The organism is Streptomyces sp. NPDC054883 (assembly GCF_053610645.1).
On record NZ_JBSGYT010000014.1, the window covers coordinates 53483 to 111153 of the forward strand.

A 57671-nucleotide genomic window follows, 5' to 3' on the forward strand; every position below is an offset into this window, starting at 1 on the left:
GAGTACGCCAGGCACGGTAATTGAGTGCATAGACGTAGGCGTAGATGAAGGCGCTGATGAGGAAGCCGTGCTGGTGGGTGGACACGGCGTAGGCGGCCCAGAGTCCCTGGGCGCAGAAGCCGATGAGCCATCCGGCCCGGCGGGCCCGACCTGCGACGAGCAGTCCGGCGGCTCCGATGAGGGTGAGTACGTAACTCCAGGCGGGGCTCATATGTGGCCCCTTACGGCGTGCCGCATGGCGCCTTGCAGGCGGGTGAGCTTGGCCAGTTCCGCCTGCGTGGTGGTGACGTCGATCGGGCGTGCCTCCACGATGTCGTCGATGAGGGGCTTGACCCGCTCCCACATGAGGGCGGCCTCGCGCATCTCGGCGAAGTCGGCGAGGTCGCAGACGGCGAGGTCGGCGCCGACGCGGGAGAGGGAGGCGTCGTTGTAGAAGCGCAGGCCGAGCATCGGGCGTTCGCCGCCTGCCTGCTCGACGGCCTTCTCCCACATGGCCCGGGTGATGCTGACGGACTTGGCCAGGGTGGACTTGCCGTCGACCGCGAATGCCCACTCAGTGTCGAGGCGGTTGTGGCGGGCGTCGATGGGGTCGCGCCACTGGTTGCCGCTCCCCCGGGTCTGGCGCATGCCGAGGGTTTGGGCCAGGTGCTTCTCGTGCTGGTCGCCCATGTCCTTGTTCAGGCTCACGCAGACCTCCCGCCGAGGTTCTGCGCCACCGTGGTTTCGCTGCAGAGGATCTCGGTGGGCTTGGGCCAGTACAGGACGATCTCTCCGTCGGAGAGCAGCCGGTTGTGGCACGTGCAGTACGTCTCGGGGTCGTCGTCTGTGCGCACGACGTGGACGTAGGTGGGCGGGTTCTGCGGGTCGATGGGGCGGGGCTGGTCGTATTCGGCGGGGGTGGGGATCTTGTACTGGTGCCGGTCGATCCACTGCGACACGAGGCTGTAAACGACCAAGAGCGCAATGAAGATTGCGAGGAATGCGTAGCCTAGGAAGATCTCGTGGCTCATGCGGTGGCCTCCGTGATTTCGCCGGTGGTGGGGTCGACGCCGTCGGGGGCGTCGTCGTAGGTGACGGTCCGTTCGCCGTTGATCTCGCCGGAGATGAGGGCGAGGGCTCGTTCGCGGACCTGTTCGGCCAGTTCGGGGTGTTCGGCGAAGGCGGCCTTGACGGCGGGGCGGCCGTTGACCTTGGTGCCGTCGGGCAGCTCGTAGTAGCTGGCGTTGAGACGGGTGACGGCGCCGGTGGCGATGCCGAGGACAGCAGCTTCGTCGGAGCGGTCGATGCCGACGGGGCCGTACTGCTCGGTGGCGTGGTTGTAGAACCAGAAGTCGGCCGACCTGCCTTGGGGGGCGAGCTTGTTCCGTTCGACCTTCACGCGGAGCTGGCGTCCTACCTCCAGCTCCTTGGGGGCTTCTGAGACGGCGTCGTCGATGCCGACCTTGCGGGTGGGCTCGCTCGTCCTGGACATTTTGACCTTGGTGGTTGTGTTGTACTTCAAGGCGTTGGGGCCTGCGGACTTCTCTCCGCCGCGCGGGCTGCCGATGTTTGCGCGGTACTGGTTGATGAAGAGGACCAGGGAGTTGTGTTCGCGGCACAGTCCGGCGACGCGCTTGACCATGCGGGAGATGACCTGGGAGTTTTTGCCCATGGCGCTCTCGTCGGCCTTCTTCTCGAAGGCGGCCTTGGATTCCATGCCGCCGATCGAGTCGACGGTGACGACGGAGACGAGGCCGCTGCGCAGGACCATGGCTATCTGGTCGGAGACGTCCTCGGAGTGGTCGGGGTAGAGGTGGATGAAGTGGTCTTCGCTGGTGTCCACCCCGAGCTTCTCGGCCCAGGCGTAGTCGTAGGCCTGCTCCATGTCGATGAGGCAGACGGCCCGGTCGGGGTACTGGCGCTGGGCGTTGGCCATGGTGAGGTTCGCGAGTGTGGTCTTGCCCATGCCCTCGGGGCCGACGATCTCGTGGGTGCGCTTGAGGGCGAACCCTCCGACGCCGAGTGCGTAGTCGAGGGTGAGGGAACCGGTGGAGATGGCGTCGGGGCGCATCATCGTGTCGCGGCGGGTCAGGCGGTCGCCGTAGACCTTGGCGAGGTCGGCGCGGAGTTTTGCGAGGCCCTTGGCGGCGGGCATGTGTCTCCCTGGCGGTAGGAGGTGATGGAACCGTTGGCGGTCGGTTCGGGGCGGCCGTTGGTCAGCCTTCGAGGATTTCGGTGGCGGCGCCGTAGTCCCATTCGAGCGCCATTTCGAGCAGCGGCAGGCGCTTGATCATGTACTTCTCGCTGTTGTAGTCGCCGGGCGGGGCGGTACGGGGGTCACCGTAGACGCGGCCCTCCTCCAGGCGCAGGACCGTCTTGCTGGTGGACTTCATGGCGTAGCCGAGGACGTTCTTGTTCATGTGCAGGGCCAGGCGGGCCTTCTGCACGGCCTTGCCGAGGCGGATCCACGCTGCGGCGCTGTAGGTGCTGTTCCCCCGATCGTTGTAGGCGGCCGTACGGCTGGGGACGATCGCGTCCTCGATGGCGGCGCCCACGATCTCCCGGGAGGTGCCCTTGTCCCATTCCAGGATGGTGTCGAGCCGGTCGAGGGGGACCTTGCCGAGGGCGTCACTGACCTCGGGCGGTATGAAACCCGACTCCAGGGCGGCGTAGTCGCGGACGAGCAGGCCGAGGCGCTTGGCGACGTTGGCCTGGGAGAGTCCGAGGCGAGTGCGCGACTCGTGGGCGGCCGAGCCGAGGGGCGTCCAGTAGGGGTGGCTGAGGCTGGAGATGATGGTGGGCATTTGTGTCCTTACAGGGGCTGGTAGGTAATGAGGTTGAGGCCGCGATCGTTTTTGCGGAGTTCCGCGTAGCAAAGGAGGCCCTTGGTGAGGCGGTGTTGCTCGGCAGCCCAGGCATCGCGGTACACGGCGGCCCTGAGCGTGGAGGTTTCGGTCTCCAGGGTGATGAAGCCCATCGGCAGGGTGCGGTGCGGGCTGGCGGCGGCGATGATGCCCGCGACGACGTAGGTGCCGTTGGGGCCATTCAGCGCCCGCTCGGCCTGCTCGGCGACGGTGCGGCGGTCCTCCGGCGGCAGCTGGTCGAACGGGGTCGAGGTCAGGTAGGTGCCGAGCATCTCGTGCTCGATGTACCGGATGTCCTCGTCGGTGTAGGGGGTGACGTCGTCGATGCGCAGCGGCTCGCGGGGGGTGTACTGGCGGCAGGCCTTGGTGCAGCGCTTCGGGGGCGCCTTGCGCTTGAGGTGCTTGCCGGTCCGAGGGTTCACCGGCGGCGGCTCGGACTGCCAGTCGAAGGTGCAGAACGCGGGGCCCTCGACTCGGAACGTCTCGTCTCCGCGCTGCTCGTTCCACGAGGAGTGCTTCTCGACCCAGTCGACGTTGTTCCAGGAGGTGCAACGTGCGTCCTCGCCGGTCTTCTTGGCCAAGAGCTGTGCTTCCAGGCCGCGCCGGTTGGGGACGAGGGAGTCGAAGGCGCCGACGCGGGCGAGGAGGGTGACGACTCCGGCGTTGGCTTTGGGGCCCTTGCGGGTCTCGAAGTCGCTCCAGTGGTTGTACGGCTGGCCGACTTGTATGTCGGCGACGGCCGCTGACCCCACGCCCTTGACCGAGTCGAGACCGTAGCGGACTGCGTAGGCGGTCCGGTCGGCGGAGAAGCCGGTGCCGGAGGCGTTGATGTCGGGCGGGCGCACGGCGACCTGCAGGCGGCGGGCTTCTTTGACGAATCCGGGGAGCTTGTCGTTGTCGACGGTGGACATGACGGAGACCAGGAACTCGACTGGGTAGTGGCACTTGAGGAAGGCCGTCCAGAAGGCGAGGTAGGCGTAGGCGAAGGCGTGCGACTTGTTGAAGCCGTACTTGGAGAACTCGGCCATCTGGTGCCACAGGCGCTCGGCGGCCTCGCGCGGCATGTCGACGCGGCGCAGGAACTCTGCTCCAGCCTCGGCGATGGCGGAGACCTTCTTCTTGCCGAGGATCTTGCGGACGGCGTCGGCTTCGGACTCGTCGTACCCGGCGAGCAGGCGGGTGACGGCCATGACCTGTTCCTGGTAGATCATGGCGCCCCAGGTGGGTTCCAGGACCTGGCGCAGGCGTTCGTCCGGGTAGGTGACGGCCTGTTCTCCGGCGCGGCGGCGGAGGTAGGCGTCGGTCAGGCCGCTGTTTTTGGGGCCGGGGCGGACGATGGTGACCATGTCGGCGAGTTCGCCGATGTTGCGGGGGCGCATACGGCGGCACAGGTCGGTGCCGCTGGGGGTTTCGATCTGGAAAACGCCGAGGGTGTGGGCCTCCTGGAGGGTCTCCCAGACCATGGGGTCATCGAACTCGGCCTCCCAGGCTTCGAGGTCGATCTGGACGTGGCGACGCTCGGCGATGAGGTCGAGGCACTTCTGGATGGTGTCGAGGGTGGTGAGGGTGAGGATGTCGAACTTGACCAACCCGACGGCTTCGACGTCGTCCATGGACCACTGGGTGACCATCTGTTCTTCGCCGTCGACCGTGCGCATGGGGAGCCAGTCGGTGAGCGGGATGCCGGTGGAGATGACGACTCCGGCGGCGTGGCGGCCGTAGGACTTGAGGCGGCCGACCAGGCGTTCTGCCATGGCGAAGAGGGTGGGGTAGCGGTCGGCGTAGGGCTGGAGCTGGTCTCCGTGCTGGACCCAGAGGTCCTCCCAGGACATGCCGAGTCCGGCGGTTCCGGCTTCGGCCTCCTTGATCAGCTCCTTGACCTCCTTGAGGTCCGACTCGGCGTGGTCGGGGAGCTGGGAGCGCATGGCGCGCAGCAGGTTGTCGAGGACGGCCTTGTTCTTGAGACGGCCTTCTGAGCCGATGGTGACGACGTGGGTGGCTCCCCAACGCTGGCGGAGGTAGCCGAGGATCTCGCTCTTCTTGCTGGCGGGGAAGTCCACGTCGAAGTCGGGCAGCCCTGCGCGGCCCCGGGTGAGGAAGCGTTCGAAGAGCAGGTCGTGGCGGATCGGGTCGAGGCTGGTGATGCGCGCGAGGTAGGCAACGAGGGAGCCGCCGCCGGAGCCGCGTCCGGGGCCAACCAGGATTCCGTTGTCTTTGGCCCAGCCGCAGTAGTCGGCGACCATCAGGTAGTAGCCGCAGAAGCCCTTGTCTTTGAGCAGTTCCATCTCGCGCTCGTAGCGCTCGCGGTAGACCTGCTGGGCCTCAGGGGTGGCAAGCGGTAGGCGCTCCCAGTTCTGGCCGCAGAGGTTGTCCAGGCGGATGTAGTCCTGCTCGGGGTCGCCGGTGAAGGAAGGCGGGTCCGTCTCTCCCTCGATGCGGGCGTTGCAGCGGGCGGCGAGGGCCTCGGTGTTGGCGATGGCCTCGTTGACGACGTCCTCGCCGAGGTAGGCGAGGCCTTCGCGGACCTCGCGCTCGTGCATGACGTAGAGGTTGAGGTCCTCAGCGAAAAGATCTCCTTCGTCCTGGACGTCCTTCTGGGTCTGGCAGGCGATCCAGGTGTGGTGGGCGTCCGCGTCGTCCCTGGTCGGGAAGTGGGAGTCGACGGTGGCGAGCAGCGGCAGGTCGAACTCGCGCGCGAGGGCGACCAGCTCCTTGTTGAGTCGAATCTGCCGGGCCATGTCGTTGGGCTGGAGTTCGACGTAGAGGCGCCCCGGGTAGATGTCCATGAGGCGGGTGAGGCGGCCCCGGGCGAGGCCGATTTCGCCTGCTTCGAGGGCGACGGCGACGGGTCCGCGCAGGCAGCCGGTGCTGGCGATGACGCCTTCGCTGTGTCGGGCGAGGGTGTCGAAGTCCATGCGAGGGCGGTGGTAGAAGCCGTCGCGGAAGGACTCGGTGGAGGCGGCCCAGATGTGTCGGAGCCCGGTGTTGTTCATGGCGAAGAGGCAGACGTGCCAGTAGTCGGTGCGCAGGTACTCCTGGAGGCCCTTGTTGCCCTTCTCTGCACGCAGGAGCCTGTCGTCACACAGGTACGCCTCGATGCCGAAGATGGGCTTGATGCCTGCGGCGTCGGCAGCGCGCTGCAGGGCTGGATGGCCAGCGCAGGTTCCGTGGTCGGTGATGCCGATGGCGGTCTGGCCGTGGGCGGTGACCTGGTCGACGATCTCGGTCATGCGGGAGAGACCGTCGAGGGGCGAGTACTCAGAGTGGGTGTGAAGGTGCACGAAGCCGGAGGTGGGTTCGGGGACGCTGTCCCGGGCCTCCAGGTAGGCAATGACCTCTTCGTAGGTGGGACCTTCGTTGCCGGGGAAGTGGGCCGGGGCTGCCGTGGAGAAGTTGAGGAGGCCGTCGCCTCGAAGGCGGCCGTGCTGTTCTAGGTGGTGGCCTGGCAGAGCTGCGACTCCGCTGTTGTTGCAGATGAGGAGGCCTGCGGCTCCGGCGAGGGAGGCGCGCTCCCAGAGGGCGGCGCCGACGGTTGTCGGCGCCTGAGGGCTGGTGGTGCCGTCGATGGCGAGCCAGCGGGTGCCGTCGTCCTCGTGCTCAACGAGGGCGGGGAAGGTGTGGCTGGGGTGGGTACCGTAGGACGTGACGAGGCGCAGCACGGTGGTGGTCCCTTGCGCAGGTGATGAGGTTGATGGCCGGTCCGCCCTGCCGGGCGCCGAGGGGGCGACTCTCGGGGAGGGGCTGGGCGGACCGGATGAGCCGGGGCGGGACCGCTTAGTAGGACGGGGTATCCGAGGCCGGGGACCCGAGGTTGCGGATACGATCGCGGAGGTCCTGCGGGAGGCCCTGGGCGGAGGCGGGCGCGGCGGCCGGGAGGTTCATGGGGCCGCCGCTGCTGGAGGCGGCGGTGACGTTCCCGTCCTTGTCGACCTGCTTGGACGGGTCGAAGAACCTGGCGTAGTAGGCGTCGGAGGCCTTGTCGGCGACGATCGCTTCGAGGCTGATCTCCCGCTCCTGGGCGGCTTGCAGGTACTTGTCCCAAGCAGGGGTGCCGGGCTTGATGTCGGGCACCGGGTCGATCGGGACGATCTTGTAGTTCGTGTCGGTGCCGGTGCCGTCGCGGGTGATCGAGAAGTCGCGGTCGCAGACGGTGCCGTACAGGCCATGCAGGGCCTTGAGGTTGCCGAAGAAGCCCTTAATCGGCTGGTTCACGATGATGATGCGGGGGTAGCGCAACTTGACGCCGGTGGGCTTGCCGTCCGCGTCGAGTTCGTCGATCTCCTCGACCTTGTCCCGGACGCCGACGACGATGCCCTTCATGGCGGGGCCGCCGAGGGCTTCGCTGCCGTCACCCTTCACGATTTCGCGCTCCACGGCCAGGGCCCAGATGCGGATGCGGCTGCTGGCGACCTTGTCGAAGTTGTTCTTGATCTTCTTGTCGCAGATGTAGCAGTCGCTGTAGTGCCCGGCGAAGGCGTCGTCCTTGCGGCAGACGGCCGTCATGGACTTCGGCCAGTTCTCGGCGCCCTGTGGGGCGGCCTTGGTGGGGACGAAGGAGTGCTGCTCGACCCAGATCCAGTCGTCGTGGTCGGTGAGGAGCCGGATGGCGGTGGAGTCGGTGTCGTTCTTGAGGGAGAAGTAGTCCGCCGAGCGGCGGCCTCCGCTGTTGGCGTTGGCTTCCTTCTCGGCTTCCTCGGCGGCGCTGCCACCCCGGCGAAAGGTCATCGTGTTGGCGGTCACGAATGCTCCTGATGGTGTTGATGGAGTTGATGTCGGTTATCCGACGGCGGCAGTGGCGGCTGCCGCGATCAACTCCCCGTTCACCTCGGCTTTCTCGCTCAGGAAGAACACCGGCGTGCCGCCGAGGTCTTTCATGATGTGGAAGTCGGGGGCTGGCTGGCCGTGGAATCCGACGGCGAAACGAGGGATTCCGTGGTCTGCCAGGGCGCGGGCCAGTCCGGTCTGCCACTGGGCGATCCTGCGCACGTCGGTGCAGGTGGAGTCCAGGAGCAGGAAGGAGTAGGGCCATGCCTCCGGGGGGTTGAGCGAGGGTTGGCGGTCCCTCGTTCCACCATCAAAGCGGCCCGGTCCGGCAGGTGCAAGAAATTCGTCCGTCGGTTCTTCCAGGCGGCTCAGGAGAGATTGAAGAATGTCTCCGGCGGTATTTTTGGTGCCGTAGAGAGTGTTGACGCGGGCGGCGATAGCGGAGGCCAGTCTCAGCTGGCGGGCCAGTTCGTACCGGTCGAGGAAGGGCCTGCCGAGCGGCATGGCGTCGTATGCCTTTCGCGTTCCCCTGTTCAGGAGCTGGGACAGCACGTAGGTGAGGTAGGGGTCGCGGTCACCGCCTCGGGCGCGGTATGCCTGCATGAGCTGGCGCCTCGTGGCCTTGGGGTCTACTCCCAGGGCCCGGTAGTACCCGTTGACGTCGTGGCACAGCACCGCCCAGCTGGCTGGCATGAGGGCGGTGCTGGTGGACAGGATGGCGTGCTCGGGGGGACCGATGAGCTGGAGTCCCGCCACTGCCCTACTCCCCCTGGTCTGCTTCACCCTCCGCGAGCAGGGCGGCGCGCTCTTCCTCGGTGAGCGCCGAGGCGGTGCGGCTGATCGCAGCGGGCACGTCCTCCTGGTCGCTGGGAACGGTGATGCTGCCGGTGCCGAACTTGAGCATACGAAACTCCTCCTTGGGTCATCCCTTGGGTGTCGTGGCAGCAGGGGAGACAGCACAAGGGGCGCTGGTGTGGGCTTCCTGGAAACACAGGTGGCAGTACAGAACCGGGGGGCGCTGCCAGATCTGCCACGGTACGGCGTCGGCGATGAGGAGGTCGACGATCTCGTCGGGTAGCTCGGCCGGGTCGGCCGCGAAGGGGGATTCGACGATGAGGTTCTTGCAGAAGCGGCTGGCACGTTCCGGGGCCCCGGGGTAGTGGCGGCCGTTGTGTTCTCGTCCCTCTGCCATCTTCCAACCGGCCTGATCGTTGTCGGGCCACCAGATGATCTCGTCACGGCCGCGCGCAAGGTGGTCGACCTGAACGTTGGTCACGGCCGCGCCGAAGGTGGCCTCCACGGGCTGGTGGTGCCGGTGGCGCAGGCCACTCATGGGGGATTCGACGACCACGATGCGGGGGCGTGAGGGGTCGTGATCGAAGACGGTCTCCTCGCGGGGGAACCCGGGGGTGGAGAGGTACTTGGGTGCGGTGGGATCGGCGGCGGGCAGTCGTCGGGACTGCCATCCGACGAGCTGGCCTTTCCAGCGGTGCGGAATGACGGCTCGGGGGCCTGTCGGCTTGCGGTCGAGGAACCCGTCGGGGTCGGTGCATAGCCCCATGGCGGCGGCCGTGGCCTCGGGGATGCCGCGCTCGCCGGTGATGTAGTCCGGGATGCCGGTCTCCTTCCAGCGGTCGAGCATGCGTTCGCTGTAGACAGGCAGGGGTGCGCGGCGTTGTTCGGTGTAGAGGGAGTCGAAGAGGGCCAGGAGGTCGGGCAACTCCATGGCTCGGGTGAGCCCGGCTTCCCCGTTGAGCCAGTCGCGGGCCTGTTCAGTGGTGGTGTTGCGCAGGGTTGCGATGAGCCACAGGACTGTTCCGCCGCTGCCGCAGCCGAGGCAGTGCCACAGCAGGTTGGAGCTGTTCAGGGCTGCGGTGGGATTGCGTTCCTGGTCGGAGTGGTAGCTGCTGATGGGACAGGCGTGGATCAGCTCGTCGCCCTGGCGGCGCTTTACGGTGATGCCGAGGGAGTCGAGGACGTCGGCGGCAAGCTGGTCTTTGTGTCCCTCGGGCAGGGCGGTGAGTTCGTCGAGGGCTCTGTCGTGCTTCACCGGTAGTCCGCTGTCTCTTCGCTCCATGCGTAGAGGCAGGACATGCAAGCCCGGCAGAGGTGCTCGGTGTCCTCGTCCGGAACGGTCGCAGGGTCGTCGGCCATCATGACGACGGCCTTGCGCGGCTCTGCGCACTCCCCCACGACGACGGCGCTGTGCCAGAAACTCTGGAGGTCGTGGCTGTGGCACTTCGGGCACTGGGGTGCTTCGCCAGAGAAGCGGCGGAGCCAGGTGGTTGCCCGGATGTCGATCTTCACTGGGACTCCTTCGGGGGGAGAAGTTCCACCTGATGGGGGTGGATGAGGCCGCGTACGAGAGCGATGGCGACGGCGTGGGTGCGGTCTCGGGCGCCGAGGTGGCGCTTGATGACCTGGAAGTGGGACTTGACGCTTTCCTCGCCGATCCAGAGCTTGTGTGCGATTTCGGCGTTGGTGTGACCGTTCGCGGCGAGGACGAGGATACGGATGCGGCGTTCGGTGAGGATGCGGTCTGCCGGAAGCAGCAAGGTCACAGTGAGACCTCCCCGAGGGCGTGCTGGGTGCCGTACCAGGGTTCCCAGGCCATCCGCCAGTTCTTGAGGTCCATTCGCCGCGAGGCGAGCATCTGCAAGGTGGCCATGCCAGCGGCGACCTCGGTCTCGGATCGCATGAGGCCGAATACCCAGCTGCTGAACCGTTCGATGGCGGCCGATTCGGCGAGGTGCATCATTTCCAGCCTTCCCGCCTTTGCGGCGGCGGCAACGCCCTCTCTGTTGATCTGCGCGCACAGGAACAGCGGAGGGGTGTAGCGGCCGGTGGTGATGAGGGCTGCCAGCTCGCTCATGATCTCTGCGACGACCTGGGGGCGGGGCCTGTGCGCGGACGGTGCGGGGTGCTCGATGTGGCTGAGCTGGTCAATGATGATCGTCTTCGCGCCGTACGACTGTGCTTGCCGGATCAGGGCGCTGGGTGTCCGGAGGCCGCTGTCTGGGGAGAGGATGTGCAGTCCATCGCGGAGTTGATCACTGTTCTCCTCCAGCCAGGTGCGGACGCGGTCGACGTCCTCGGAGGTGCACGTGCCTTTCTGGTATTCGCGGTAGTCGACGCAGCAGATTTGGCACGCGAGCCTGTCGTAGGACATGCCGACGCTGTTCTCCAGCGTGTAGAGCACCGTTTCTCGGTCGGCTTTCCATTCGGTGTGGGCTACGTGGGTGGAGGTCCAGGACTTGGCACCCTTTGGCGGTGCAGCCCAGGTGCAGATCTCGCCTCCATGGATGCCGAGGGTGTGGGCGTCGATGGCTTCCATCCCGAGAGACATGCCGGTGATGACCTTCGGGGCGGTGGCCCTCTGGTCGTATCGCGCAAGGGAGTCACTGAGCCCTTGGATGCCCTCGACTTCGCTGGAACGATCGCGGACAGCCATGGACAGCTCGTGGAAGCGCTGCGCGGCTTCGTGAACGGTCTCGACGCGCTCGTTGGGCTCCGCCTGTGCCATGCCGACAGCGATTTCGCGTTGCAGACGCTGGCTCTCGGCGAGTACGTACTGAGAGCGCAGGTACTCGATCGCTGAGAAGACCTCGTCGACCTGCACGTCCTCAGCGGGCAGGTCGACGTTGCACTGTTCCAGGCGGTGCCCCCATTGCTCAATGAGGAGTTCACGGGAGGGCGCCTTCGTCCGGCCACTGCGATAGAAGTACGCCACTGCGTAGGCGACGACGTCACGCATGCCCACCAGCGGTATGCACTCGGGGGCGAGCCCGGTGTCGGCCAGTTCTTCGAGGGCATCGACGTCGGTGAGGGACGCGTACAGCACCGTCTCGGAGTGCAGGCTCATGCGTAATCCCGCCGGTCGGGGTCTGCCAGGCCCTTCTTGACGGCAAGCGAGACTGCCTGCGTGCGGTCGGCGGCCCCGAGGGCGGGCCTGATGGAGTAGCGCCAGTAGTCGCGGACGGTGTGAATGCTGATCGCGAGGCGTCGTGCGATGGTGCGGTCAGTGTTGCCTTGGCAGGCGAGCTGGATGACCTGGATCTCCCGGGGAGAAAGGCAGGTTCCCAGTGTCTTGAACTTCATCGTCACTGAGTGCCCCCTTGCAGCCGCGCGAGTTCGGCTTCGGCCCGGCTGGCACGCTTCGCCTGCCGCTGGGCTTCCTTGATGGTGCTCTGGTGAGCGCTGGTGGTGTGCTTGAGTCGCCGGGTCAGCTTGTCCAGCTCGTGCTTCTGGCGCCTGGGCTTATTGGTTTGGACCAGGGCTTCGCTGACGTCGCCGCCCACCCTTCGCAGCGCGTTGCGCAGGTCGGTCAGGGCTTGGCGCGCGGAGACGATGGCGGGCAGGTCCTCGAACGGGTCCGTGTCGGCCTCAGCGTCCTTGGCCGCTGCGTCGAGTCCGTCGGCCAGCACGATGATGTGGGCGTCCTGAGGATTGAGAGCGCGTACCTGCGTGGCCCAGAACGCGATGCGGTTTGCGAGCGAGCGCCGCATGAGCACGGGCTGGTCGAACTCGTCGTCGAGGCCCAGGTAGTAATCGTCCATGTCAGACCATCGCAATCGGCCGGGTCAGGCCCAGGCTGGTTTCGTGGCGGGAGAGTTCCCGGCGCTGGGGGCGGAAGTCGGTGCCGGTGACCTCGATGAAGTCACACTGCTCGGTGAGGAGGCTCATGGCGTAGCCGCCGTAGCCGTCCTGGATCTGCTGGGGCGTGAGGTTGGTGGTGATGGCGATGGGCGCCGAGTCCGAGACGCGGGCTCGGATGATTTGGTCGACCATCGCCTCGACCATTTCCAGTCGGCCCTTGGCTTCTTTGCCCATGTCGTCGATGGCCAGGAGGTCGACGTTGCGTACGCGGCGGTTCCACTGCTCGCGCTCGCTCTGGTCGCGCCAGCTGGAGGTGAAGAGGTCGATGATCTCGTTGAACTGCGAGAAGTGAACGAGAACGCCCTGTGCCATGAGCGCCTTGCACAGGAGGCTGAGCAGGAGGGTCTTGCCCGTGCCGGGGCTGACGGACCACAGGATGATGGAACGGCCTGCTGCGATGTGGCGTGCCGCCGAGACGGCGTAGGCCATGAGCTGCTCGACGATGGCCGGGGGTACGGCGCTTATGTCGTCCCAGGTGAGCCTCTGGTAGTTCAGTCCGATGCCCGCGTTGAGGAGCCACAGGTGCAGGAGCCACTGGGCGCGGCAGTCGCATTCGTAGACGGCGATGTCCGTGCGGGTGCTGTCGGCGTACCAGCGGTAGGTGTTTCCGTTGTGCTTGAGGCAGGTGATGCAGGTGGTGCGCGGGTCGGTCCACAGGCGGGGGCGGGTGGCGCGCAGGCGCTGGTAGTCGGCGTCCGAGAGGGGGGTGCAGGCCTGCGGGGGTGGGGCTGCCTTCATCCGATGGTGCCGAGTCGTTCGGCGATGGGCTGGGCGAAGTAGGGGTCCGAGCCCTTGCAGAACCTGGTGGCGGTGACGGGCGCGGAGCGCCAGTAGCCGTCCTGCTGCTCGAAGACGAAGCGAGCGATCGGTCCGGCTTGCTGCCTCCATCGGCCATGGAAGCTCTTGAAGATGGCGGTTTCGCGAGCGGGGTCGGCCGGGGGCTGGGGGCCATGGCGTTCGGCGACGGCTCGCAGGACGTAGTCGCGGAGCTGCTGCCAGGACCAGTCGCGGGGGTTGTCGAGCAGGTCGGTCGTCGCTGCCGGGGCCTGCTGGATGGTCAGAGGCGCTGGGCGCCGGGGTTCGGGCGTGGGCGCGGCGGTCTTTCCGTATGCGGCGTCGGCAGAGAAATTGATCATGCAAGGGCTCCAACCTGGCGGGTGGCTGGTGCGGCAGGTTGGCGGTGCTGCCGCAGGTGAAGGGCCCCTGGCGGTGGGGCTCTTTGAAGCTATCCGCAGGCTGCTGGGGACGCAAGAAAGTGGGTCACCAGAGTTCGTTGGCGACGAGGCGGCGGGTGAGTTCGCGTAGCCCGTGGTGGTCCAAGAACTGCGCGAGGGCCTCCCAATGAGCGCCGGGACCTGGTCTGGTCGGCATGAAGGGGCTGATCGTCGGCACCGGATAGTGGGTTTCGCGGAGGTCTACGAGCTGGAGGTAGGTGGCGATGTTGTCGCGCTGTTCGGCGATCGCCGCGTGGGTGATCTTGTCGAGGTCCCATCCGGCGGCCGACAGGTGCTTGATCGCCTTCACCATTCCTATGCTCCGTACCCCGGGGATGTTGTCGGAGGTGTCGCCCGCGAGAGCCATGGCGAGGGGCAGCTGCTCGGGAGTACAGCCCAGGGAGTTGATCACATCCTCGGTGCGCCACCGGGCGTCGCGATTGTCGCCGGTGGCTTTGAGCTGCTGGCAGTTGAAGCCCGTCGGCGTGCGTCCGACGAGTTGGAGCAGATCCTTGTCGTTGCTGACGATGACGACGTCGCTGGTGGCGGTTCGCCAGTAGGAGGCGATGAGATCGTCGGCCTCCACGCCGTCGAGGTGGTGTTGGGGTACGCCGGAATGGTGCAGCCACTCCCGGGCGAGCGCTCGGGAGTGGCCTCGGTAGGGGTCGGCGGCGGTGGGCCGGGTCGCCTTGTACGGCGGGTACAGGGCGGTGCGGGCGGCGTATCCGGCGTCCCAGAGCACGCTGACGCGGAAGGGCTCCTCGGTGCGTATGTGGCGCGCGATTGTGTTCGCGAAGACGACGAGGGCTGAGGTGTCGATCCCAGTCGGGCTGTGCATGGCGGCGCTGCGCCGGGTGGCTTCGACGGCTCTGACGAGGATGTTGTTGCCGTCGATCAGCAGGGTGGGGCGCATTCAGCTCTCCAGGAGTTTGGGGCCGATGTACTGGTCTGCCACCGCCGTCAGGACGGCGCAGGCGCGACGGAGTTCGACGCCATTGATCGCCCGTCGCTCGTAGAGCGCCCAGGCAAGTCGTTCGGCGTCGGGCAGGGTGAGGCGGCGCTCTGCGCTGCGTCCGCGTCCTTGGACAGCCCGGAGCGTCAGGGGGTGACCTCCTGCTGATAGGGGGCGCTTCCTGGCGTGTACCTGGCGGCGAATCCACTCGGCGTCCCTGGCGAAGACCCAGTTCGAGACTTCCCCGAGGGTGAAGTGGGGGTTGCGTAGCGGCCTACTGGGGTCGGCCAGCTGGTATTTCGGATTGGTCTCTACCGGAAAATCCTCGTCGTAGAGGAGGTATTCGTTGTTCTCCGGATTGGTTGTGCGGGGCCGCCCTTGTGTGACAAGGACGATGGGTTCGCTTCTGTCGCTCGGCACTGGTTCCCCTTCTTATGCCAGTACCTCCGTCCGGTCATTCCGGACGGAGGTGATGGAGGCATATTCTCACTGTTTGGCTGCTGGTCGGCTACCGGAGGTGAATGCTGTTGGTGCCTCGCTTCACGTCGCTGATGAGGCTGATGATCTTGGCGGCGCGCTGGCGGCGCTTGGGCGAGACCAGCATGCTCCTGATCTTGTCCTCGCTGATGCGGCGGCCTCGGACCGGTTCGGTGCAGGCGAGGTACTCGGCCCGCGAAATGATGCCGGTTTCGTACGCGGCGAGGAGCTTGGACTCGCTGAACTGCGCCCGGTCGGAGGTCCGCTGGCGGGTGAAGCACTGACCGCTGCCGTCGAGGGTCGCGGTCTCCCAATTGCCCGGGGAGGCGATGAGGTAGTGGCCCTTCGCGTCCTGCGGCGTCTTGCCGCGCTTGGCCACACCCGACTCCTCCGCCACGACATCAAAGTGCTGGGAGACCATTTCGTTGACCTCGGCCTTGCGCTGGCTCAGGGCCTTCATGGCCTCGTCGATCGCGTTGCGCTCCTCGGCAAGCTTGATCAGCTCCTCCTCGTCCAGGGCGCGCCGTTCAGCGGGGGGCGGCACCAGGCCGAAGAGCATCGGCAGCTTGGTGACGGAGCGCATGAGGCTCTCCCCCATGCGCTCGATGACCGCCGGTACGGCCTGCCTCTTCGGGGCCGGAAGGGTGGCGAGATCGGCGAGGAGGGCCCCGAGGTCGCTGTTTCCGTTCTTGAGCGCGAGAGCGGCCTTGTCGAAGTCGTAGGCGGGAACGAGCGCGGTGGACGTGGCGTTGGGCACAGCGGTGCTCCTGGTTTTCTGGCGGGTGTCTATCTTGGCGTGACACCCAATTTACCTTAACTTCAAGGTAAATGGCAAAGAATCCGGGAAAATAAAATCGGCCCGGAGGCAGGCTCCGGGCCGAGGGGTGGGTGGGGCTGGTCAGGCGGTGGCCTTCATGGCAGGCGAGCCCTCCCACGCGTCGAAGAACGTCTTCACGTCCGGCAGAGCCGTTGTGGCCCCCGCGTTGGGCAGGGCGCGGACGATGCCCTTGCCGTACGGCTTGCTGGAGAGTCGGGAGTCGAGGATGGCGACGACGCCCCAGTCGTTGACGCTACGAATGAGTCGTCCGAAGGCCTGTTCCAGGACCAGCGTCATCTCGGGGACGGCCAGGTCGTAGAACGGGTTGCCGCCGCGCGCCCTGCAGGCGTTGGCCCGGGCCTCGTTGATGGGGTCGTTCGGTACGGCGAAGGGGAGCTTGTCGACGACGACCAGGCGGCAGGTCCGGCCGGGGAAGTCCATGCCGGTCATGAAGCTGCGCAGGCCGAAGAGAACGGAGTCCTCCTCGGCCCTGAACCGTTCCGCGATCTCTCGGTTCGTGCGGTCCTTGCCCTGCACGTAGCAGGTGATCCCCTGGGCTTCCAGGCGGGTGCCGATCGTCCTGTAGGCCTCGTCCATGGCCTTGCGGCTGGTGTAAAGCAGCATGGCGCCGCCGCCTGCCTGACTCACGAGATGCATGGTCGCCTCGGGTGCCCACGTGGCCCACGCGGCCCGGGTATCTCCTGCGGGCGCGGGCACGGAACTGTCGGGCACGTAGAGCAGCGCCTGCTTCGGATAGTCGAAGGGGCTGCCGACGTCCAGTGTGTCTGCGTCCTCCAAGCCGAGGGTCCTCGCGACGTAGCTGAACCTGTTGGCTCCCGTACCCGCGCTGAGGGTCGCCGACATGAGCACCGCAGGGACTTCGTTCCACAGCTCCTCTCGAAGGTAGGGGCCGACCTGGATGGGGGCGGTCTGGATGACCCAGCGCGTGCCGCCAGCGCGGGACCGGTCGCCGTACAGCTCGGCCCAGCGCACGACGGCGGTCGCGTCGGCGCCGACGACCTCCTTGAAGTTGTCCACGAAGTTCGTGCCGGTGGTGACGAGCAGCTGCTGCGTCGTGCTCTGCTTCTCGGTGTCACCGCGCTTGGCCTTGGTACGGACCAGCTTGGTGACCATGCGGTCCAGCTCAGTCAGGAGGTTCTCGAAGAGGGCGAAGTGCTCGACGATGAACTCGGTGTCGATGGCGACCTTCTCCTCATCGCCCAGCTTCTGCGCGATGAGGACGCCCAGCGAGTCGAGCTTGCCGAGGATGACGTCCTGCAGGTCTTGGGCCCCGGCCTCGTCTCCTCCGTGGAGGTTGAGGTAGGTGACGGCCTGGTCCAGGAACTTCATCAGGCCGCCCTGCTTGATGCTGAACCCGAGGTGAGCGGTCGCGGTCGCTTCGAGTTCGTGGGCTTCGTCCACGATCAGGCCGTCGTAGTCGTCGAGGATGACGTGCTTGCCCTGGCCGGTCTCGGAGGTCTCGCGGATCTGCTTGAAGAGCTTGAGATCGGTCATCACGATCGCCGTGTTCGTGACGACGATGTTCGCGTCACGCGCATCCTCCTTGTGCCGGATGCCGAAACACTTCGCGGCCAGGGGGCACTTCTGCTTGCCGGGGCACTCGTCGGAGGTCGATGAGAGGAGGGGCCACTCCGCGCGCTGGTCCAGGGCGGTGACCACGTCGTCCTTGTCCCCGGTGTGGCAGTAGTCGCCGTTCTTGTCGGGGGCGATCTCCTCCAGCAGCTCGTCCAGACGCTCCACCTGAGGTCGCTCGGCCAGCTTGGCCAAGCACAGGAAGTTGGAGATGCCCTTGAGAGGGGCCCAGGTGAAGCGGACGCCCGACTTGGCGAGGACGTCCTCCAGGAACGGAAGGTCCTTCCGCAGGTACTGGTTCATCAGCGCAATGGTGGATGTCGCGACAACATACCGTCCGCCCCCGCCCCCAGTCTGGGCCCGCAGGATGGCGGGGATCATCGCGGCCAGCGACTTTCCGGTCCCCGTTCCCGCCTGGGCGAGGAGGTGCTTGCGCGTGGTCGCGTCGAACACGCCCTCAATGGCACTCGCCAGCAACTCCTGCTGCGGGCGGCGCCGGTAGCCCGACATCTGTTCGGCGATTACCTCCTGGACGGCCAGGAAGGTGCTGGGTGCAGTGGTCGTCATCGACGGGCCCCTTGACATGTGGTGTGGCGGTCTACTTGGCGGTGATCAGGAGGCTACGCCCACCCTTGCACCGGTGTCACCCCCACGCTTGCGCCCGGGAGGTCCCAAGTGTGGCCGGTTCATCGGGCCGAACAGACGGATCGTCAGATTCCTGATCATTTGCGCACAAAATGGCTACTGGCTCGATCGGGCGACACGCCGATCCGGAGCCTGTGCCTCCCGGGGCGACACACCGGCGACTCCCATATCGCCCTCGGATGAGGTTGAATGGCCCCCGGACCGATACCCGCCACTCCTGGTCCACCACCACGCACAGCCCCGGGCATTGGCATGCCCGCCGCCAAGGGAGCACAGCCATGACCGGCACGTAAAACGAGAGGAGGGGCGCCCGGACCCGCCACAGGTCCCGCGCCCCTCGCCGCTGATACAGCGGTCTATCTCGGCCCCGCCTGGGGCCTGGCCCTCCTCAAAGGGCCCTTCGCTGATCGCCATACCGCCAAGCAGGCGTCAGCGGATCAAGGGAAGCCCTATCCCGCCAGAGACGGACTTCCCGCCGGGCAACGCGACCTATTCGGTCTGACCATCGCCCTCACGTTGGTTGGACCACCCCTACTTGAGAAAGGGCGCCAGCAACCGTGCTGGACCATTCTACGGGCCCCGCCCCCGTGCCGCATGACAGCTGTGATGGAAATCTCGACAAACTTGCTGCAACCAAATCCCAGTCGCTGAGGTCGTCTTCGGAACTTGATCTTCCGCAGAAGCACTGGGCCCGCCGATTCCCGGGACTGTCCCGGCGCATGTCGCTCCTCATTATCGAGGGCGACACCGACCAGCGCTACGGCACCAGCACCCCGAGCAGCGGAAAGACCGAGAAGTCCCGCCACCGCCACGCAGTCACCGCCGCTGTTGCGACTGCCTGCCGTCGCTATGGGTGGACGCGCCAGCAGTTCTCCGAAGTCATGCTCGACTGGCCCTCCAGGGCCGGTGACCACGCACGGAGCATGAAGGCCCGCAAGGCCATCGACTACATCGAGCGGGTCTGGGAGCGGGCCGAGGATCTGGTCGCCAAGCAGGACATCATCACCTCGCGGCCCGACGCCGTCATCGACTTGATCAGCCTCCGCGACCACATCGGCAGCCATGCCTGGCGTGGTACCGCAGCTTCCACCGCCCTGCGTGTTCTCATGGCCCACTGGCGGGCGGCGATGAAGGCGGGCGGGCGGGTCTACACCCTGTCCTACCGTGAAGCCGCCGAATCCGCTGGCTGCCAGGTGCGCACCGCCTACCTCGCCACCCAGCGGCTGCAGGACTGGCTGGAACTCCTCGACTCGGGCTCGGGCGACAAGGGATCCACTTGGAGGCTGCTAGACGGTTCTCAGGAGCGACACACCCCCAGGGGGGCGCAGCCTAGGGGGGCATCATCGAATGTGTCAGAGCTGAGAAACGGTGAGCTGGACGGCAGCGTCGTCGAACGGCTGATGTCCCTCGACGCCTTCGCTCACCGGGGACTTGGGGCCAGCAGCCTCAAGCTCTTGGCCGCCCTGTCCCTGCGGGACGGGCAGAGTGCTGCCGAGCTGACCGAGTCCGCAATGGTCAGCTCGGCAACCGCCTACCGGCACCTGGCGCGCCTCAGCGAGCATGACCTGGTCACCAAGACCGATAGCCTCTGGGAACTCACCGCGACAGCCTCAGAGGCCCTCACAGGGGCCTGGGGCGGCTGGAACGACGTGGCTGCCTCAGTGGGTACCTACGGGACGTCCTGGCGCCGTCAGCAGGCGCACAGGGACCAGCGTGCGGTCTGGCAGGGCATGGTCCTCCCCCGGATTCGAGAGCGCCGGATGCCCGACGTCACGCCGATCCGTGGTGACGAACCGCAGGCCCAATGGGTGAGTGACGAAAGGGCTGTTGACCCGGTGACCGGCGAGATCATCCAGGATCTGGTGGTTGCGACCGACGGCAGACTCCTCCTCGTACAGGACGAACTCAGTTACGACGAACTCCGCCAGCGAGCCAGGGAAGCGGAACTCGCCTACCTCGCGGCCTGATTCGCCACTGCAGCTCCCGCCTCTGCATGCCGACACCTTGATTTCCACAGCCTTCCACCCCTGTGACGACCCCTTGCTGGCCGGATCTGCCACCTGATGCGACCACCGGGGAGCCCGAGGAGCACTTTCACCCCCGTAGCCCAGACAGCACGGGCTGTGCATTCTCAGCTCTGACACATTCGATGATGCCCCCCTAGGCTGCGCCCCCCTGGAAGTGTGTCGCTCCTGAGAACCGGACATCCTGAGCAAGATGACGGATCTGAACCGGCACACCTACAACGGACGCCGTGGGCAATCAACAAGGCGGCTCGACCAGACAGTGAGCAGCGCACGCCCGTCCGCCGAGCGGGACGCGCGCATCGAGGAGGCGAGGAGGGCTAGTTCGGCCGTCCCACAAGTGCCTGGCGCCCTAACACACCGCCCGTGAGGACCCAGGATTTGCCCTGGGCCTCACAGACGTCTCCGACCCTTTGACGTGTCATGTCCATGACCGTAGGTTCTTTGGTCCTCGGCTGGTTAGACATCCCTTGAGCTAGCGAACCATTTAGATGGCCGCGAACTGGATACGCCAAGGCCTGGATCTACGGCACACGCGAGTCGATGGTTGTCAGCGTCACGGTTCGAGCAGATGTCGTCCCTCCGGAGAAGGCGTACGCGAACTTTGCGGCGCCGGAACTCAACCAGACGGCCAAGCCCTGCGGCTCGCGGTTCGTGAGAGTCGGGTGGGTGGTGATCTGAGTCCGCTGGACAACCTTGCCGGTGCGCCAGTCCAGGATGGTGATGTAGGTGTTGTCGGCTCCGACGACCCCTTCCAGCGTGTAGAGGTAGTTCCCCCACGTCGTGCTGCCCTGGTAGAGGCCGATCGTCTTTCCATCCGGCGAGGTGGCGTTGGCCCGCTGGTCCACCATCGCCAGCGGGGCCGTATCTCCAGCCTTGAATGCTTCGAGGTCGTACAGGTAGTAGCGGTATCCAGAAGACGGGTCCGGGTACATACGCCGCACCACGATGCGGCTGTAGGCAGGGTCGATCGCCACGGAGAGGTTGTGGCTTGCTGCCGTACCGAAGGGGCGGTAGGTGGTTGCGATTGTCCGTCCGTCCAGCACGGTCTGATTCTGGAAGCGGACCCGCCCGAGTGCGCGGGCGAAGCCGTCCTCGGAGTCGCACCCGATCCAGAGCCACAGCCCGCTGCTGTCCCTCTCGGCCGCCACACTGAGGCCGTGTCCGGATGCCTTCACCCACATGACACCCAGGACTTGCCGGGTGGACATCGACATGCGGGTGATGGCGATGTCACCTGCGGCGTTTCGATCGGCGCCCGAGACCGGGGCGCTCTCTCCCGGCAGCTGTACTCCGCCGGGGATGACCTGCGCGAAATAGATCTCGTTGGTCTGTCCGTCAACGGACAGACCCTGGATCGGATTGGACGGGTGGTAGGTCGTGCCGTCGGTGAACACGGTGGTGTGCCCGCTGGTCAGCTCGACGCGCGGCGTGGGAGCAGACAGCACCGAGCGGGGGCGGATGATGACTTGTCCCAGCTGTGGTGTGGATGCGGAAGCGTTGAGGTCGAGGGTGATCTTGAGGTACTGCATGCCAGTGGGGAGCGGGAAGCGGTTGCGGCCCCAGGTCTGCGCCCAGGAGGCTGCCGTAGGAGCGGGCGGCTGCCAGGTCATGGGCACAGGGGTCCAAGTGGCGTTGTCGGGAGACACAGCCACGGTGATCTCGCTCGCGTGGCCGTAGGCCCCGGTTGAGGAGTAGGTGTAGGCGTGCAGAAGCAAGTCCTTCATCTCCACCATGGAGTAGACAACCGAGCCCGGACCCGCAGCGTTGCGCCTGATTCGGGTGAGGTCGCCGCCCTTCGAGCCGTCGGGGTCACCGGTTTCCAGTATGAGATTCGGGTCGTGCGAGATGGTCTTCGACCAGTCGGTCAGCTCGTCGAACGTCGATCCGTCCAGTAGGTAGATCAGGCCGAGACTGTCCAGTGCTGACAGCAGCGACAGGAGTGCCCCCCGGCCAGGGGTCGATATCGTGAGACCGCTGGTGCTGATGAGCGGCTGGAACGTGCCTGGGGCGCCGTAGCACCCCAGGGTGCTGGAGCCGCCAGCGACGACCGCGTCCTGGACCACACCGAGGTATCGAGGGGCCACGACGTCGCCGAGAAGAGCGACGATCTGGTCCTCGGTGACCCAGCTGAGGTCGAGCTGCCCTCGTCCCATCGTGATGATTTCTGGGGATGCGGTCAGACTGTCGGAGATCTGCACTTCGGTGTCGGCGGCAGCCACGGCACCACTTCCCAGGGCCACCGTGTTGATGGAGCCAGGGGCAACCACCGTGTTGGGGCCGACCGCCACCTGACTACTGCCCGGAGCGTTCGACTGGACTCCGACCGCGACGGAACCGGCTCCGGCCGAGGCCCACTTGCCGATGGATACGGCGTTTGGGCCGCCAGCACTCTCGCCGAGCAGCGTCGCGTCCTCGCCTCCAGGTCCGGATTGCGAGCCCACCGCCGAAGACCCCTTCCCCTGGATGGGTTCCGGCATCGGCAGCCGGGGGAGGGAGGCCCCGAGCTTCCAGGCGTACAGGGTGATGTACCTGATGGGGGCCGGGGCGTTCGTGGAGAAACCCAGGACCAGCCTGGGGCCGTCCGGCCCGTAATCGATCGTCAACGCCTCGGGCTCGCGATTGCTCAGCTCGACGCCGATATTGACGAAGCGGGTCTCTATCACCTTGCCGGTGCGGATGTCCGTGACGGTGATCCAGGCGTCTCCTGGGGGCGGGTTCTCCGTGGAGTAGGTGTGGCCTTCCCAGCGGTAGAGGTAGTACCCGTACAGGCAGAAGTTCTGGAAGCTTCCCGTCACGGTCTGCGGCATTGGGAACTCGTACAGAGGGGTGAAGACGTTGTTCTTGAAGTCGGTCAGGTTGTAGACGGCGCAGCTGACGTTCCGCTGCGAGGTGAGGTCCGCCCAGCACACGAAGATGCGCTGGTTGGGGAGGTCCACGTTGTGGAACAGGCGCCGGATCCCGCTCGGCTTGGGGTTGAACTTCTGCACGGCAGCGTTGCTGGAGTCCAGGACCAGCTGGTCGACCCACTTCACCCGCCCCACCTTGCGGGCGTAGCCGAAGACACCGTCCGGCGTCGCATCGGCCTCGATCCAGAGCCAGGTATCCGTGCCGACAGGCTCTGCGGACAGAGCTACACCATGGCCCGCACCGCGTACGAACATGACCCCCTGCTGAGTCCCATCGCGGCGCATACGGGTGATGGCGATGTCACCGCGCAGCGACCGGTCGGACAGGGATACAGGCGCGGTCTCGTCGGGCAGCTGGGTGTTGTGTTTGATGATTTGGGTGGCGAAGACCCAGTCGTTGACGGTATCGAAAGCCACTTGCTGATGTGAGCCGGTCTGGGTGAGGGCGACTTCCGGCAGGATCCGTACAGGCCGGTCTGCCGACAAGGCGCCAAGCCAGGTCTGTCCGGGGTAGATGGTCGCCGGTGAGGAAGGCGCGATTGCCGTCGAGTTCGGGGCAGCTCCACTGTGAGTGTGGAAGCGAAGGCCGTCCATGACTTGCCACTGGGCGCGGCCCGCTCGGGAGAGGGAGAGCAAGGCGCTGCCGTCGATCCCGGCTGCGGAACCCACACGCAGGGGGTCCTGAGTCCTCATGACGGTTGAGGGGGCGGGCGCCATGTCGACCGCAGCCCGGGTGAAGGTTGCGCCGCCCGGAAGGAGAGCGTGCACCGTCACCCGAAGAGGCCGGTCAGACCACAGGTTGATGACGGCAGGGTCGATGAGGATCGGCCACGACTGGGGGGCGGTGTCATGTGGGTCGAGGTAGATCGGTTCATCGATCGGGGTGCCGGTGTCTGGATTGAGCAGAGTGACCTCGGCGTAGGAATACGGGGCACCGGAAGAGTTGACGAGAGGCAGATAGAGGTGGCAGCGGTCCATCATCATCCTCAGGCGGTCGGCAGTATCGGGTCGTTGGGGTAGGGCTGGTGGACTATGTATCGCCACCTGCTGGGGCCGCTGGAGGGGCTGGAGAACCCCAGCTCTGCTGCCGTGCTGCCCTGCGTGAGGCCGGTCAGGCTTGCGGTCTGGGTGCCGTTGACCAGCAGCCGGTAGGACGTTGGCGCGTTGTGAAGTACGACCTCGTCGCCATCGGCAAGGGGGGCAGTGAAGGTGGCCAGGATGCTGGGCACCCCTGCTGTGTATCGGGTGACACCGGTGGATGTGACGATGAAGTAGTTGCTGGCGTCCTGGCGCCGGAACACGAGGCCTGCTTGTGCCTGGCAGGCCGCCCAGCGGGTGCAGATCAGGCCGTGGGGTGCCTGGACGATGAAGGTGGCGGTCGAGGAGGCGGCAAGCAGCAGACCGTCCTTATCGATCGTTGCCGTGCCTGTGACCATCCAGCTCTCTCCCGACGGCAGGAGAGTCGGGGTGTGCGAGGCGGCAGACGGGGGCTGGACGGCAGTCACGCCCTGGTCGTAGTAGAAGAGGTCACCACTGGCAGGCTGCAGGGCCGTCCAGCCGTACAAATAGTTCCGCTCGTTCCGGTTGTCATAGCCTCCGTAGTTCCCCGAAGTCGGCAGACTGCCGAACGTGCTGGTGTCGGTGGTCCCATTCGCCAGGCGTTTGTAGGCGCGGGGGGAGCGGAAGGTGTAGCACCTCTTGCCGTCCAGGATGCACACCACGTTGGAGCCAAAGGTGGCCACGTAGGCAGTGTGGGCGAACCCGTCCCACACGTCGGGTGCGACAGCGAGGGGAGAGGAATCGGCGATCTCCGTGTCCCAGGGGCCCACCGCCGATGCGGTGGTGATGCGCATGCCGATCGTCTTGTTCTGCGCGTTGAAGGCGATGTACGCCCGGATGCTGCTCGCCGACCAGCTGACGGTGCCGGGGTGACGTACCGCAAGAGCGAAGTCACCGGGTCCCCATGTGTACTGCGGCGCCCGCGTCTGGCCCGGATTCGTCAGAGGTGTGCCGAGCGCGAGACATGCGAATTCGACTGCGAAACTCCCTCGGTTGTCCCCGGTGTTGCGCAGGGCCCCAAGGCCGTCGGGCGATCCCTTGAAAGCGGCGTAGGCGCCCTGTCGGTGCTGATCGATCACCCATCGAGCGTCGCCGCCTTGGGGCCCGAGAAGGGCGGCGTACACGTAAGGGACCGGCGAATAGTCAGGGGTGCCCAGAGTCCCGTTGCCGGGGTTGTCGCGGTAGAAGGCGTCGATCGGCCCTGCTGCGGCCTGGCTGGGTACTGAGGTGAGCGGCACGAATCCTCCGTCACGAAGTGGTGTTGTTGGTGATCAGCCCGAGGCCAGCTAGGGCGCCGAGGAGGTTGCGCAGAGCCAGGACGCCGCCGTCTGAGCCGGTGACTACCGGCTTGGTGGTACCTTCGGCACCGAAGAATCCGATCCGCGAGGTCGGATCGCTGCCGAGATTGACAGCCGCCGATGCGTACAGACGGCCACCGACCACGACCGCGCGGTTGGGTGTTCCGGCCGCGCCGAGCAAGATCTGTCCGGCGGCGGTCGTGGCGGCGCCGCCACCGATGGCCATCGAGTTCGTGTGTGCGGCCGCGACGTAGGCGCTGGCGCCGATGGCGGCGCTGCCCGGAGCCAGCGCCTGTGCTCCAGAGCCCAGCGCGATGCCGTTCGTGGCTGCAGAGCCCACGTAGGCGCTGGCGCCGATGGCGACGCTGTCCGACGCGTACGCCTGCGCCTTCCACCCGATCGCTATGGAATTGATTGCATCGGCGTACGCGTCAGCACCGATGGCGGTCCACTTTCCGAATGCGGCCGTGCCCTTCGCTCGCGCCCCGATGGCTATGGCGCTGTCAGCTGGTGCCAACGTGTCGACGCCGACCGCCAGGGCGCTGTTCGCCGTGGCGCGGCTGTTGCATCCGAAGGCGGTCGAGTTCACGCCCGAGCCGACGGCGCTCGCGCCGACAGCTACAGCCCCGATGCCCGAGGCAGCGCTGCCCGTGCCGAGCAGGACCGAGTTCGTGCCTGCTCCGGGGTGGTCGTGCGGGGGCACTTGGCCGCCGTACTCAGCGCGTAGGCGCGTAACCCACATTTCGTGACCTACGGTTCCGGCGAAGGTAGAAGCGCCAGTGAACTCCACGGTCATCGATTGATAGGTGCCCGCCGCGATGGGGAACCTGTAGAAGCCCCACGGTCTCGTGGTGGCCAGGGTCTGCAGGATGGTCTTGACGCCGCCCTGGTTGGTGATGGCGATGGTGACGCTCTCGCTCTGGACGAGGTTCGCGCACAGCCAAAGCGATACCGCGCCAGCTTCCAGGAGTGTGAACCCGGGTGATTGAAGGATGAGGGAGCCTGCGTTGCCGGTGTGGGTAACGTGCAGTGAGCGGAGCAGGTTCTGCTCCCCGGGGACGGCCTCACTGTAGTTCCGCGTGGTGTTCACGGCCTGAGAAAACGACCAGCCTGCCGGATCCTGCCCCTGAGAGAACGCCTCATTGATGACCGTGACCCTGGGCGTGATGCCCGAGTTCAGGGGCGGTGGCCCCCAGACCGCCTGACCGGGCTGGTCACCGGCGAGGAGTACGTTGCCGGGAACCTGGTCACCGGTGATGAAGAGGGGGCTGTCGGTCCTGGCGGTTTCCTCGGGCGGCGGGGGCGCGTCGAGGTAGACGAGGATGTCGGAGTGCTGCTCGTGCTGGACGAGGATCGACACGCGAGTGGGGGTGTCGAGCCAGAAGTCGATGACGCCGTTCGTGGCGATGTGTGGATTTTCCAGCTGTTCCGACCCGGTCGGTCCTGCATACAGGGGCTGGCCGAGCTTCACCGACAGGCCCGCTTCGCGTACAAGCACGCGCGCGCCATAGATCAGGTCGCCACGCTCTCCGGTGATCGGCCGCATGATGTGTGCTCGCGCCACTGCACCCTCCCTCTCTCACCCCTTTCAGGGGCTGTGGGGGGAGGGTGCACAGCATCACGGCTCGAAGAGCGATGTTGGGCTGAGGTAAAACTGTCCCATGGGCATGGGACAGTTTTCGTGAGAGCGGGAGCCGCCAAAACTGTCCCATGGGCATGGGACAGTTTTGGGGCCCTGCCTCATACCGGGTCCGGAACCGACGGGACGTAGGGCGCCAGGGGCTGGGTGTAGAGCTGCCCCGAGTTGGTGACCGCCAGGACGAAGGGCGATCCGTTCGGACTGTGCAGCACGGTCGTCCCCGGGATCTCCACGAGGTTCGTCGCGGTGCCGAGCATGATCTGCTCAGGCCGTGTGGCCTCCGCCCCCGCACCGATGGCGCCGCTCCGGTTGTAAGCCGCCCGTGCCCCCGCTCCTACCGCAATTGCCTGTGTTCCCGCCGACAGGGCCGATTCACCGACGGCGATGCCTCCGGTCTCGGTGGCTTCGGCTCGCGATCCGCCTGCGACCGCGCCAGCAGCCGATGCCAGGGTCTCGGTTCCCAGAGCTGTCGCGTGGTCCCCTGAGGCTGACGCCGAGTTCCCGAGGCTGGTGCCGCCGGGGCCAGCTGCCAGGGCACTCATGCCGACCTGCGTGGATCCGGCCCCGCTGCCGACGTGGGTCGAATCGGAGTTGACGGCCAGGACGTCGATGTTGTCCCACAGCTCCTCCGGGGCCCCGGAGACCGTGACGCCGATCTGGAGGCGGATCGGGGTGTCGAGGAAGAAGTCGACCTCGCCGTTGGTGATGTTCCATGGGTTCGTTCGCGTCAGCCCCCCGCTCGCCTCGACGTAGATGGTCTGCGGGATGGGGTCGGTTCCGCCCTGGATGAGGAGTCTGATCTGGGCCTGGTCGACCTGGTTTCCCATCCGGTCGGTCAGCGGGCGATTGAAGTGGGCGCGCACAAATGCTCCCTAGCGGTTGAGTACGAATGCGGTCGGCAGGACATGACGTACTGAGGTCGGCGGGTTGCCCTCGTCCGTGCCTTCGACCACGGCGGTGGGGAGGGTGATGCCGGGCAGCGGCAGGGTCGGCGGCATGTTCTGCTGCATCCACTGCCGAGAGGCGAGCCACCATTCCTGCGGAATCGGGTGATGCCAGCCCCGGAACAGGGGGTCGGCGTCGGTCGGTGGGTACCAGTCGGCCAGGGATGACGGCGCCCCGGCCGCTTGCAGGGTGTCCTGGTACGGCACGGCGCCGGAGAGCGTGGAGTACCAGGGGCGCAGGACTACGGAGGACACCGACGTGTTCGCGGCGTAGGACGTCACCCGCCACCGCAGCTGAGTTCCGTTCGTTCGGTCGATGGCCGGAAGCTCGGGGAAGAGGAGCGCGCCCCGAGGATTGTTCCTGATTCCGATCAGTTCGTGCCAAGCGACGCCGCCGTCTCGCGACACTTCCCAGACGAGCGGGTCGTTGAAGATCGAGAGGTTGTCGACCATCCACTGGCCGGTGCCTGCCCGGCCCTGCTGGATGAGGCGGACGCGCACGTCGTAGATGTTGTCGAGATCCCAGTCCTGCGTGACGTCGGCCCAGCTTCCGGTGCTCTGGACTTGCCCCCACGTCTTGGTGCCCTCACCTCCGACGGACTCCCAGGTCGTGGCGGCGCCGGGGTTCCTGCCGTGGACTGTTACTCCGACGTACCACTCGACGACCTGGGCCGCCTCGATCTCCTGAATCGCCTCCGCGATGACACGGCCATCGCCGTTGACCAGCTGCAGCAGCAATGGCTGTGCCAGCGCACCCTCGGTGTAGACGCGGGCAGCTGCGTACAGACGTCCGCCAGGAGCGGGCTGGACAGGCCGCAGAGACTCGATCCCTCCGTTGTCCGCTTCGGAGGTCGCATTCTCGATCTCCCACCACAGCGGTCGGTTGGGCAGCGGGTTCGAGGCCTCGATGTCACCCCAGGTGGCGAACTGCGCTTCCAGCGCACCCCAGGAGGACAGGGCGTGGCCCCGGACGACTTCGGCCATGCGCCCGATGGATGCCGCGTAACGCTCGGACGGAGCGATGGTGGCGTCGCCGACAGGCTTCCACGAGTGAAGGGAGGGGTCGTCGAAGTCGGGGTCGGCGACGAGCTGCTTGGGGTCCGAGGTTTGGGCGGCGAACTGCAAGCCCACGACCCGGCGCTTGGAGATGAAGGTCTTCGACGTCACAGTGGTGCCTGTCCAGGGCGGCTGCTCGGTCGTCACCAGCGCCTCACCGGTGTGCCTCCAGCCGCCAGGCGTGTCGTTGGAGAAGGCGGAGAGGAACTCGGTGCTGTGGAACAGCTCGATGTACTGCTCGGTGTCGCGTTCTGCGACGGGGTCGGCCATGTAGGCGAGGACTTCGCTCAGGGCCGCCGTGTAGGCGACCTTCGTGTCCATGGCCATGTCGACGCGGTGGTAGCGGTGCACGCCGGTGCTGGAGAAACGCGGCGCACGCGTCGCGGGCAGCGGCATGTACGGGAACCGCTGCCCCGACCTGCGAAGCACCTGCGCGTCGAGCGGATCGGGGGCGTACAGGGCCTCCGTGGGGAGGTACGGGCCTGATTGCCGGGGCGTGGTGTTGATTCGGGCTGCATCGACGTACTGGTAGACCGCCCCCTGGGCTGTTGCCACTCGGGCGCCGACAGGTGCTGCTGTAGACGTGTCGGCGCCCGAGATGGTCACCCCAGGGCGAGACAGATTGCTGTCCGGCGGAAAGACTTTTGCTGCCACCACCGGTGATGCCTGGCTGGGTGTGAGCAACATGGGCTGCAGGTTGGTGATCTCAAGCTTGAGATGCTTGGCTTTGACCGGCCGAAACTTGAGGAGCCCCTTGCGGAGGGTGAAATCACCTGGAATCGGAGTCCAGACGATGTCATCGTGCGCCACGGCCGGGCCGCCGATCAGCCCCCACGGGCACACCGATTCCAGGCCTGTCGTGATCAGACTGGCGTCCATGCGAAGGACCGCGCTCGCGCTGGTGTGGGAAAGAGGGTCTATCCCGTGCCCGGGAGACAGTGCGTAGCCCGCCGGGTCGTCCCAGTACGCGTCGATGGTGGCGATGTCCTCAGCTCTGCCCCGAGCGAGGAACAGACTCCGCAGACGAAGCCCGCCGCCCCCGGCGGAGAAGGAGCCCCCGAGACGCATTACAGCAGGGGGTGTCGATTCGACCAGGTAGGCCTGCTCCTGGCTGCGCTCCTCCCAGGGAGTGCGGAGGGTCAATGTGGATCCGTCGTACGCGACCGCCAGGGGGAAGGCCGCATTGACCCCGAACGGGACCGGCAACAGCTCAACCTCGCGTTCACCGAAACGCGCAATGAGTGCACCCGCGCGGATGGAGACCGTGAATTGACCTGCGTCCAGGACAGTCCGCTGTCCGGCCTCTGTGGAATCGACCTGCGGGTGCACAATCATTGCGAGGAGGAAGGGGTCGGCGGGGTCGAATGCCATGGCGCGGTTGTCGATGTCGAGGTGGGAGCCCTCGTCGTCGAAGAGAACCCCCTCCGCATCGGTCTGCGGCAAGGCGGCTGCAGGCCGCACCAGCGGGGCCGCAAGGGGAGTGTCGATCGGTGCGAACCGGCCGGGACTGGCCAGCTTGTCCGTGTAGTACAAGTTGACCGAGGGGCCGGATGTGACCGGGTCCAGGTAAAGGCGATCCACGACCTGCGGTTCGCCCTCAGATGTGCGCAGGTCCAGGTGCAGGCTGACGACGGCGTTCGGGACAGGCTGCGGCGCGCACCGCCATACGCCCCGCGCCGGGGGAAGCAGGTTCGCGGCGCGATTGCGTCGCACCACGTACTCCACCTGGGACCCGAGAAGGTCGGTAGATCCGGCGATGGGCACCGTGTGGTCCTGGTCCGCCTGCGGCAGCCAAGGCAGATCGTCGGGCGACGCCACCCGGTAGGAGACCTGGGCGTCCTTCACGCCGAGCGAGTACGGCACGGCCTGCCCGTCCGCCCCGCGCGGTGCGGACGACGAGGGCAGCCTGGTCATGACGATCCGGAACCGGCTGGCTTTCACCGGCACGACATCGACCAGTTGCGCCATCCAGTGACCCGACCCGAAGTGCTGGGGGTGCAATCTGCCATCATCAGCGACGCCCGTCGGAATGATTGCAGGCAGCGAGTCCATGATGCTGATCTGCACAGGCGAGGCCGTACGCGCCTGCTGCAACGGATGCCAGACCCCGTCACGGTCCCGGTACTGCACCCATGCGCGCTGGGGGAACCGGGCCAGTGCGAAGGCGACCCGGTTGATGGGGCGCTCGGAGGACAGCGAGAACTCGAATACCTCCCGGAGCGGGTCTCCGTTCAGGCGTGGGGGGCTGGACCAGAAGCGTTCGTTGTTCCCCCCGGCCTGGCGGGCGTTGCGAAGCCGCAATGCGTCCTTGACCGCATCCATGGGCATGCCGTCGACAGTCAATGGTGCAAGCGGAGGAATGCCGTAGTCACCAGACACGGCCCCCGTCCCCTGGACGGGGCGCGCAATGCGGCCCCGCCAGGCGGCCCCCGTGGACTTCCCGGGAACGTCCAGGCCGTTGAGCGCACTCTGCACGGCGGTCATGTAGGCGTAGAAGGCGCCGGTTCTGGGCCCGCTCTCGCGGCCGGTCCGGGTGAAGTCTGTGAAAAAGCTCTGCCGCAGCCCAAGGGTGAGTTCGAGCTGCACGCCCATGGAGCGTGCACCTCGATTGCAGATGTTCGCCGGATCGGAGCCCTCAATGCCGGAGGTCGCCGCCATGACGGTGAACCCAGCCTGCTCCAGCGAGGCCCGAATGCGGGCGCCGGTGTCGGTGTCGAGTCCGCCCAGGTAGGTCACGGGGTCGGTGCCGTCCGCGCCGTGCCAGGAGATCACGAAGTCGGAAGCTGCGACCAGGTCGAGTGCCTGCGGTTCATCGTAGTTGGTCGAGGTGATGTGGAGATCGGAGTTCCCCGAGGCCATCATCGCGTCGAATGCGTAGTACCTCGATGTCGAGGCGGCGAGGTAGTCGGCAATCTCCGTGGTGCCACGCTCAATGCCACCACCGTGGATCGCAATCTGGCACAGGCGGGAGCCCGGGGGCTTCCTGATGAGGAGCCGGTAGTCCACGCCGATCTGACGGGCCGCAGCCAGGGCCGCGTAGGTCGGGTACAAATCGGCCATGCTGCTCCTCCGGCGGCTCTTGTGGTGCCCTTACGCCCCTTGGCGACACCAGAACCACGGCGAACAGCAAGTCACTCCGTGGGCAGGACCATGCGGCGATCACCGCTGTAAGGGTTCGCGATGAGGACGCCATCCGAGCTGGCTCGGGCCGCCTGGATCAGCAGGGGGTCCATTGCGCCGAGCGCAGCACTGTAGGCGGTGCTTGAGCCGTCACGCCAAACCACCACCTGATCCAGCTGGTCGAATGCCTGGTCCGGAATGGGCCCAGGCTCCGTGAAGTCCTCGTCCGCCCCGGGGGCGAACGAGTAGGAGCGGCACGTCGGCATCTGTGAGCCGTATGACCACTCGTCGCCCAACTTCGTGACCAGAGGAGGTCTCGGTAGCACGCGAGGAGAGCCCGGGTCCACGCCGTCGGCCTCCTGCTGAGGGGACAGCGGATACGGAGAAGTACCCAAAGGCACGCTGCCAGGAGTGACACGCGTGGCGATCTCCCAGTGTTCGCTGTCGCCGTACACGGCTGAGATCGCCCGAGGGTGGAGAGCCGACACGCCTTGCGTGTCGACGGTGAGGAGCATGTGCGCGGGCTTGAGTCGCGCCAGCACCCGCACCAGCGCCTGCTCGTCGCTCGCCCTCTGCACCCGCCCCTCCGCCGTCACCGGGTAGTCCCGGTGGACCCGAACCAGCAGCTCGCTGCGGGAGAGCGTGCCCGATCGGCCAAAAAATGGGACGCCCTCCAGCACGCCCCAGATTTCCCCCTCGTATGCGCTCCAGTTCGCGCCCTCCATCCATTCCCAGTCGTGTCCGGCCTCATCCGGGTCGGCGGCGGCCTCGATCAGGGCCCACGACTCGAAGACATCGACCTCTGCGCCCGACACGGCCTCGGCGGCGGCTTTCAGCCCCGGCAGCGTGCCACCTTGCGCAATTGCCGCCGCGAGCGAGGTCATGCGGTCGCGGAAGGAGGCGTCGGCAGCCTCCACGCTCTCCCATTCGGCGGCCGTTGCGGTCGCGGTCTCCATGGGGTTGATCGGCAGCTGTTCCGCGTCGGTGCGCGTCGCGCCGAACAGCGGCCCGTAGAACCGGTCGAGGTCGAAGAAGCGGGCCCCTGCTGCGGAGAGACTCTGCAATTGCGCAAGGAGGAGCCGCTTGCGGAGCTGTCCGACGCCGGACTCCCCGAGCACCGCCTGCATGAGTCGCACCAGGTGCGAGGTGGGGCGGAGGTCGTACACCTCCTCCGGGAAGTGCCGCAATTGCTCTGCGATTGCGACGTCAGCCACCAGCAATCCAGTGCCGCTCGCCAGGGACGCTGCCTGAGGCACGGTGATATCAGCCTGGAGAGGCATGAGCCCGTCCGGGAGCAGGCTGCTGCCATAAACCCCGGAGCCCTGGTGGAGGAAGTTGTCGCGCGGCATCAGAGGACCCCGAAACTGTTGCGGGCCAGCGTCTTGAAGACGACCGCTCCGAGCACCGGCAGTTCGTCGTCCCGGAAGTAGATGTCCCTGGCCCGGCCGGTTGACGGCTCCACGTAGGAGACGAGGGCGGGCGAGTCCGGAGCGCCGTTCGGGGTGATCTGCTGGACCCCGACGATCGACGCATTCGGGTTGGCGGGGCTGTATCCGATCACGTCACCGCCGTGCAGCAGCCGTACGTTGTCGACCCCGGGGACCTGGTGGACGACATTGAGGACGTCAGAGATCTGCACGTTCGAGTTGAAGCCCATCCGGTTCAGGAAGTCGCTCAAGCTCGTACGGATTGCGTCTTGGACGGAAGCGACCGCACCCGTGGAAGATGCCGTATACATCACCCCGAGGCTGAATCGCAGCCACCGCTGCTTCGCCTGGTGGACCTGAGCATCGATTCCAACCAGCCGCCACCGGCTGATGGCGTCCTGCACTGCCCCGGGGACCTCATTGTAGGTGTAATCCCCAGCCCCGCCGACGGAGAACGCACTGCCGTCCGGCGGCAGGTAGTTCCGGTGCCACTCCAGGCCGAACCGGCTGCGGGGGGTCCAGCCGTTGACCGTGTCCTCGTGAACGGTCGTGTAGGCGTAGACGACACCCCCCGACGTACTGCCGAGCGGGTTGGTTCGGCTGGCCAGTCCGTACGTCGTCCCATTGATCGTTAGCGAGGCAGGCACACTGAGGATCGGGCCGAACGGAAGGGGCACCCAGACGTTGTTGGGCTCCGGCCGCGTCTGGTCGGCGCGCAGCCAAGACTCGGTATACATGTCCAAGGTCGGGACGGTCTGCCACCGCCTGGACTGACGGAAGACGAGACTCGCCTGCGCGGCTTGGGCCCGGGACCCGCCGGTGAAGACGTCGACCCTGTTCGTGATGTTGTTTGAAGGCTGATTGCGACTGACCTGAGGCAGGTACTCGTAGTCCACCGTGAGCAGTTGGCCAGGGGCAGGGAACGCCTCGGAAAGCTTGGCGATCTGCGGCGGGTTCGTCGGTATCCAGGTGTAGTCGTAGTCCTGAATCAGGGGCTTCCCATCGGACGTCACCAGATGCACAGGAGAGGAGTAGATGAACTGCGCATCGGAGATCTGCGCCACCACGTTCCCGCTGACCGGCACCTGCAAGATCTCCGACCGGGTACGCGACGCCCCGACCACGGTGGCCGCGTAGCAGTCCGTATCGTCGAGCGCGACGCCCAGATACATCTGCTCCGTGCCTGCCAGGCTACGGAAGGCGGTCCGCTTCCACCGCTCGCGCAACTCCTTGTCTGTCTCCCGGGAAGCACCGCCGGTCAGTGCGGCAGTGTTGACCACCGAATTGACCCCCTGGATGGGAGAGGTGATCTGGGTCGCGCTGCCCGCACCCAGGTTGCCTTCGGCCCCCGCCGACACCGCCTGAACCGGAATGGTGACGGACGTGGACCCCGGCATGAGCGTGCCTCCGGTGACCGTCTGCACGACCAGAGACGGATCGGCGGCCGACGAGATCTCCGTACCGACGGGGATGAAGACGGTCGGGGCCAGGTCCCCACTCCGGCTGAACGTCACTGCCCCCGCAGCCCGGCGGGCGGGGATCCGCGCGATCCCGAACAGCTGGGTGAAAGAGTCCAGGTCGGCATCGATCTTGCTGTCGACGTCGTACGCGTAGGACAGCAGATGCTGCTCCAAATACGCGTCGGAGAGACTCGCCGCGTAAGCGTCGAGCATCTTCCGAACTGTCGTGCCGATCGACGTATCCAGCTCAGGATCGGACACCTGCAAGGCATCACGCATCTGAGTGACGATGTCCTCTCGGGACACACCCATCTCTACTCCCTCGTCGACTCTCGAATGCGTGCGATCACAGGTCGACCGTCCGCACGATCCTGACGGTGGCCCCCGACTGCGTCCGGATCGCGACCGTCACTTTCAGCACGTCGTAGGTGATGGCCGTACTGATGGACTGCACCTGCTGCACCACGTCCTGATGGCTGTATCGAGCACGCGCGCCGGAGAGCGCATCAGCGGCAATGCCCGCCTGTTGCGCCGCCACGTACTGCTGGACGACACGAACGACCTCAGAGCGGACCAGCATCTCCAGCTCGGCCGTCAACGGCTCACCGATATACGCGTTCAACACGGACCCGTACTCAGGGTGGTAGGGGTCATGTCCGTACGGCTCCGCCAGCGCCAGTGCCAGATCCTGCCGGATTCGCGCGGCCCCGGTGATCTGTCGGTAGCCACCATCGCCCAGCGCGAGGTCCCCTCCAACCAATGCCAATGCCTTCATCATCCACCTCCTGCCCTTTCCGTGACCCTGGACTGGGGTGGAACACGAGCAGCCGGGTCAAAACACCCCGTGCTTCACCTCCCAGGGGAGGCGATACGGCAAGATGTGGGGCACAACAGCCCGCCAACGGAAGGAACGGAGCGATGAACCTAGACACGCTCCCCCGCCAGAAGCTCAAAGAGATCTACGGTCAAACCCTCTCAGCGGACCAGATTCGAGCCTGGATCGACGAGAACGGCTGCCTCGTCATCGGCGTCGGCATGCTCAAGGGAGGGGCGGGCAAGACAACCTCGGTCATCTACCTCGCCCTTTACCTGGCGATCATCCTGGGCCTCAAAGTTGCCGTCATCGACACAGACGACAACTCCCAAAGCGTGGACAAATGGTACGGCGTCCGAGAGAGGCGAAACGAGGACGTCCCCTTCGACCTTGTCGTCTTCGACCCGAAGGACGAGGAGGGGCCGGGCCTCGATGACATGATCACCGACCTCATCACTCAGGGGTACCAGGCAGTCCTGGTAGACATCGGCGGTTCGGGCAAGGAGATGTTCTGGCCCGTAGGCAGCATGGCGCACCTCATGCTGGTCACCCTGAAACCGGCGGGCATCGAGTCCGATCGCGTCAGCGCCACGGTCCGGCAAGCGGTAAAGGGCGCCAAGGTCAACCCCAGGTCGATGCCGGTGTTCGTCACTCTCGTCGACTGTGACAGGCGCACGTCCCTTCCGGAGGAGCAGTCGGCAGCCATCAGCGCCATGCTGTCGCTGCTTCCTCAAGTAGAGGAGAGTGTTGCCCAGGTGATCCAGATCTCGGAAGCGTTCCAGATCAGCGGTGCGACCCACTACCCGCGCCTGTGGCAGGACACTCCCAAGCGAGCCCAACTCGACGAGTTCGGACGCCTCTTCCGGCACATGATGTTCACCCTCGTCAACGGGGCGCCCGTGGGGGTAGACGCCTGATGGGTCAGCGACTGAACACGACCTCAAAGTCTTCCAAGGAAACAGCAGCACAGAAGCGTGCGAGGATTGCAGCAGAGGCCGCAGCGGGCTCGGTGGACAATTCCTCCCGCCGGGGCGAGAGTGACGACGATGGCGCTCCCGACCCGGAGCCCACAAACTTCGACAGCGGCACCCTCGTGCCACACCAAGGGGAGACTCGGTCCGAGCCTCTAGTGGGGCCTGTGCAGACGCTGGCCGAAAGGCTGGCAGTGGAGGCTGACCCCTTCTCCTACGTGCCAGCGCCAGCGGACGCGAATGATCTGGACCACGCGGCGCATGCAGCCAGGCAGATCACCAGGGCAGATCGGGGCGCCCGAGAGAATTTCGGTTACCTGCAGCGCCGCTACACCATGATCGTTGGCCGGTGGCTGTCCGAGGTAGCGGAGCGCAAAAGCTACAAGGCTGTTGGCCACAAGAGCGTGGAGAAGTTTGCCGAGTCTCTCGGCATCGACCGCAAGGAGTACTACCGGTTCATCGAGGGCTTCCTCGTCTTCGACGCTCTTGGGAACATGGTCGAGGAACCACTCGGCATCAACACGATCGAGCAGTTGGCGATCACCGTCAGGAGGAACCCGGAAGAGGCGCGCCTGCAGTTCGCCAAGATGAAGGAGGAGGGCAGGGTCAGCGCGGCCGGTGCGAAGGCGGTCCGCAAGCTGCTGTGGGGGGGTGAGGGGAAAGCCATCGAGCGAGCGAAGCCCGCACCGAAGGAGCTGCCCCCCGCAATCGACCGGCTGCAGGCGGCGAAAGCCGAGGGGCGGATCGACCTTGACCTCTTGAAGGAAGTGGCCAGCAACGATCCTGACTCTGCCCTGGCCTACATCGAAGAGATGCGGGAGCGCCTCGACGCTGCCGAAGAGCTAGTCAAGAAGTGATCTTGAAAACTGTCCCATGCGCATGGGACAGTTTTCACACCGCTTGAATTCTGGCTCGCAAGGATGTCAGGTCGATCCACGTGGGTGTGTATGCCTGGGAGACCTGGGTGATGACCTGGCCGTCCGGGAGTATTGAGCCTCGTACATACCCCACCGAGCCGCCAGGCAGGTGGCTGCCCAGGATGACGTTGGCGCGGTAAGGCGTGGGAAGCCCTGGGGGCAGTGAGGCGACAGTCAGGTTCTGGCCGATGGTGGGAACCGTGCCACTGTAGATCACCCCGGAGAGTTCGATCCAGCCCTCTGCCGTCGCTCGGGCGCAAGGCGTCGGATCGCCGGTGGAGGCCGAGGCTACCCAGCCGTTGGACAGGGTCAACGGCTCCCATGGGGAAGTCACGGCAGGGATCGGTGTCTGCTTCCCGAACCCGGCTATGAACGCGCACAGGGTCCAACTGGAGAGAGTCCGGTCGACCAACCACACCTGCCCTACCTGGGGCCGGACCCCTACGCGGTGAACGGCCGTCGAGACATCGAGCATCCCGCCTTCGGTGTCTACGCAGCGCGCGACGGTGCGGGCCGGGTCGATTTCCCGGATGGTGACCTGCTTGACGGTCCAGCCGATGCCGTAGGTTGCCGCACTGGAGATCATCAGGCTCCACCTGCCACAGGCAGCCCGAGAAGCTTGCTTCCCGTACCGCTGAGACGCGCGGGAGCCGCAATCTGGACGGACGTGGAGAATCCGCCGTCTTTGCCGAAGCGGAAGGTGTGTGTGACGGTCGTGACGTACGCCTGGAAGTTGAACTCGGGTATCTGGATGAGCATCCCGGGGTACAGCTCCGGCATGAACGTCAGCGGGATGGACGCCGAGTACTGGTAGGCGAACTGCCGCATGAAGAGGAAGATCGCCGCGAAGAACTGTGCTTTGGGGCCGACGAGCCCAGGAAGCTGCTGGTAATCAGGTCGGGCGCCGAACCTTCCCTTGATCCAATCGGCGTAGCTCTTTGCATCCCTGTCTGTCAGGGTGATGCCGAAAAGCGCCTTCCACACCCCCGGGAAGTCGATGGTCACGACGCCGTTGGTGAAGGCTGCCATCTGCGCGAGGACACTCTCTCCGACAGAGTTCTGTACGGTGCCCGTCGCCGGATCGAACAGGTTGGTCGTCTGCGGCGACGTCACCACGAACTGGTGGGTGACCATGTAGTCGTCCGACCAGCTGACCTCGAAGTCCTGGACCTCGATCGGCTCGATGACCATCTTGGCGGCAGTGCCCCACATGCCGTAATAGTCCGGATACCAGGCGATCAGGTCCCCGTTGGGCGCGCTGGAGAAGCTGCGCATCGTGCTGTTGAAAATGTTTTTCAGATAGGGCAGCAGCGGCTGATCGTTGAGGAGCGCGCGGGGGCCCGCCAAGGCCTGCGCCATCAGGTAGTTCGGGTCGTTCTCGGCGGTGCTGATGGGTAGCCACGCGTTGTCGCCGAACATTTTGTCGAATGGGTCGTTGGGGTTGTAGCCGGGCGCATCGGCACCGGTCACAAGCTGGACGCCGGGGTCCTTCGGGTTGGGCAGGCCGACGTCGCCACCGCCGGTGAAGATGACGCTTCCGGCGCCGGTGGTGTACGCGATGCGGGGAAGGAAGCCGCCGTAGTCCCAGTAGCTCGTCGGCATAGGCGGATTGACTCCGACATCATGTGGCTTCGCACCCCGCCGATGGGCGCCGACGGTGTTCTTGCCGTCGCCGAGGGACATCTCCACATGGTGGACGGAGTCGATCGAGCCGCCCTTGAAGACCAGCGCCCCCGGGGTGGCCAGCGCCTTCTCGACGGGAACGAGCTGGCAGAAGCGGGCCTGGTCGGATGCCACGCGCGGCATATCGTAGAGACTGCCCATCGCCCGCAGGTACATGGCCTGAACGAAGCTGCTGCAGTCCAGGCCCGGAGGCGGCTCCGCGTGGAGGATGTCCATCTGCGTGCCGCCGTACTGCTGCGTGTACGGGATGTTCGGGTACTTGGTGCAAAAATTCACCGCAAGCTGGGCAAGAGCCAGGCCGCTGGAAGTGCCCTGCGGGCGAGAGTTCAGGCTGCTCGCCCCGCCGCCGCCCTTCTCCAAGTCCCGGACCATGGCGGTCGCGGGCCCCTCATGCGCGGCATACGCCCGGGGGAACGCGCTCCGCTGAACGTTCTGCGCTGCTTGCCACAGTTCCATGCGGTCGCGGCCGTTCAGCTTGAACAGCTCTTCGTAAAACTTCCGGGACGCGTACTCCGGATTCATGATCTGTTCACGGGTGCCCCAGCCCGCGCTGGGCCGTTGCTGGAAGAGGCCGAGCGAGTCGCGGTCGCCGTGGTCCAGGTTGACCAGGGTGGATTCCTGCATCGCCGTCATGAGGGCGATGATGCAGTCGCGGGTGCTGGCGCCCATCTGCTTGCCTACCGAGAAGATCGTGGCAGCATTCCGCTTCTGCTCCGAACTGTTGAAACCGCCATACGTGCCGGTGAGGGCGCTGGCGTCGGCGCCGCCCTGGCCGACGGAGGCCGTGCCAAGGGCGTCGAAGAGGGTATGGGCAATCTCGTCAGCGTTGTGCAGCTCGGCGTCGATCTGCTTGGCGAGAGCCTCCACGACGGCGAACCAGCCACCGGGGATGCGGGCGATGTGGGCCTTCGACTCTGGCCAGCCGACGACCTTTTTCAAGATGGTGAGGACGACGTTGGTCATGCCACCGTCGGAGATGCCGGAGTCCTTGCCCGCGTCGGTCAGGGCCTGGCGGATCATGGCCTGGGACGCCTCCGCGTGCGAGTCCCAGTACCAGTACTGCAGCCGCTTGAGGGAACAGGAGGAGGTGAGGTGGACGACGCGCGGCCAAGCCGTCAGCAGCGGGACCTTGTTCAGGTAGCCGGTGTAGACCTGGACCCACTTGAGACGCTTCATCTGCACCGAGATGCGGTCGTTTGGCGTGAGCACGCCATCGTACTTGCGCCGGGCGTTCTGCAGCGAGAACTGAAAACTGCTTACACCATCTGAACGTCTAACCATCGAACCATCGACAAGGTCGTCTGAGACGTCGATGATGCCGTGTTTCGATGTGGCGATGTAGACCTTCACGCCTGGCGCGAGGACGAAGTTCGGCACGGATCGATCACCTCCGCCCCTTGGTGGTCAACAACCACCTTTGGACACGGAATCCCCCGAGAATCACGCCATACTGGTCACCTCACGCCCGCCAAGGAGAGACCTGCATGAGCATTCGCCTCACCATGCCCTTCTCAACATCACCACACCGTCACCTCGGATCCGCCCTCCTCACCGGCCTGACCCTTTTCATGGCCACAGTCCCGTGGCTGCTGCCCCCGAAGGGGCTGCTGACCGATACCGTGATGTGGGCCAGCTTGACCGGCTTCTTCCTGCTCACACTGCTCACCCGCGCACACGAACGCGGCTCTTTGTGCTCGACATGCATCGACACGATGCCGCTGGCCGCACAGGAAGAGGCTGATCGGCGCAGGATGTGGCTGTGGGTGTGCCACAAGGAAGCCTCGATCGGGGCCGTTGCTCTGCGCTGGCTGCTGCTTGCTGCCGTAGCCATCGCCTTCATGATCGGCGTGTCTGCGCGTAACCCTCTCGTGCAAGCGGTGATCTCGACGTTGCTGATCTGCGATGCGGGGTACACCTGGGCGCGCCAGGTACACAGCCGGTTCGCTCCGTGGTGCCCGTGGTGCCGAAATGGGGGGCCGGGCGACGGCAAGGCGGCCGACCAGCCGACTCCAGCCGCACCGCAGAGCGCGTAGTCAGTTCCCGTAGTCGTACCGCTCGGACGGCAGGGTGCCCTCGTTGAAGCGCGGCGGCGGCACCTCCTGCCCCGAATCGCTGCCGCCTCCCCCGCCGCTGATGACGGTGGTGTAGGACCCCGAGGGCACGGCGTCACCACCCAACTGGGTTCCCGCTGGCCAGAAGTACTTCATGTCCGGCTCCGTGGCGTCCACGAACTTGCTCGTGTCCCAGCCCTCGGTGTCCTGCGGCTCCCGCGTCGTCTCGAAGGTGATCGTCGGAGTCCACAGCATGGCGCCTACGGCGTCCCCCCACTCGAACCCGGTCAGGGGGACGCCTTGGCGGTCGAATTTTCGCGATGGCAGCAGTACGCGCATGTCGGGGAATCCCGTCCCGCCGGGCAGGCCCGGGTCCATGACGTGGTCGGCGTAGCCCTGCATCCAGTCCGTGAATGACTTCCGTTCGTTGTAGCCCTTGAGGAGAACCCGCAGGTAGAAGCGGGAGGGGGCAAGCCGGTGCGGGTAGTAGGCCCGGCTGTTACGGGCCATGGACTCATCGGCGACCATCGTGATGCTGTGCCCGACCGTGTCGACGCGGACCCTGAAAACCTGGGTCGCGCCCCGCAGCGGGTAGGAGAGGGTGCAGTTCAGCCCTCGACGCTGCTCGGCCACCTACAGCTCCTCTTCATCGCGGACCGGGATCGTCTCGTGGCGGTTCCGTGTCGGGTCGTAGGGGGCGAACGTGGGGCGTGACAGGCGCTCGTGGTCGCCTGCGGAGAGATCAGGGAAAAGCCCGTCGAGTGTCATGACGAAACCCCCCATGGGCACGAGGCCCTCCACTCCGGGCGGCAGCGGTTGCGGCATCGACACCGGCACATCGGAACCCCACTGGTCGGCCATCAGTTCTCCCTCTGTCCCGCGTCGCTACCGGTGGTCGAGTCGGCGAGCCCGCCGTTGTACTCGCTCTGACGCCAGCCGATACCCTCACTGATGCGGGCGATGTACGAGGCGATGGCGCGTTCCTGGGCGGCGTCGATCGCGCTGCCCGACGATCCGGCAGTGACAAGGCTGTCGCTGCCCGCACGCACAATGAACAGCGTCAGCCGGTACCCGTGGCTGAACTTCCCGGTGCGGTGCTCGATGCTGGCCTGCCCGTCGATGTCCTCGACCGACTTCAAGTACACCTGCCAGCGCCAGTCCCGGGCGGGGTAGTTGAAGACGGCCGGAGAGTGCATCTTCCCGGGCGTGCTGGAGTCTCGCGACTGGTGCTTCATGATGGCGCGGCAGTTCGCGATGAAGCTTTCGTGCAGACGCCACGAGACACCCATGTGGTCCTCGATGCCGTCCCGGGACGGTCCCGCCGTGCGGTTCTCACCGAGGTAGCCGGTTACCGTCATGTCCCGCAGCGTCGCACCGGTGATCTGGACGACGCGGCCCCCGACGGTGTGAGTGACAGATGTGTGGATGTCGAAGCCCCAGTCGATGCTGCTGGGATCGATACGGAACGTGAGCTGGGGGCCCCCGGCGAACCCGAGGGAAGCAAGAGCCACGGCCGCCTACTCCTGGTAGCTGGGGTTGGAGGCGAAAGGACTCAACGGGGGGTTCGCGGTCGCGGAGGACCCGCTGACCCCCGTGGAGTCCAGAACGGTGAGCAGTCGACGCGCCTCGGCGCTGAGACTGATCTCCAAGCGCTGCTCGCCGCTCTTGTCCTTCTTCGAATGCGCCTTCTCCCACTGGCTGTACGACTCCCCGGCCTTCTCATCGGCCTGGGCCTCCGAGGAGAAGTCGCGCAGCGCGTCGACCTTGTCCTTGCCGAGGATCTCGGCGACCGACTTGCCTGCCTGGTCGCCCTCGACGACGACCGCCTTGCCGGAGGCGAGTTCGTTGCGGTGCCGTTTGATCGCGTCGGCCAGCGAGACGACCTTTTTGCCGTCCTTCGTGGTGATAGCGACCTTGGACTTGTCGTCCCCGTGGATCTTGTTCAGAAGGGCGTAGACGACCGGGTCTTCCTGCCCGCCGTTTTTCTTGTGCCAGTCCTGGTACGCGTTGTAGGCGTCGGAGTTGTCACCGCCGATGCCGAGGAATCCGCCTGTCTTCTCCTTGTCCAAGTCGCCACCGAGGGGGATCTTCCCGGCATCCGGGCCGCGTTCGTTCATGGGCGCGCGCATCAGTTCCCCGGTCTTGGTGCGAACGCCGTTCTTGGCGCTCGCGGTCTTCTCCTTCTCCTTGTCCTGCGCGCTCATGGATCCGGCCGTGGCGGCGGCACCCTTGCCGTTGTACTGCTGGACGATCCAGGTAGCGGCCTTCACCGGGTCCTGGGCCAGACCACCAATGCCCGAGATTCGACCGATGACCTGGGCGAGCGCCGGACTGTCGTTGGGGTAGAAGCGCCTGATCAGCTCCTCGCCGATCTGAGTGGCCACCTGCTCGGAGACATTGCCGCCCGCCTTGGCGACCTCGTCCTTGATCCACGCCTCGACTCCGGCCTTGAGCACTCCCTGGATCGCGGCGTTGTCGAGCTTTTGGTCTGCCATGCCCTTGGCCGTCGGGCCCGACGTGAGGTAGTCGGAGACGCTCATTCCCGCCATGGACGACGCCATGTAGGCGTGCTCGATAGACATGCGGCCGGAGACGTCCACGTCCTGGAAGGAGCGGCCGTAGGACGCCTTGGTCTTGGCTTCCAGTTCGGCGACCCCTACCGCAGAGGACCCGTACCCACCCTTGATCGCCTGGTCCAGGAGCTGGGTCATCTCGGCGCGGGCGAGCTGTGAGTTGACGCCCGCCTTGCCCGCGCTGTCACTGACTTCCTTGAGGGCCGAGCTGAGGTCTTTGAAGCTGGTCAACGCCGACTTGCTCGCGACCTGCAGCTCCTGGAGGCTCTCGTCTACCGTCGCGCCATACGCCGTTTTGCCGTGGTAGACGAAATTCAGGGCGTCCTGGCGGCCGGGGCCGCCTTCGACCTTGCTGTTGTAGCCGAGCTTGGTCACACCCTTGAACGCCTTGCGCGCCTCGTCGCTGGAGAGAACACCGAAGGTGCTCCAACGATAGGCCTCCTCCGACATGCGCTCGCCGAAGCCATCGAAGTTCGAACCGCCTTCGATGGACTGGTAGTAGGCGTTCTTGTCCCGCTGCGAGCGGATTTCCGCCGGTATCTGGGTAGCTGCAGACAGGGCCGCGCCAGCAACCGCACCCCATGGTCCGCCGACCCGCATGCCGAGCATCGGCAGGCTTGACCTCGCCCACGAGCCGATACCCGTGGACGCATTCCATCCCCCGCCGCCGGAATGCGTCGGGGCGACGACCGGGCCCGGGTAGATGCCTGGCACAGGCCCGTTGTACGGATGCGGGCCATACGGCTGCGCCCCCCACATGTACGGGTTGGGGAATCCCATGACCGGCATGGTCGGCATGTGAGGCTGGGCCGGAGGAGTCGGCCCAGGCTGGTTCCCGGGCGCCGGGGCCGGGCTCTGCTGCGCGGGGGCAGGCCCCGGATTGCGCAGCGGCTGGTTGAGAATGACCTGCGACAGAAAGTTCGCCGCCGTCTGGTTCAGCCACTGCGACGTCGGAGCACCCGGCGCAGGAAGCTGCACGCCCAACAGCGATGCCGGGTTGAAAATCTGCTGCCGTGCCTGGCGCAGGCTCTGCGCAGAGCTGGACGGCAGGTTGGCCTGCATCTGCTGCTGGTGCAGCATCGCCTGCAGCTGCATGATGAGCGGACGCAGGGCGGCTGCCATCTGCTGCTCGTTGCTCACTGCCACTCCCGATCAAAGTCCACGTCCGGCACGTCGGGCCGCACAGGCTCTCCCCCGATGGGGGCGCTATCGCCGACCCTGACGCGCGTACCGTCCAGCGCCTCTTGGAGCCGCGCCCACTCATCGACGGACCCGTCCTGCCAGTCGACCGCCGAGTAGTCGAAGTCCCGGCCCTCGTCGTCGGCAGGATCCACGTCCTCGGGCTCCAGCCGGTCGGAGAAGACCTCGGCCGGGTCCGCCCCCGCTGACACCAGCGCCAACCGCAACTGCTCCGTCCTGGCCTCGCCCGACGCCCACCCGTCCGCCAGGATCAGCAGCTCCAGACCGAACTGCTGCACCACCGACACGTGACGTCCGCTCAACAGGCCACGCCGCTCGGCGATGCGCAAGTGGCGCTCTACCCAGGGGTCGAGTCCGTCGGGCCGAAGGCTTTTCCCATGGCGGCCACCGTCTGCGCCGCCTTGTCCTCCAAGGCCAGATACCTCTGGAAGACCTCGCTGATCGTGTACTGATACCAATTGCTCTTCACGTACCCGAACCGCCGGTGTGCCCACTCGGCGAGCTTGCCGTCCTCGCCGATCGGAGTGGGAAGTTCCTCACCGTCGACCGAGACCGTCGCCATGGCCGAGACAGCGGTCGCATACGCCAGCTGCTCTCCTCCGGCCATCCCCTCGTACTGCTTGGTGACTTGGGCGACGGCCAGCTGCTCATCGACACCGAGGGTGCGGATGATGAACTCATGGCCCAGCCACGAGAACCGCTCGGTGAGAGCCCCGATGTAGAGCAGGCCCGTGAAGCTCTCGGTGTGACGCTGGTCGAACGCGGGCAGTTCGCTGCCGTCCTCTGCCACGAGAGTCGGTTCCTGGGGTGCGGGCTTGCGGCCCGGCCGGGAGGCGGGGTCGTAGGTGCCGTAGGCGTCGCTCATGCTTGCTCCCCTGGTCAGCGCAGTCGGGTGGTGTGGGTGTAGGCGCAGACCACGGGCTTGGCGACGTCCAGGCCACCGACGGTGAGCGTGTCCCCGTCCGCAATTTCAACGATCGTGACATTGTGGTAGATCTTGCCGCGCCACTTCGAAGGATTCGATTCGGTGCCAGGCGGCTTAATGATCGTTTGCGCCGTCACATAGTTGGCGGTCTGAGCCAACCGATCGAAGATCTCGACGATGTTGCTGGTCCCGGCAAGACCCGCCATGTGCTCCCAATGCGCCTGGTCCCACAGCTCCTGAATCGTCAGCTGCAGCGTCCCGCCCGCGAGCACACGCGACGTCGCGATCTCCGTGGGCGTCCGGCTCCCCATGGGGTGAATGAAGCTGTACGCCTGCCCCTTGTCAGACCAGGCCCGCTGCCCGGAGTCCTCGACACTGATCAAATACGCGATCGGCTTCCCGGCGTACACGAACGTGCTGTAGCCGGAGCCGGTAACGCGAGCCTTTCCCGCAGGCATGCTCACCACCCCATCCATAGGTCTCACCCCCTACGGCCCTACGGGCAGCCATGGACAGCAGCGAACCCCGGGGCCCTCACCCCGGGGTTCGCTCGGAAGTACGGCAGGCGGCCCGTCAGCGCCGCCGTACATGGATCAGGGGGCGGCCTGCGGGTCGTCCGCCGTCGTATCGCCCGTGTTCAGATCGACCGCGAACCGGATGACGATGTAGTTCATCGGGATGGCGGGCTTGTAGGAGAACGTGGCCTCGATGATGCTCGGATCGGCGCTGAGCTGACGCACCTGCACGTTCGCGTAGGAGACGATGACACCGTCTCCCACTGCCTGTTCGAGGATGCCGACCAAGGCCGACTTGACCGTCATGGTCATCTCCGGCGAGACCGGCTCACCGATGAGACCCGATCCCTCCATGCCGGTCTGCACCATCTGCAGCAGCGTGTCCCCGATGCGCGTCAGCGAGATCTCTTGCGTGAGGATCGACTGCATCTGGGTCGACAGGCCATGGCGCACCACCAGCTGGTTGGCATGGTTGATCTCCGCCACACAGACGCCCGCCTTGCTGAGGCCGTTCTTGTACGTACGCGTCATCTGCTGCGCGACCGGTGCCGGGAGGCCCGTGAAGCTGGTCAGGGCCAGACGACTCAGCCCCCGCGCGACCGTGTTACGAGCCAGACGGCCCGCCATCGCCGCCGCCAGGTAGAAGCCGTCGATCTCGGTCGAGGCGTTCACGGCAGAATTGAACGTGAGAATCCGGTTCGGGTAGGCCAGTACCAGGCGCTTGCTGCCCTGCTGGATCGCCAGTTGGTCATGGCCGATCGTGTTGTCGTACGTCCTCGCCACTCCGGCGAATGCGATCCGTCCGAAGCCGTCGCTGGCAGCGGTCTCGCAGTGGTTCTTGACGTCTGCCAGCAGGTTGGCCACGTTGGTGCCCGTGTGCGCGTCATAGGCACCGTCGACCAGCAGTGGGACGATCAGCTGGGCACGGTAGTCCACCTCGATCTTCCGGTACGCGGCGGCCAACTGCGCCCGGTAGTCCCCGGCGGCCGGGTTGGTCGGTACGGCCAGGACGCTCGCTGCCCCGTTCTCCAGCGCGATCTTCGACGCCAGCGTCAGGGGGGAGGCTACTTGCGAACCGGTGGGGTCACTCGGGGCGACGGCCACGAGCGCCGCACCGTAGGCCGTGACGATCTGGTCGTAGTCCTCGTACAGGGTCGGCTCGTAGTACGAGGCGGAAGTGAAAGCGTAGGTGACACGGACCTGGTCGCCGTCCTTGAGACCGTTGGGGCTCGGCTTCGTCAGGTCACCCGCGTCCGCCGACAGCCGCCGGAACTTGGTGATCGCAGTCGACGCGCCGCCGCTGCCCGCCACGACCTCCCAGGTGTAGTCGACGCTGAACACCATCAGGACGCCCGCCAGGGTCCGCACGACCGGCGCGGCGATGGCGGGTGGCCCGACTACGGCGGACGCGTACACACCGCGCTGACCCAGTGCGGTCGGGGTGCCCGAGAAGGCCGTCAGCACCTCCGTCGTGGTCTCATACCCGAGGGCCGGGCCCACGATCGTCACCGTGGAGGTCGACACCGAGCGCGGGGTGACGACCGGGGTCGAGGCGTCGCTGACGTACACGCCCGGCGGCGTGTACGTCGCGGAGGAGATATCGGGCATGCCACCCACCAGTTCGTCGTCTGCTGTCACCCTCTACGGGCCGCTGATCGAGGCGGGACAGCAACGACCTCAGTGCCAATCCCCGAAGCCCTCCCCCCTCGCCCCGTCGTCGAGGCTGAGATCGGCCGTCGGCACCACCTGGATCTTTGACAGAGGCACGATGGTTCCGGTCTCGGGGTCCGGCACGAAGTCGCCGATCATGTCGATGTGCAGGGTGCGTTCGTAGATGACCTCGTCGGTGCCCCAGGGCGTTCCCGGCTCGGCCGACTCCCCCGTGGACTCGATCTCATCCGTTCGCAACGTCAAGTCGATCAAGTCGTTGGCCTCCAGGTACCGGCGGAACCGGCCCCGCAGACTGTCGTACCCCGACCAGGCGATCGTCGCCACCAGCTCGTCATAGACGCGGTCCCGCTCCACAGAGGAAAGGGCGACGATGACGAACTCCCAGGAGCCCTCGAACCGCCAGCGGGTGTACGGGGCGATGCGGGCGCCGGAGACCGGGTGGGCATCCTCGACGTGCGCGACGCCTGATTGCCGCAGCGGCGCCGTGTCGTTGTAGCGAACCCAGACCTCAGGCAGCTGCACGGCTTTGACCGGGTACTCCAGACTGCAGTGCAAACCCCGGAACTCCGTCACGGGGTACTCGTCATCGAACGCGGCATGAACAGCCTCGATCGCCAGCGTCTTGACCCGGGTGAGATACACAATCCGCTCCTATTGGAAACCCTCGCCATACAAGCGCACGTAGTTGCGCCACCCCTTGTCGGCCACGTAGGCCCGCTCGGCCACCAGCCCCGCCTTCTGGGCGGCCGAGGTGAGCGACGTGTTCAAGAACGAGCGGGGCTTGATGCCCGGGTGCCGCCACCGGACGCCGACGTTGCCGGGGGCGATGGCTCCCGGCTTCCGGCCGGGAGTCGTCCAGGGCTGGGCGGCCTCGCGGCGGGAGATCCGGCCGGGGGCGCCTGGGTAGGAGGCGGGCTTGTCCGAGACCAGCACCCGTAGGCCCGTTTTCGGGTCCCGGCGGTAGACCCTCTTGCGCTCCCCGATCCGGGCTGCCCGCCGGAAGATCAACACCTGCACCTTGCCGCTCTCGGTCACCCGGACCTTCGCCTTCGGGTTGTCGCGGCGCTCCTGGCCCGTTGGGTCGTCGATCCACATCGGGATGGTCTTCCCGGCAAGCGACCTCATGGTGAACGGCTGCGTGCCGTGGTCCTGGTACCAGACCACCTGGCTCTCCCACTGAATACCGAAGTACCCCTTGCCGTAGATCGGCTGGAGGCCGCGCGCGGCACGCCCCGACATTTTCGGCATCCGGCGGCGGGCCATTCGTACGGCATCCCGCGCCGCCGCCTGGGCCCGCTTCGGCGGCAGCCCCTTCTCGATCATGATCATGCGGTCCGGGTGGGCAACCAGGTGAACCTCGGGGACCTCGACCTGCGGCACGGAGGACCTCCTACGGGGCGACGCGGCCGTTGGCGTTGAACGCCGCGTACGTGACAGGCATCAGCTGCGCCCAGAGCGCTTCCATCTGCTCGCCGACCATCTCGATCTCACGCTGCGGGAAAGAGGGGACGACAGCGTCTCCGTGTGTGGTCCGCAGGCCGAGGAAGTGCATGAGAGACCGCGCGTTGCAGGTGGCATACATCGAGCTGTACGTCCCCATCGGCAGAACCGTCCGGGCGACCTCCCGCGCGATCCCTGCCGCGAGCATCTCCTGGTACCTCTCCCACGCCTCGTCGCATGCATGCCAGATGTGCCCCTCGGCCGCCTGATGCTGCTCCTTGGTCCCCTCGACGAACTCGTACTTTCCCGGTCGTCCGTGCTGCACCAGCTTGCGGTCCGGCCCCGGCAGGTAGAAGACGGGCTTCAACTCGCGGTAGCGGCCGGACTCCTCGTTGTACGACCAGCCGACGCGGTGGCGCATGAACTCGCGGAACACGAAGATCGGCGCGCTGATGAAGAAGGTCATGGAGTTGTGCTCGAAGGGGCTGCCGTGCCGGTCGCGCATCAGGTAGTTGATCAGGCCAGCCGAGGGGTCCGCGTCGAGTTCCCAGCTGTGCAGAGACCTGTCGCCGATCGTGGAGACCCGCGCGGCGGCCACCACGTTGGGGTCGGACGCGGTGTGCTTGACCAATTCGACGGTGACGTCGGAGCGCAGGGTGATTGGGCTGGACATGTGGTGGTCAGTCCCTTTCGTAGAGCGGGATAAGCGGAGCCCTGATGACCTCGACGTCGGCGAAGGACGGAGGGGTCGGGCCGGAGCGGGACAAGATGGTGATCAAGCTGTTCGTGGCGGGAGGGATGGTGTAGGCGACGGAGTCCGGGTCTTCCACGGCTGCCCGGGTGAGGTTGTAGGCGGTGGCGACCTCACGCTGGTACGGGGTCCCGAAGCCGGTCCTGAGCGTGGTCCGCTGGGGGACGCGAAGCTGGAGCCGCTCGCCCGTGGCGCGCATCGCGTAGTCACCGGAGTGGACCCGGAAATCCGACGTCGTCTCCAGGTGCACCTCCTGCGGCGCCACGGTGCCCCGCGCGGTGAACGACTGGGAGTCATCCGAGTCCGTGAAGACGGCCGGGCGCACGATGAGGGCCCGATAGCCGCCCTCGAAGCGGGTCCCGAAGCAGGCCGGGCACTTGTTGCGCGACGCCTGCCCGTACGCCTGCGAGACACGGTCGCTCGCGCACACGGGGCACAGCCCGACCAGGCCCGCATCGTGGTCGCGAGCTGTCCACAGCAGGCAGAAAAGGGCGTACTCGCCGAGGTAGTGCAGCGCCTGGTCGTGCCGCAACCGCTCTTGGTCGACCGCCCAGTCCTGCCGGGCGCGGACGTACTGCCCTCGCACCGTACTCATCAGCCCACCCCGTACCACTGGCTGCCCCAGCCGCCCGAGATGGTCGTGCTGGTCTGGCTGGCCAGGTTGAGGGACGGTGGCAGGGACGTCTGACCGGTGAGGATCGACGAGAAGCGCAGGTTCGGGGCCGTGAGCTTGCTGTTGGCGGTGATGCCCGCGCCGGTGCTCTTCAAGGTGAGTGAGTTCTGCGTCCAGGTGCCGTTGAGCAGCAGGGCGATGAAGTAGTAGCCGGGGTCGGCCACAAAGGGGGCGACCATGGCGAACGGCTTCGACACCGGATTCGACAGCAGCAGCGAGGAGATGTCGGCCGACGTGGCTTTCAGACTGCCGCTGGAGTCGTAGACGCCCACGTAGTTGTTCGCGAGGGTGGCAGCCGCGTCGACCCCGGCCACGCCCATCCAGATCTCGGACCAAGTGATCTGCTTACGGATCGGGATTTTGACGAGCGTGATGCGGCCCGCGACACCGGCCGAGGTCTGCGCGGTGACCGTACCGGCCTGGCCCGGGTCGCCCGTCCAGGCCTGCAGTCCGTGTTCCTCGGGCGTGTAGCGGTGACTCAGGTGGACGTGTCCGGCATCAGCGACACGGCCCGTCGATCCGGCCGAAGGAGTCGCCGCCGGGGCAAGCACGTCGGCCAGAGTTCCCGCCGACGCGGTAGCCGCTGCCGATAGGCCCAAATTGGTTCTGGCGCTCGGCTTGCTGCCGAGGTCCGACAGATTGCTGGCCGCCAGCAGCGCACCGGGGCTTCCGTCGGCGCCGTCGACCGTGTGCACGGACGAAGAGAACAGCGCAGCCGGAGCAGTCGCGCTCAACGTGGCGTACTGGGCGTCGGTGAGGACTACGACGTCCCCGCCCGAGCAAAGACGACCGTTGGGGAGCGCTACGCCGAGCAGGCCCGGCTTGATGGTGATCGTGTACGACATGGCGCTCCTCAGTACATTCGGGTCATCCAATTGGGGCGGGCGGCCTGCGACAGCGGCAGCCGCGTGGGCCCCCACCGCCCGTAGGCGCCACCGGAGACCAGGACCCGAGCCCTTCCAAGGCCCATGTTGGCGATCTTGAAATGCTCCAGCTGCTGCTTGAGAACCGGCTCCTCGACCCCCAGGACGTCCTCCCAGCGGTCCTTGTAGTCCCGCCGATCCAACCGAGAGACCCCAGACCCCGACTGCACCTCCGGCTGCTCCACATAGCTGCGCACCAGGTGCCGCAGGCACTCCACGTACAGCGCCGACTCCAGCAGAGAACCCCACTTCGCAACGGGGAAGCTGGCACCGCCGTCGCCATCGATCGTGTACGTCTGAAACGGCTGGGCCACCGTGTTCAGGCGGCCGACAGCGATCCGCAGCAACTGGGCGAGCCGGTTCCTGCCGAAGTTGGACTGGATGTACGTCTGCAGGTGCGGGCCCTCAGTGGCGTAGTCGAACAGGTCGGAGAACCGGGTCCAGGTCTGCTCGATGATCCCCTTCATCTCCCCGGTCAGGACGTCGTACTCAGGCGCCGCCTTGCCGACCTCCAGCCAGACCCGCCACTCCTCCTCCAGGCCGCCCACGTTGTACGCCCACACCAGCACGTACGGACCCGGAGTGGCCGTCTCCCGACTGGAGAGACGCACCGTGTACTCCCCGACCATCGGATGGTCTGCCGCGCGGGAGAAGACCTCCGGCAGGGAGGGCGTGTCGTGAAGCAGCGTGACGGTGACAGCCCCATCGGCGTCACCGGGAAGCCCTTCGCGCATCACGCGAAGCCCGAACTCGGCGGCCCCGTACCGGGAGACGTACGCGCGGTCGGTGTACTCGTCCATCACGTGTCCTGGTCGTTGACGAGCATGGCGACACCACGGACGCCGACCATGGTCATGGACCCGGTCGACGTGGTGAAGGACGGCGTGGTGAACATGTGGAGGCCGAAGCTGTGGCTGCCGACGCCGACATTCCTGATGCCCATCGCGGGCACCATGTAGTTGCGGGACCAACCGCCACCCGAGGAGTGCACCTGCTCCACGCGGATGAACGCCGAGGCGCCGCCACCGACCGAGCAGTCGCCACCGTCCACCTGCGGCCGGAAATGGGCGTTCATCGTGTAGATCGACTGGCACTGAATCTCGGTGTCCAGCCAGACCAGCATCGAAGCGGGCCGGTTAACCGTGACCTGGCCGATCTTGTAGTAGATGTGGGTGTCAAGCCCCATCGCCACATTCGGGAAGACGGCGCCCGTCCACACCGGCGGCGTCTGCAACAGCTCCCGCCATGACGTGCCGGTCCACACCAGCTCACGGCGAGTGTCGCTCTCGAAGATCCGCATGCCCGACTGGTTCGGCCCCCACGAGGGCCGAGACGCCGAGGTGCACAGATACGGAGCGGGGTAGCCGTCCAGGCGGCTGTTGTTGTCGTTGAAGTCCTGCCTGAGAAAGGGATCGCTCTGATCCCAGGTCTTCAACCCGAGTCGTGGTGTTGTACCGGACATGCGGCCCTCTCCTCCGTGTCGCCTTCACCCCTTCGGGCGGAAGACAGCACGGGGACAGCAAGACGCCCCCTCCACAGGAGGGGGCGTCGCCAGGCAAGTCGCGGCAGAAACTACGCCACCGTGTAGGCGTTGGAAGCCGGGGAAGTCGCCGACTGCAGCACCCCGATCGCCTGCACGGTGAACGTGACGGACGCGGCGACCGTCAGACCCGCGACGTTCGCCGTGGTGACATTGCCCGCCACGGTGGCAGTCTGACCCGAGGACGCCTTCACCTGGTAGTTCGCAGGGGCCGGAGTGGACGCCGCCCATGTGACCGTTGCCGTACCGGCGGTGCCCTGCGCCGCCACCGTCGGCTTGCCCGGCGCGGTCGGCGCCCCATAGGTACCCCGCTTGATCGTCCCGTCCTGGTTGTAGATCGGGTTGACCGCGTTGTGCGACGGGATCGAACCGGGCCGGATGAGGTCCTCGTTGCCTGGGCTCACAGAGGACGCCGAGAAGGGGCCGTACGGGCCACTGCCGTTCCTGTTGCCCGCCCGCACCCGGTACTTCTGCGCCAGTCCCCCAGTCACGTTGTCGACCCGCACGCTGGTCTGCCCACGACCCGCATAGGTGTGACCACCGGAGTCTCCCTCGACCACGTACTGGAGGACCGGCGCGTTCGGCGACGGATCTGCGACGGCCGCCCACGAGACCGTCACATACCGGTCCCCCGAGACCACAGTCGGCGCAGACGGCGCCACCGGAACCGCCGTCGAACCCACCGGTGTCGCCCCGATACTGCCGGATTCCAGCGTCCCCGTCATGGACAGAACCGGATTCGGTACCGCCCCGGCGGTGCCGTTCCCGACCGGGCTGTCAGTCAGCGTCGTGTCCTTGGGCACGGCGGGCACAGGCCCCGGCGGCGCCTTGTACGCCGGGTACTTGTCCACCACCGTCGATACCAGGGTGTCCACGGTGGTGGCCATCGCGGTCGAGACCGGCGCCCACCCCTGAGCGCTGACACGACCCGCCTCGGTGGTGTCGGGCTGCGCGACCGGCACCGGCGCGGGCACCGCACGCCCCTTCGTCCCGATGGAACCATCGGTCTCATACGTACTGGTCTGGTCGCTCGCGGCCATCGCAGCCCTCCTCCTCAGCTCTCAGCAGGCCTGCAGGCCTGCTCCTACTTGGTCGAACCCCGCCTACGTGACGCAGCCTTACGGGGCGCAGGCTCCGCCTCCTGCTCGGGCGCCGGGTCCTGCTCCGCCTCCGCCTCCGCCTCCGCCTGCTGCTCGGGCGCCGCGTCGTCGAGCAGCTCCTCCAGCGGAATGGAGACCGCGTCCGCACCTGCGATAGAGAAGACGACCTGCTCGTCCTCGCGGAACGCGTGCGAGACAGCGGTCAGCTCTGCATACGGGCTGCCACCGATGCCCGTGGTATCGAGGGTGCCGGTCATCATCAGCATCTCCTCATGAGTACGGTCGGTCACGTCTGTCACACCTTCGCCAGCGGCTCGATGATCACGGGGACCTCGACCGTCCTGGCCTTGTAGTCGTTGTTCTCGTCGAAGATCACGTTCTGGGCGGTCAGCGGCGCCGGAGGCTGCGTCGTACGGCCAGCCGACGTCACGCTGAGCAGGTGCGTCAGCTCCGGGTCGTCCTCGATGCCCTCCACACTCAGCACACCCCGCTTGACGGCCTTGATGAAGGCCGTCTGCATGGCGGTGTCCCGGGAGACGTAGATGACGTCCCCACCGTCCGCGTCGCCCTGGGGCTCGAAACGGAGATAGGACTTCGGGCGGTCGCTGTCCGGGGTGACCACGACGACACCGTTCGAGGGATTGAGGACCTTGAGCTGCTGCACGGGCATGAGAGCCTCCAGGATCGTGACGACGGCACTTCCGTCACCTCTTGGGTAGCGCGCACCACCCTGGACAGCACTCGACCCCCAGAGAAGGGGGACTCTGGGGGTCGGGCGGGCGGCCGGAGAACGGAGCCGCACGAGGGCCCACCACAAACCCTCACCCACTACGGGCGTCCAGGCGGCCCAGGACAGCATGACGGGCAACGATCTTTTCCTGGGGGTAACTTCCCCCGGACCGCTGCCAATCGGAGCGCGAATGTGTCAGAGTGAGAACTTGTCACCCGCCGAGATGACCACCGAAAGTGCGCCATCCAAGCGGCCCCCTGCTCCCCCAGGACCAGGGGGCCGCCGGGCACTGCGAATCACGCAGGACGCCTCCGGCTGGTGAGCGTCCTCAGCTCAAGCCCGGCCGCAACAACCCACTTCGTCACAGTACTCACATCGGCCCCCACCTGACGGCCAATCGCCCCACGCGACAACTGCCCTGCCTGGTACAACTCCAAGGCCAGCAGCCTCTTACCCTCCTGAGCCTCATTCCGCGCAACCTGCCGCTCGCGCTGCTCCCGCTTCCGACGGTCAGAGACGCCCGAGCCACCACGCACCGGCTTCGGCAGATCCCTCACCCAGTAGGCGACCGTACCGGGCGACCTACGCATCTCCCGGGCGATCGCGTGCGTGGAAACCCCCTCGGCCCGCATCCGGCGCGCACACTCGATCTCCCACGGCTCAGCCATCCGCCGCTGCACAGGACCACGCTCCACGTCACGCACCCACTCGGCCACCGCCAAGGACGACCGCTCCAGCCGCACCGATATCGCCTGAACACCATGCCCACGACTGAACAACCGGCGCGCCAACTCGAACTCCTCAGGCGAGAAGTCATCAAGCGCGCGAGTCTGCATCCTGGACATGGCGGTACCTCTTCTAGGTGTGGCGGTCACCCTGGCGGAAACGCCATTCTCACCCGCTGAACCCCAACAACGCCAGCAGCTCCTCCCGCGAAGCCAACAGACCGAGCAAGTGCTCTCCGGTAAGCACAACGAGGGGCACGTCCGACTGCGCGCGGAAGGCGGCCCAGCGCTGTTCGTCCTCGGAGTCCTGGAACCCCTTGGTCTCCACAGCCACCTTGCCGCCGTGGCAGGTGATCAGGAAGTCCGGCGCGTACCAGCCACCCTCACGCCACTCCACACCCTGCTCGCGGTCATACCTCTTGATCGAAAGCTTGAGGACGCCACAAAGGCCCCAGAGCAGGGCCTCGTACGCGGAGTCCAGCACTATGGCATCGTCGACCACGATGTGCTTCTTGGTCTTGGTGTGACGGGCTGCGCAACGGTTCGAGCAGTACTTGGTGTACGGGCTGTACTTCTTGAGGCGGGTTACTTCCTTGCCGCAGCCCAGGCAGGCGAACGTCAGGTAGTTCTCCGGGTCCTTCTCGCGGTAGCTGCCGTACTCCTTCCGGCACTCCTGGCTGCAGTACTTCACGCTGTGACGGACTTCGTAGGGGATCGGCGTGCCGCAGCTGCAACGCTTGGGAGCATTCACGTAGACAGCTTTCTGTTGCTCTGACTTCCTCGCCGCGTCCGCTCCCCTGGCACAGCGCCGGTCGCAGTGCATCTGGGCCCTCGTCGTGGGGACAAAGCTGTTCTGGCAGAAGTGGCACTGCTTCATCGCCGGAGGAGCAGCCTTGGCCGGAGGAGCAGTCTTGGACTCCGCCTTTACCGGGGGCAGGTGTTCCTTGCGGGGGCCAGTTCCCTTTCCTCGACGGTTGGCGCTCACCTTGGCGTTGATCGCGGCCTGCTGTTCTGGGGTGCGTCCCTCGTTGGGATTGCGCGGGCGAGACACGATGGCCACGCCTTCACTCTGCAGCCAGCGGGACAGCGTCTGCTGGCTCTTGCCTGTGATCGTTCGAATCTCGCCGAGGGACATCTCCTCCTCGACGTACAGCTTTTTGACCTGCTGGATGAGCTGGTCTTTTTGCGATGGCCTACCCATGCGAAAACCCTCCCCCTCTGTCTGCTGAAAGCATATCAGAAGGGAAGGGTTTCCCTGAGTCGACCTAGTTACGTCTTGATCAACTCTTAACGATCTTGGCTAGCCCGCGCGGATTAAGGATCAGCATGCTCAACATTTCGTCGAACACCCATCCCTTCCAGAAGGACTCGACGCGGTGGTTCTCCTCGACGTCCAGGCTGTAGAGCACCGGCATGACGCCCAGGAACTGGGGGTCCGGGGTCAGGAAGGTCTGGCCCTGGGGGATGACGATGGATCGCTGCATCTGGAACTCGCCGAACGAGGTGATCGTCTCGCCCGCGACGACCCTGTCCTTGAACGCCCAGCCGGTCTGGTTGATGTCCCACCGGTAC

Annotated in this window: 56 protein-coding genes (2 of these 56 running past the window's edge); 4 read left to right on the forward strand and 52 right to left on the reverse strand. The window is 66.3% G+C overall.

Annotated features, from left to right (window positions below):
- The 21 genes from ACWGH1_RS13350 to ACWGH1_RS13450 all read right to left on the reverse strand — a co-directional run.
- Positions 1–211, reverse strand: the 5' portion of a protein-coding gene (locus ACWGH1_RS13350; protein WP_453351470.1) for a hypothetical protein. The gene continues 38 nt to the left of window position 1, outside the view; 211 of the gene's 249 nt are visible here — the first part of the coding sequence; its start codon is at positions 209–211; the stop codon falls past the left edge of the window.
- On the reverse strand, positions 208–687 hold the full coding sequence (locus ACWGH1_RS13355) for a hypothetical protein (RefSeq protein WP_453351469.1): 480 nt from the start codon (positions 685–687) through the stop codon (positions 208–210). Before ACWGH1_RS13355 ends, ACWGH1_RS13350 begins: the two co-directional genes overlap by 4 nt.
- On the reverse strand, positions 684–956 hold the full coding sequence (locus ACWGH1_RS13360; RefSeq protein ID WP_453351468.1) for a hypothetical protein: 273 nt from the start codon (positions 954–956) through the stop codon (positions 684–686). Before ACWGH1_RS13360 ends, ACWGH1_RS13355 begins: the two co-directional genes overlap by 4 nt.
- A 50-nt stretch (positions 957–1006) precedes the next feature.
- Positions 1007–2134 carry a hypothetical protein gene (locus tag ACWGH1_RS13365; protein WP_453351467.1) on the reverse strand — a complete coding sequence of 376 codons (1128 nt, stop codon included), beginning with the start codon at positions 2132–2134 and terminating at the stop codon, positions 1007–1009.
- A gap of 61 nt (positions 2135–2195) precedes the next feature.
- Positions 2196–2783, reverse strand: coding sequence for a helix-turn-helix domain-containing protein (locus ACWGH1_RS13370; protein ID WP_453351466.1), 588 nt, complete (start codon positions 2781–2783; stop codon positions 2196–2198).
- An 8-nt stretch (positions 2784–2791) separates the two neighbouring features.
- Complete coding sequence (gene dnaE / locus ACWGH1_RS13375; protein ID WP_453351465.1) at positions 2792–6502, reverse strand: DNA polymerase III subunit alpha; 3711 nt, start codon at positions 6500–6502, stop codon at positions 2792–2794.
- Between the two features lie 115 nt (positions 6503–6617).
- A complete protein-coding gene (locus ACWGH1_RS13380) occupies positions 6618–7583 on the reverse strand; it encodes a hypothetical protein (protein WP_453351464.1) in 966 nt (321 codons plus the stop codon).
- Between the two features lie 36 nt (positions 7584–7619).
- Positions 7620–8363 carry a hypothetical protein gene (locus ACWGH1_RS13385; protein ID WP_453351463.1) on the reverse strand — a complete coding sequence of 248 codons (744 nt, stop codon included), beginning with the start codon at positions 8361–8363 and terminating at the stop codon, positions 7620–7622.
- Positions 8364–8367: 4 nt separating this feature from the next.
- Positions 8368–8511, reverse strand: coding sequence for a hypothetical protein (locus ACWGH1_RS13390; protein ID WP_453351462.1), 144 nt, complete (start codon positions 8509–8511; stop codon positions 8368–8370).
- Between the two features lie 18 nt (positions 8512–8529).
- Entirely contained in the window at positions 8530–9657 is a 1128-nt protein-coding gene (locus ACWGH1_RS13395) for a hypothetical protein (RefSeq protein ID WP_453351461.1), read from the reverse strand.
- Positions 9654–9914 carry a hypothetical protein gene (locus ACWGH1_RS13400; RefSeq protein WP_453351460.1) on the reverse strand — a complete coding sequence of 87 codons (261 nt, stop codon included), beginning with the start codon at positions 9912–9914 and terminating at the stop codon, positions 9654–9656. Before ACWGH1_RS13400 ends, ACWGH1_RS13395 begins: the two co-directional genes overlap by 4 nt.
- Positions 9911–10168 (reverse strand): response regulator transcription factor, encoded by a 258-nt coding sequence (locus ACWGH1_RS13405; protein ID WP_453351459.1) that lies wholly within the window; start codon positions 10166–10168, stop codon positions 9911–9913. Before ACWGH1_RS13405 ends, ACWGH1_RS13400 begins: the two co-directional genes overlap by 4 nt.
- Positions 10165–11469, reverse strand: a complete 1305-nt coding sequence (locus ACWGH1_RS13410; protein WP_453351458.1) for a DnaB-like helicase C-terminal domain-containing protein — start codon at positions 11467–11469, stop codon at positions 10165–10167. The genes ACWGH1_RS13405 and ACWGH1_RS13410 overlap by 4 nt, the downstream gene beginning before the upstream one ends.
- Complete coding sequence (locus ACWGH1_RS13415; protein WP_453351498.1) at positions 11466–11705, reverse strand: response regulator transcription factor; 240 nt, start codon at positions 11703–11705, stop codon at positions 11466–11468. Before ACWGH1_RS13415 ends, ACWGH1_RS13410 begins: the two co-directional genes overlap by 4 nt.
- 2 nt (positions 11706–11707) lie before the next feature.
- Positions 11708–12163, reverse strand: coding sequence for a hypothetical protein (locus ACWGH1_RS13420; protein WP_453351457.1), 456 nt, complete (start codon positions 12161–12163; stop codon positions 11708–11710).
- 1 nt (position 12164) lies between these two features.
- A complete protein-coding gene (locus tag ACWGH1_RS13425) occupies positions 12165–13001 on the reverse strand; it encodes an ATP-binding protein (RefSeq protein ID WP_453351456.1) in 837 nt (278 codons plus the stop codon).
- Entirely contained in the window at positions 12998–13399 is a 402-nt protein-coding gene (locus tag ACWGH1_RS13430) for a hypothetical protein (protein ID WP_453351455.1), read from the reverse strand. The genes ACWGH1_RS13425 and ACWGH1_RS13430 overlap by 4 nt, the downstream gene beginning before the upstream one ends.
- Positions 13400–13523: 124 nt before the next feature.
- A complete protein-coding gene (locus ACWGH1_RS13435; RefSeq protein ID WP_453351454.1) occupies positions 13524–14390 on the reverse strand; it encodes a 5'-3' exonuclease in 867 nt (288 codons plus the stop codon).
- Positions 14391–14849: a hypothetical protein gene (locus ACWGH1_RS13440; RefSeq protein WP_453351453.1), complete on the reverse strand. Its 459-nt coding sequence runs from the start codon at positions 14847–14849 to the stop codon at positions 14391–14393. It lies immediately after the preceding gene.
- Between the two features lie 88 nt (positions 14850–14937).
- Positions 14938–15663, reverse strand: coding sequence for a hypothetical protein (locus ACWGH1_RS13445; RefSeq protein ID WP_453351452.1), 726 nt, complete (start codon positions 15661–15663; stop codon positions 14938–14940).
- A gap of 141 nt (positions 15664–15804) precedes the next feature.
- Positions 15805–17883 carry an ATP-dependent DNA helicase gene (locus ACWGH1_RS13450; RefSeq protein WP_453351451.1) on the reverse strand — a complete coding sequence of 693 codons (2079 nt, stop codon included), beginning with the start codon at positions 17881–17883 and terminating at the stop codon, positions 15805–15807.
- A 797-nt stretch (positions 17884–18680) separates the two neighbouring features.
- On the opposite strand from ACWGH1_RS13450, the gene ACWGH1_RS13455 reads away from it, so the two are divergent.
- Complete coding sequence (locus tag ACWGH1_RS13455; protein WP_453351450.1) at positions 18681–19928, forward strand: hypothetical protein; 1248 nt, start codon at positions 18681–18683, stop codon at positions 19926–19928.
- A 581-nt stretch (positions 19929–20509) separates the two neighbouring features.
- On the opposite strand, the gene ACWGH1_RS13460 is transcribed toward ACWGH1_RS13455, so the two are convergent.
- The 8 genes from ACWGH1_RS13460 to ACWGH1_RS13495 all read right to left on the reverse strand — a co-directional run bounded on the left by ACWGH1_RS13460 (position 20510) and on the right by ACWGH1_RS13495 (position 35675).
- On the reverse strand, positions 20510–23878 hold the full coding sequence (locus ACWGH1_RS13460; RefSeq protein ID WP_453351449.1) for a phage baseplate protein: 3369 nt from the start codon (positions 23876–23878) through the stop codon (positions 20510–20512).
- A gap of 2 nt (positions 23879–23880) precedes the next feature.
- The gene (locus ACWGH1_RS13465) at positions 23881–25191 is read right to left on the reverse strand and encodes a hypothetical protein (protein WP_453351448.1); all 1311 of its coding nucleotides are present in this window, start codon (positions 25189–25191) and stop codon (positions 23881–23883) included.
- A 10-nt stretch (positions 25192–25201) separates the two neighbouring features.
- Positions 25202–26815 carry a hypothetical protein gene (locus ACWGH1_RS13470; protein WP_453351447.1) on the reverse strand — a complete coding sequence of 538 codons (1614 nt, stop codon included), beginning with the start codon at positions 26813–26815 and terminating at the stop codon, positions 25202–25204.
- Between the two features lie 176 nt (positions 26816–26991).
- The gene (locus tag ACWGH1_RS13475; protein WP_453351446.1) at positions 26992–27753 is read right to left on the reverse strand and encodes a hypothetical protein; all 762 of its coding nucleotides are present in this window, start codon (positions 27751–27753) and stop codon (positions 26992–26994) included.
- A gap of 9 nt (positions 27754–27762) precedes the next feature.
- Positions 27763–31950, reverse strand: coding sequence for a poly-gamma-glutamate hydrolase family protein (locus ACWGH1_RS13480; protein WP_453351445.1), 4188 nt, complete (start codon positions 31948–31950; stop codon positions 27763–27765).
- A gap of 71 nt (positions 31951–32021) precedes the next feature.
- Positions 32022–33359 carry a DUF7297 family protein gene (locus tag ACWGH1_RS13485; RefSeq protein WP_453351444.1) on the reverse strand — a complete coding sequence of 446 codons (1338 nt, stop codon included), beginning with the start codon at positions 33357–33359 and terminating at the stop codon, positions 32022–32024.
- Positions 33359–35203, reverse strand: a complete 1845-nt coding sequence (locus tag ACWGH1_RS13490) for a baseplate J/gp47 family protein (protein WP_453351443.1) — start codon at positions 35201–35203, stop codon at positions 33359–33361. Before ACWGH1_RS13490 ends, ACWGH1_RS13485 begins: the two co-directional genes overlap by 1 nt.
- A gap of 40 nt (positions 35204–35243) precedes the next feature.
- Positions 35244–35675 (reverse strand): hypothetical protein, encoded by a 432-nt coding sequence (locus ACWGH1_RS13495; protein ID WP_453351442.1) that lies wholly within the window; start codon positions 35673–35675, stop codon positions 35244–35246.
- A 140-nt stretch (positions 35676–35815) separates the two neighbouring features.
- Between ACWGH1_RS13495 and ACWGH1_RS13500 the strand changes: the two genes are divergently transcribed.
- Positions 35816–36628 carry a ParA family protein gene (locus ACWGH1_RS13500; protein WP_453351441.1) on the forward strand — a complete coding sequence of 271 codons (813 nt, stop codon included), beginning with the start codon at positions 35816–35818 and terminating at the stop codon, positions 36626–36628.
- Positions 36628–37539 (forward strand): hypothetical protein, encoded by a 912-nt coding sequence (locus tag ACWGH1_RS13505; protein WP_453351440.1) that lies wholly within the window; start codon positions 36628–36630, stop codon positions 37537–37539. Before ACWGH1_RS13500 ends, ACWGH1_RS13505 begins: the two co-directional genes overlap by 1 nt.
- Positions 37540–37573: 34 nt before the next feature.
- Here the strand turns inward: ACWGH1_RS13505 and ACWGH1_RS13510 are convergent, their stop codons facing one another.
- Complete coding sequence (locus ACWGH1_RS13510; RefSeq protein WP_453351439.1) at positions 37574–38185, reverse strand: hypothetical protein; 612 nt, start codon at positions 38183–38185, stop codon at positions 37574–37576.
- Entirely contained in the window at positions 38185–40659 is a 2475-nt protein-coding gene (locus ACWGH1_RS13515) for an NlpC/P60 family protein (RefSeq protein WP_453351438.1), read from the reverse strand. The genes ACWGH1_RS13510 and ACWGH1_RS13515 overlap by 1 nt, the downstream gene beginning before the upstream one ends.
- 107 nt (positions 40660–40766) lie before the next feature.
- Between ACWGH1_RS13515 and ACWGH1_RS13520 the strand changes: the two genes are divergently transcribed.
- Positions 40767–41315 (forward strand): hypothetical protein, encoded by a 549-nt coding sequence (locus ACWGH1_RS13520; protein WP_453351437.1) that lies wholly within the window; start codon positions 40767–40769, stop codon positions 41313–41315.
- Here the strand turns inward: ACWGH1_RS13520 and ACWGH1_RS13525 are convergent, their stop codons facing one another.
- The 21 genes from ACWGH1_RS13525 to ACWGH1_RS13625 all read right to left on the reverse strand — a co-directional run.
- Positions 41316–41966: a hypothetical protein gene (locus tag ACWGH1_RS13525; protein WP_453351436.1), complete on the reverse strand. Its 651-nt coding sequence runs from the start codon at positions 41964–41966 to the stop codon at positions 41316–41318.
- On the reverse strand, positions 41967–42194 hold the full coding sequence (locus tag ACWGH1_RS13530; RefSeq protein WP_453351435.1) for a hypothetical protein: 228 nt from the start codon (positions 42192–42194) through the stop codon (positions 41967–41969).
- A complete protein-coding gene (locus tag ACWGH1_RS13535) occupies positions 42194–42844 on the reverse strand; it encodes a hypothetical protein (RefSeq protein ID WP_453351434.1) in 651 nt (216 codons plus the stop codon). The genes ACWGH1_RS13530 and ACWGH1_RS13535 overlap by 1 nt, the downstream gene beginning before the upstream one ends.
- 6 nt (positions 42845–42850) lie before the next feature.
- The gene (locus tag ACWGH1_RS13540; RefSeq protein ID WP_453351433.1) at positions 42851–45046 is read right to left on the reverse strand and encodes a hypothetical protein; all 2196 of its coding nucleotides are present in this window, start codon (positions 45044–45046) and stop codon (positions 42851–42853) included.
- On the reverse strand, positions 45043–45408 hold the full coding sequence (locus ACWGH1_RS13545; RefSeq protein WP_453351432.1) for a hypothetical protein: 366 nt from the start codon (positions 45406–45408) through the stop codon (positions 45043–45045). The genes ACWGH1_RS13540 and ACWGH1_RS13545 overlap by 4 nt, the downstream gene beginning before the upstream one ends.
- Positions 45409–45443: 35 nt before the next feature.
- Entirely contained in the window at positions 45444–45971 is a 528-nt protein-coding gene (locus ACWGH1_RS13550) for a hypothetical protein (RefSeq protein ID WP_453351431.1), read from the reverse strand.
- A 14-nt stretch (positions 45972–45985) separates the two neighbouring features.
- Positions 45986–46495 (reverse strand): hypothetical protein, encoded by a 510-nt coding sequence (locus ACWGH1_RS13555; protein ID WP_453351430.1) that lies wholly within the window; start codon positions 46493–46495, stop codon positions 45986–45988.
- Positions 46496–46624: 129 nt separating this feature from the next.
- Complete coding sequence (locus tag ACWGH1_RS13560; RefSeq protein ID WP_453353173.1) at positions 46625–48154, reverse strand: hypothetical protein; 1530 nt, start codon at positions 48152–48154, stop codon at positions 46625–46627.
- Positions 48155–48223: 69 nt separating this feature from the next.
- Positions 48224–48859, reverse strand: coding sequence for a hypothetical protein (locus ACWGH1_RS13565; RefSeq protein WP_453353174.1), 636 nt, complete (start codon positions 48857–48859; stop codon positions 48224–48226).
- A 9-nt stretch (positions 48860–48868) separates the two neighbouring features.
- The gene (locus ACWGH1_RS13570) at positions 48869–49597 is read right to left on the reverse strand and encodes a hypothetical protein (RefSeq protein ID WP_453353175.1); all 729 of its coding nucleotides are present in this window, start codon (positions 49595–49597) and stop codon (positions 48869–48871) included.
- Positions 49598–49607: 10 nt separating this feature from the next.
- Positions 49608–50330 (reverse strand): FAD-dependent thymidylate synthase, encoded by a 723-nt coding sequence (thyX, locus tag ACWGH1_RS13575; protein WP_453353176.1) that lies wholly within the window; start codon positions 50328–50330, stop codon positions 49608–49610.
- Between the two features lie 7 nt (positions 50331–50337).
- Complete coding sequence (locus ACWGH1_RS13580; protein WP_453353177.1) at positions 50338–51003, reverse strand: hypothetical protein; 666 nt, start codon at positions 51001–51003, stop codon at positions 50338–50340.
- Positions 51003–51926, reverse strand: coding sequence for a hypothetical protein (locus ACWGH1_RS13585; protein ID WP_453353178.1), 924 nt, complete (start codon positions 51924–51926; stop codon positions 51003–51005). Before ACWGH1_RS13585 ends, ACWGH1_RS13580 begins: the two co-directional genes overlap by 1 nt.
- An 8-nt stretch (positions 51927–51934) precedes the next feature.
- A complete protein-coding gene (locus ACWGH1_RS13590) occupies positions 51935–52804 on the reverse strand; it encodes a hypothetical protein (RefSeq protein WP_453353179.1) in 870 nt (289 codons plus the stop codon).
- Positions 52804–53466, reverse strand: coding sequence for a hypothetical protein (locus ACWGH1_RS13595; RefSeq protein WP_453353180.1), 663 nt, complete (start codon positions 53464–53466; stop codon positions 52804–52806). The genes ACWGH1_RS13590 and ACWGH1_RS13595 overlap by 1 nt, the downstream gene beginning before the upstream one ends.
- A 110-nt stretch (positions 53467–53576) precedes the next feature.
- On the reverse strand, positions 53577–54584 hold the full coding sequence (locus ACWGH1_RS13600; protein WP_453353181.1) for a hypothetical protein: 1008 nt from the start codon (positions 54582–54584) through the stop codon (positions 53577–53579).
- A 44-nt stretch (positions 54585–54628) separates the two neighbouring features.
- Positions 54629–54934: a hypothetical protein gene (locus tag ACWGH1_RS13605; RefSeq protein ID WP_453353182.1), complete on the reverse strand. Its 306-nt coding sequence runs from the start codon at positions 54932–54934 to the stop codon at positions 54629–54631.
- 5 nt (positions 54935–54939) lie between these two features.
- A complete protein-coding gene (locus ACWGH1_RS13610) occupies positions 54940–55314 on the reverse strand; it encodes a hypothetical protein (protein ID WP_453353183.1) in 375 nt (124 codons plus the stop codon).
- Positions 55315–55670: 356 nt separating this feature from the next.
- Entirely contained in the window at positions 55671–56219 is a 549-nt protein-coding gene (locus ACWGH1_RS13615) for a hypothetical protein (RefSeq protein WP_453353184.1), read from the reverse strand.
- A 49-nt stretch (positions 56220–56268) separates the two neighbouring features.
- Positions 56269–57300 (reverse strand): hypothetical protein, encoded by a 1032-nt coding sequence (locus ACWGH1_RS13620; RefSeq protein WP_453353185.1) that lies wholly within the window; start codon positions 57298–57300, stop codon positions 56269–56271.
- A gap of 79 nt (positions 57301–57379) precedes the next feature.
- Positions 57380–57671, reverse strand: the end of a protein-coding gene (locus ACWGH1_RS13625; protein ID WP_453408675.1) for an HK97-fold major capsid protein. Its footprint extends 707 nt past the window's final position; only the last 292 of its 999 coding nucleotides appear in the window; the start codon falls outside the window, past its right edge — the gene reads right to left on this strand; its stop codon occupies positions 57380–57382.

Excerpts from the sequence above, each read along its gene's own strand:
- ACWGH1_RS13365 (WP_453351467.1), bottom strand. The coding sequence starts at position 2,134 with ATGCCCGCCGCCAAGGGCCTCGCAAAACTCCGCGCCGACCTCGCCAAG.
- ACWGH1_RS13370 (WP_453351466.1), bottom strand. The coding sequence starts at position 2,783 with ATGCCCACCATCATCTCCAGCCTCAGCCACCCCTACTGGACGCCCCTC.
- ACWGH1_RS13390 (WP_453351462.1), bottom strand. The coding sequence starts at position 8,511 with ATGCTCAAGTTCGGCACCGGCAGCATCACCGTTCCCAGCGACCAGGAG.
- ACWGH1_RS13410 (WP_453351458.1), bottom strand. The coding sequence starts at position 11,469 with ATGAGCCTGCACTCCGAGACGGTGCTGTACGCGTCCCTCACCGACGTC.
- ACWGH1_RS13415 (WP_453351498.1), bottom strand. The coding sequence starts at position 11,705 with ATGAAGTTCAAGACACTGGGAACCTGCCTTTCTCCCCGGGAGATCCAG.
- ACWGH1_RS13420 (WP_453351457.1), bottom strand. The coding sequence starts at position 12,163 with ATGGACGATTACTACCTGGGCCTCGACGACGAGTTCGACCAGCCCGTG.
- ACWGH1_RS13425 (WP_453351456.1), bottom strand. The coding sequence starts at position 13,001 with ATGAAGGCAGCCCCACCCCCGCAGGCCTGCACCCCCCTCTCGGACGCC.
- ACWGH1_RS13430 (WP_453351455.1), bottom strand. The coding sequence starts at position 13,399 with ATGATCAATTTCTCTGCCGACGCCGCATACGGAAAGACCGCCGCGCCC.
- ACWGH1_RS13435 (WP_453351454.1), bottom strand. The coding sequence starts at position 14,390 with ATGCGCCCCACCCTGCTGATCGACGGCAACAACATCCTCGTCAGAGCC.
- ACWGH1_RS13450 (WP_453351451.1), bottom strand. The coding sequence starts at position 17,883 with ATGACGACCACTGCACCCAGCACCTTCCTGGCCGTCCAGGAGGTAATC.
- ACWGH1_RS13455 (WP_453351450.1), top strand. The coding sequence starts at position 18,681 with ATGTCGCTCCTCATTATCGAGGGCGACACCGACCAGCGCTACGGCACC.
- ACWGH1_RS13460 (WP_453351449.1), bottom strand. The coding sequence starts at position 23,878 with ATGATGATGGACCGCTGCCACCTCTATCTGCCTCTCGTCAACTCTTCC.
- ACWGH1_RS13480 (WP_453351445.1), bottom strand. The coding sequence starts at position 31,950 with ATGGCCGATTTGTACCCGACCTACGCGGCCCTGGCTGCGGCCCGTCAG.
- ACWGH1_RS13485 (WP_453351444.1), bottom strand. The coding sequence starts at position 33,359 with ATGCCGCGCGACAACTTCCTCCACCAGGGCTCCGGGGTTTATGGCAGC.
- ACWGH1_RS13495 (WP_453351442.1), bottom strand. The coding sequence starts at position 35,675 with ATGATGAAGGCATTGGCATTGGTTGGAGGGGACCTCGCGCTGGGCGAT.
- ACWGH1_RS13500 (WP_453351441.1), top strand. The coding sequence starts at position 35,816 with ATGAACCTAGACACGCTCCCCCGCCAGAAGCTCAAAGAGATCTACGGT.
- ACWGH1_RS13505 (WP_453351440.1), top strand. The coding sequence starts at position 36,628 with ATGGGTCAGCGACTGAACACGACCTCAAAGTCTTCCAAGGAAACAGCA.
- ACWGH1_RS13510 (WP_453351439.1), bottom strand. The coding sequence starts at position 38,185 with ATGATCTCCAGTGCGGCAACCTACGGCATCGGCTGGACCGTCAAGCAG.
- ACWGH1_RS13520 (WP_453351437.1), top strand. The coding sequence starts at position 40,767 with ATGAGCATTCGCCTCACCATGCCCTTCTCAACATCACCACACCGTCAC.
- ACWGH1_RS13530 (WP_453351435.1), bottom strand. The coding sequence starts at position 42,194 with ATGGCCGACCAGTGGGGTTCCGATGTGCCGGTGTCGATGCCGCAACCG.
- ACWGH1_RS13550 (WP_453351431.1), bottom strand. The coding sequence starts at position 45,971 with ATGAGCGACGCCTACGGCACCTACGACCCCGCCTCCCGGCCGGGCCGC.
- ACWGH1_RS13560 (WP_453353173.1), bottom strand. The coding sequence starts at position 48,154 with ATGCCCGATATCTCCTCCGCGACGTACACGCCGCCGGGCGTGTACGTC.
- thyX (WP_453353176.1), bottom strand. The coding sequence starts at position 50,330 with ATGTCCAGCCCAATCACCCTGCGCTCCGACGTCACCGTCGAATTGGTC.
- ACWGH1_RS13580 (WP_453353177.1), bottom strand. The coding sequence starts at position 51,003 with ATGAGTACGGTGCGAGGGCAGTACGTCCGCGCCCGGCAGGACTGGGCG.
- ACWGH1_RS13585 (WP_453353178.1), bottom strand. The coding sequence starts at position 51,926 with ATGTCGTACACGATCACCATCAAGCCGGGCCTGCTCGGCGTAGCGCTC.
- ACWGH1_RS13590 (WP_453353179.1), bottom strand. The coding sequence starts at position 52,804 with ATGGACGAGTACACCGACCGCGCGTACGTCTCCCGGTACGGGGCCGCC.
- ACWGH1_RS13595 (WP_453353180.1), bottom strand. The coding sequence starts at position 53,466 with ATGTCCGGTACAACACCACGACTCGGGTTGAAGACCTGGGATCAGAGC.
- ACWGH1_RS13600 (WP_453353181.1), bottom strand. The coding sequence starts at position 54,584 with ATGGCCGCGAGCGACCAGACCAGTACGTATGAGACCGATGGTTCCATC.
- ACWGH1_RS13610 (WP_453353183.1), bottom strand. The coding sequence starts at position 55,314 with ATGCCCGTGCAGCAGCTCAAGGTCCTCAATCCCTCGAACGGTGTCGTC.
- ACWGH1_RS13615 (WP_453353184.1), bottom strand. The coding sequence starts at position 56,219 with ATGTCCAGGATGCAGACTCGCGCGCTTGATGACTTCTCGCCTGAGGAG.
- ACWGH1_RS13620 (WP_453353185.1), bottom strand. The coding sequence starts at position 57,300 with ATGGGTAGGCCATCGCAAAAAGACCAGCTCATCCAGCAGGTCAAAAAG.